The organism is Clostridium sp. NSJ-145, from assembly GCF_021044725.1.
Taxonomy (GTDB): domain Bacteria; phylum Bacillota; class Clostridia; order Clostridiales; family Clostridiaceae; genus Clostridium; species Clostridium disporicum_B.
This window is the reverse complement of sequence record NZ_JAJNOS010000009.1, coordinates 57,672-115,342: the sequence shown is the minus strand read 5'-3', so window position 1 is coordinate 115,342 and position 57,671 is coordinate 57,672. Positions and strand designations below refer to the sequence as shown.

At 29.7% G+C, this 57,671-nt stretch carries 50 protein-coding genes (1 of these 50 only partly in view); 8 read left to right on the top strand and 42 right to left on the bottom strand.

The annotated features are described in order from the left end of the window. Positions 1–167: 167 nt before the first annotated feature. The 3 genes from LQE93_RS09660 to LQE93_RS09650 all read right to left on the bottom strand — a co-directional run bounded on the left by LQE93_RS09660 (position 168) and on the right by LQE93_RS09650 (position 2,072). Entirely contained in the window at positions 168–308 is a 141-nt protein-coding gene (locus tag LQE93_RS09660) for a hypothetical protein (protein WP_156334254.1), read from the bottom strand. A gap of 151 nt (positions 309–459) precedes the next feature. Then, positions 460–1,191 (bottom strand): MBL fold metallo-hydrolase, encoded by a 732-nt coding sequence (locus tag LQE93_RS09655; RefSeq protein WP_231073297.1) that lies wholly within the window; start codon positions 1,189–1,191, stop codon positions 460–462. Positions 1,192–1,370: 179 nt separating this feature from the next. After that, positions 1,371–2,072 carry a DUF1287 domain-containing protein gene (locus LQE93_RS09650; protein WP_231073296.1) on the bottom strand — a complete coding sequence of 234 codons (702 nt, stop codon included), beginning with the start codon at positions 2,070–2,072 and terminating at the stop codon, positions 1,371–1,373. 272 nt (positions 2,073–2,344) lie between these two features. Here LQE93_RS09650 and LQE93_RS09645 point away from each other — a divergent pair, with 272 nt between their 5' ends. Further along, positions 2,345–3,640: a hemolysin family protein gene (locus tag LQE93_RS09645; protein ID WP_186839045.1), complete on the top strand. Its 1,296-nt coding sequence runs from the start codon at positions 2,345–2,347 to the stop codon at positions 3,638–3,640. 275 nt (positions 3,641–3,915) lie between these two features. Here the strand turns inward: LQE93_RS09645 and LQE93_RS09640 are convergent, their stop codons facing one another. The 15 genes from LQE93_RS09640 to LQE93_RS09570 all read right to left on the bottom strand — a co-directional run bounded on the left by LQE93_RS09640 (position 3,916) and on the right by LQE93_RS09570 (position 22,302). After that, positions 3,916–5,394, bottom strand: a complete 1,479-nt coding sequence (locus LQE93_RS09640) for a chromate transporter (RefSeq protein WP_231073294.1) — start codon at positions 5,392–5,394, stop codon at positions 3,916–3,918. Between the two features lie 340 nt (positions 5,395–5,734). Beyond that, positions 5,735–6,883: a class II fructose-bisphosphate aldolase gene (locus LQE93_RS09635; RefSeq protein ID WP_231073289.1), complete on the bottom strand. Its 1,149-nt coding sequence runs from the start codon at positions 6,881–6,883 to the stop codon at positions 5,735–5,737. Between the two features lie 3 nt (positions 6,884–6,886). Next, positions 6,887–8,323, bottom strand: a complete 1,437-nt coding sequence (locus tag LQE93_RS09630) for a lactate racemase domain-containing protein (protein WP_231073288.1) — start codon at positions 8,321–8,323, stop codon at positions 6,887–6,889. Between the two features lie 128 nt (positions 8,324–8,451). Beyond that, entirely contained in the window at positions 8,452–9,378 is a 927-nt protein-coding gene (locus LQE93_RS09625; protein WP_231073287.1) for a triose-phosphate isomerase, read from the bottom strand. Between the two features lie 15 nt (positions 9,379–9,393). Then, complete coding sequence (locus LQE93_RS09620) at positions 9,394–10,575, bottom strand: 6-phosphofructokinase (RefSeq protein ID WP_231073285.1); 1,182 nt, start codon at positions 10,573–10,575, stop codon at positions 9,394–9,396. A gap of 83 nt (positions 10,576–10,658) precedes the next feature. Further along, positions 10,659–11,342 carry a response regulator transcription factor gene (locus LQE93_RS09615; RefSeq protein WP_231073284.1) on the bottom strand — a complete coding sequence of 228 codons (684 nt, stop codon included), beginning with the start codon at positions 11,340–11,342 and terminating at the stop codon, positions 10,659–10,661. A gap of 26 nt (positions 11,343–11,368) precedes the next feature. Then, positions 11,369–12,868, bottom strand: a complete 1,500-nt coding sequence (locus LQE93_RS09610; protein WP_231073283.1) for a sensor histidine kinase — start codon at positions 12,866–12,868, stop codon at positions 11,369–11,371. Between the two features lie 138 nt (positions 12,869–13,006). Then, positions 13,007–14,086, bottom strand: a complete 1,080-nt coding sequence (locus LQE93_RS09605; RefSeq protein ID WP_231073281.1) for an aliphatic sulfonate ABC transporter substrate-binding protein — start codon at positions 14,084–14,086, stop codon at positions 13,007–13,009. Between the two features lie 30 nt (positions 14,087–14,116). Then, positions 14,117–14,908, bottom strand: coding sequence for an ABC transporter ATP-binding protein (locus tag LQE93_RS09600; protein ID WP_231073280.1), 792 nt, complete (start codon positions 14,906–14,908; stop codon positions 14,117–14,119). Next, positions 14,884–15,699: an ABC transporter permease gene (locus LQE93_RS09595; RefSeq protein ID WP_231073279.1), complete on the bottom strand. Its 816-nt coding sequence runs from the start codon at positions 15,697–15,699 to the stop codon at positions 14,884–14,886. The genes LQE93_RS09600 and LQE93_RS09595 overlap by 25 nt, the downstream gene beginning before the upstream one ends. Before the next feature lie 119 nt (positions 15,700–15,818). Continuing rightward, on the bottom strand, positions 15,819–15,977 hold the full coding sequence (locus LQE93_RS09590; protein ID WP_231073277.1) for a hypothetical protein: 159 nt from the start codon (positions 15,975–15,977) through the stop codon (positions 15,819–15,821). Then, positions 15,967–17,118 carry an N-acetylglucosamine-6-phosphate deacetylase gene (gene nagA / locus LQE93_RS09585; protein WP_231073275.1) on the bottom strand — a complete coding sequence of 384 codons (1,152 nt, stop codon included), beginning with the start codon at positions 17,116–17,118 and terminating at the stop codon, positions 15,967–15,969. The genes LQE93_RS09590 and nagA overlap by 11 nt, the downstream gene beginning before the upstream one ends. 17 nt (positions 17,119–17,135) lie before the next feature. Then, the gene (locus LQE93_RS09580) at positions 17,136–17,954 is read right to left on the bottom strand and encodes a 6-phosphogluconolactonase (RefSeq protein ID WP_231073273.1); all 819 of its coding nucleotides are present in this window, start codon (positions 17,952–17,954) and stop codon (positions 17,136–17,138) included. Positions 17,955–18,136: 182 nt separating this feature from the next. After that, entirely contained in the window at positions 18,137–19,471 is a 1,335-nt protein-coding gene (locus tag LQE93_RS09575; protein WP_231073272.1) for an LCP family protein, read from the bottom strand. Between the two features lie 239 nt (positions 19,472–19,710). Next, the gene (locus tag LQE93_RS09570; protein WP_055264567.1) at positions 19,711–22,302 is read right to left on the bottom strand and encodes an ABC transporter ATP-binding protein/permease; all 2,592 of its coding nucleotides are present in this window, start codon (positions 22,300–22,302) and stop codon (positions 19,711–19,713) included. A gap of 210 nt (positions 22,303–22,512) precedes the next feature. On the opposite strand from LQE93_RS09570, the gene LQE93_RS09565 reads away from it, so the two are divergent. Both LQE93_RS09565 and LQE93_RS09560 read left to right on the top strand, forming a co-directional pair. Then, positions 22,513–23,193, top strand: coding sequence for a response regulator transcription factor (locus LQE93_RS09565; protein ID WP_231073270.1), 681 nt, complete (start codon positions 22,513–22,515; stop codon positions 23,191–23,193). Next, positions 23,180–24,232: a sensor histidine kinase gene (locus LQE93_RS09560; RefSeq protein WP_055264565.1), complete on the top strand. Its 1,053-nt coding sequence runs from the start codon at positions 23,180–23,182 to the stop codon at positions 24,230–24,232. The genes LQE93_RS09565 and LQE93_RS09560 overlap by 14 nt, the downstream gene beginning before the upstream one ends. Positions 24,233–24,250: 18 nt before the next feature. Here LQE93_RS09560 and LQE93_RS09555 read toward each other — a convergent pair whose 3' ends face one another. Continuing rightward, a complete protein-coding gene (locus tag LQE93_RS09555) occupies positions 24,251–25,039 on the bottom strand; it encodes a potassium channel family protein (protein WP_231073268.1) in 789 nt (262 codons plus the stop codon). Positions 25,040–25,231: 192 nt separating this feature from the next. Between LQE93_RS09555 and LQE93_RS09550 the strand changes: the two genes are divergently transcribed. Beyond that, a complete protein-coding gene (locus LQE93_RS09550; protein ID WP_231073267.1) occupies positions 25,232–26,605 on the top strand; it encodes an MATE family efflux transporter in 1,374 nt (457 codons plus the stop codon). A gap of 18 nt (positions 26,606–26,623) precedes the next feature. Continuing rightward, positions 26,624–26,902, top strand: a complete 279-nt coding sequence (locus tag LQE93_RS09545) for a metal-sensing transcriptional repressor (RefSeq protein ID WP_055264563.1) — start codon at positions 26,624–26,626, stop codon at positions 26,900–26,902. Between the two features lie 56 nt (positions 26,903–26,958). Here LQE93_RS09545 and LQE93_RS09540 read toward each other — a convergent pair whose 3' ends face one another. The 8 genes from LQE93_RS09540 to LQE93_RS09505 all read right to left on the bottom strand — a co-directional run bounded on the left by LQE93_RS09540 (position 26,959) and on the right by LQE93_RS09505 (position 33,171). Then, the gene (locus tag LQE93_RS09540) at positions 26,959–27,201 is read right to left on the bottom strand and encodes a hypothetical protein (RefSeq protein ID WP_186839052.1); all 243 of its coding nucleotides are present in this window, start codon (positions 27,199–27,201) and stop codon (positions 26,959–26,961) included. 188 nt (positions 27,202–27,389) lie between these two features. Beyond that, positions 27,390–27,542 (bottom strand): zinc-ribbon domain-containing protein, encoded by a 153-nt coding sequence (locus LQE93_RS09535; RefSeq protein WP_055264561.1) that lies wholly within the window; start codon positions 27,540–27,542, stop codon positions 27,390–27,392. 701 nt (positions 27,543–28,243) lie between these two features. Further along, positions 28,244–28,981, bottom strand: coding sequence for an aminoglycoside 6-adenylyltransferase (locus tag LQE93_RS09530; RefSeq protein WP_331000418.1), 738 nt, complete (start codon positions 28,979–28,981; stop codon positions 28,244–28,246). A gap of 112 nt (positions 28,982–29,093) precedes the next feature. Continuing rightward, positions 29,094–29,672 carry a helix-turn-helix domain-containing protein gene (locus LQE93_RS09525; RefSeq protein WP_231073265.1) on the bottom strand — a complete coding sequence of 193 codons (579 nt, stop codon included), beginning with the start codon at positions 29,670–29,672 and terminating at the stop codon, positions 29,094–29,096. A 176-nt stretch (positions 29,673–29,848) separates the two neighbouring features. Then, positions 29,849–30,376 carry a putative immunity protein gene (locus tag LQE93_RS09520; protein ID WP_186839055.1) on the bottom strand — a complete coding sequence of 176 codons (528 nt, stop codon included), beginning with the start codon at positions 30,374–30,376 and terminating at the stop codon, positions 29,849–29,851. Between the two features lie 99 nt (positions 30,377–30,475). Further along, positions 30,476–30,841: a hypothetical protein gene (locus LQE93_RS09515; protein ID WP_231073263.1), complete on the bottom strand. Its 366-nt coding sequence runs from the start codon at positions 30,839–30,841 to the stop codon at positions 30,476–30,478. Between the two features lie 135 nt (positions 30,842–30,976). Further along, entirely contained in the window at positions 30,977–31,420 is a 444-nt protein-coding gene (locus LQE93_RS09510) for a MerR family transcriptional regulator (protein ID WP_231073261.1), read from the bottom strand. Between the two features lie 170 nt (positions 31,421–31,590). Then, a complete protein-coding gene (locus LQE93_RS09505; RefSeq protein ID WP_231073259.1) occupies positions 31,591–33,171 on the bottom strand; it encodes a hypothetical protein in 1,581 nt (526 codons plus the stop codon). A gap of 239 nt (positions 33,172–33,410) precedes the next feature. Between LQE93_RS09505 and LQE93_RS09500 the strand changes: the two genes are divergently transcribed. Next, on the top strand, positions 33,411–38,111 hold the full coding sequence (locus LQE93_RS09500) for a M60 family metallopeptidase (protein WP_231073257.1): 4,701 nt from the start codon (positions 33,411–33,413) through the stop codon (positions 38,109–38,111). A 186-nt stretch (positions 38,112–38,297) separates the two neighbouring features. Continuing rightward, positions 38,298–39,737, top strand: coding sequence for a cardiolipin synthase (cls, locus tag LQE93_RS09495; protein WP_231073255.1), 1,440 nt, complete (start codon positions 38,298–38,300; stop codon positions 39,735–39,737). Positions 39,738–39,865: 128 nt separating this feature from the next. On the opposite strand, the gene LQE93_RS09490 is transcribed toward cls, so the two are convergent. The 5 genes from LQE93_RS09490 to LQE93_RS09470 form a co-directional block, all read right to left on the bottom strand. After that, positions 39,866–41,308, bottom strand: coding sequence for a SulP family inorganic anion transporter (locus LQE93_RS09490; protein WP_231073239.1), 1,443 nt, complete (start codon positions 41,306–41,308; stop codon positions 39,866–39,868). Positions 41,309–41,441: 133 nt separating this feature from the next. After that, positions 41,442–41,837 carry a sensor histidine kinase gene (locus LQE93_RS09485; protein WP_186839062.1) on the bottom strand — a complete coding sequence of 132 codons (396 nt, stop codon included), beginning with the start codon at positions 41,835–41,837 and terminating at the stop codon, positions 41,442–41,444. A gap of 35 nt (positions 41,838–41,872) precedes the next feature. Further along, the gene (locus tag LQE93_RS09480) at positions 41,873–42,559 is read right to left on the bottom strand and encodes a hypothetical protein (protein ID WP_055267120.1); all 687 of its coding nucleotides are present in this window, start codon (positions 42,557–42,559) and stop codon (positions 41,873–41,875) included. Between the two features lie 293 nt (positions 42,560–42,852). Next, positions 42,853–43,476: a cyclase family protein gene (locus LQE93_RS09475; RefSeq protein WP_231073237.1), complete on the bottom strand. Its 624-nt coding sequence runs from the start codon at positions 43,474–43,476 to the stop codon at positions 42,853–42,855. Positions 43,477–43,874: 398 nt separating this feature from the next. Further along, positions 43,875–44,993, bottom strand: coding sequence for a hypothetical protein (locus LQE93_RS09470; RefSeq protein ID WP_231073231.1), 1,119 nt, complete (start codon positions 44,991–44,993; stop codon positions 43,875–43,877). A gap of 249 nt (positions 44,994–45,242) precedes the next feature. On the opposite strand from LQE93_RS09470, the gene LQE93_RS09465 reads away from it, so the two are divergent. Further along, positions 45,243–45,593: a DUF3221 domain-containing protein gene (locus LQE93_RS09465; RefSeq protein WP_055267127.1), complete on the top strand. Its 351-nt coding sequence runs from the start codon at positions 45,243–45,245 to the stop codon at positions 45,591–45,593. 54 nt (positions 45,594–45,647) lie between these two features. Here LQE93_RS09465 and LQE93_RS09460 read toward each other — a convergent pair whose 3' ends face one another. The 10 genes from LQE93_RS09460 to LQE93_RS09415 form a co-directional block, all read right to left on the bottom strand. Next, a complete protein-coding gene (locus tag LQE93_RS09460; RefSeq protein ID WP_055267129.1) occupies positions 45,648–46,148 on the bottom strand; it encodes an AAA family ATPase in 501 nt (166 codons plus the stop codon). A 45-nt stretch (positions 46,149–46,193) separates the two neighbouring features. Beyond that, complete coding sequence (locus tag LQE93_RS09455) at positions 46,194–46,835, bottom strand: hypothetical protein (RefSeq protein WP_186839065.1); 642 nt, start codon at positions 46,833–46,835, stop codon at positions 46,194–46,196. 203 nt (positions 46,836–47,038) lie between these two features. After that, complete coding sequence (locus LQE93_RS09450; RefSeq protein WP_186839066.1) at positions 47,039–47,560, bottom strand: hypothetical protein; 522 nt, start codon at positions 47,558–47,560, stop codon at positions 47,039–47,041. A gap of 13 nt (positions 47,561–47,573) precedes the next feature. Beyond that, the gene (locus tag LQE93_RS09445) at positions 47,574–48,986 is read right to left on the bottom strand and encodes a sensor histidine kinase (protein WP_186839067.1); all 1,413 of its coding nucleotides are present in this window, start codon (positions 48,984–48,986) and stop codon (positions 47,574–47,576) included. Further along, on the bottom strand, positions 48,964–50,064 hold the full coding sequence (locus LQE93_RS09440; RefSeq protein WP_055267137.1) for a sensor histidine kinase: 1,101 nt from the start codon (positions 50,062–50,064) through the stop codon (positions 48,964–48,966). The genes LQE93_RS09445 and LQE93_RS09440 overlap by 23 nt, the downstream gene beginning before the upstream one ends. Beyond that, positions 50,039–50,737 carry a response regulator transcription factor gene (locus LQE93_RS09435; RefSeq protein ID WP_055267139.1) on the bottom strand — a complete coding sequence of 233 codons (699 nt, stop codon included), beginning with the start codon at positions 50,735–50,737 and terminating at the stop codon, positions 50,039–50,041. Before LQE93_RS09435 ends, LQE93_RS09440 begins: the two co-directional genes overlap by 26 nt. Positions 50,738–50,899: 162 nt before the next feature. Beyond that, entirely contained in the window at positions 50,900–52,417 is a 1,518-nt protein-coding gene (locus tag LQE93_RS09430; RefSeq protein WP_186839068.1) for an oligosaccharide flippase family protein, read from the bottom strand. Between the two features lie 230 nt (positions 52,418–52,647). Beyond that, the gene (locus LQE93_RS09425) at positions 52,648–54,495 is read right to left on the bottom strand and encodes an immunoglobulin-like domain-containing protein (protein WP_231073229.1); all 1,848 of its coding nucleotides are present in this window, start codon (positions 54,493–54,495) and stop codon (positions 52,648–52,650) included. A 185-nt stretch (positions 54,496–54,680) separates the two neighbouring features. Further along, on the bottom strand, positions 54,681–55,022 hold the full coding sequence (locus tag LQE93_RS09420) for a hydrogenase maturation nickel metallochaperone HypA/HybF (RefSeq protein ID WP_231073222.1): 342 nt from the start codon (positions 55,020–55,022) through the stop codon (positions 54,681–54,683). A 47-nt stretch (positions 55,023–55,069) separates the two neighbouring features. Continuing rightward, positions 55,070–57,671, bottom strand: the 3' portion of a protein-coding gene (locus LQE93_RS09415) for an FAD-dependent oxidoreductase (RefSeq protein ID WP_231073220.1). It continues 77 nt past the right edge of the window; the window shows 2,602 of its 2,679 coding nt (coding positions 78–2,679); its start codon lies beyond the right edge, outside the window; its stop codon occupies positions 55,070–55,072.

Sequence of the window (57,671 nt, the reverse complement as noted above, 5' to 3'; positions counted from 1 at the left end):
AGTATTATTATTCAGTATAGTTCTAAATATTTCCTATTATTAAATTAAAAAACTTAATTTAATATATTAATTATCTCTTCACTACAAAGGTTTTTTATTAATAAAATAAATATGCCTTTAGCATAGATAATTTGCTCCATGCTAAAGGCATATTTTTATATAAAATATTATTTGCTAATAGTCTTTTCTCCATCACATTCCCAATGTAGTTGATATTTACACTTTTCACAAGTTATTATTCCTTCTGACTTAACTCCAGCTCCCTCAGTTACTATTTCATTACATTTTGGGCATATAACCTTATCCATAAATACTTCTCCTTATATATAACATTTTTTTCTTCAGTTTAATTATTGTCCACTTTTACTTAATTCTATACAAAGTATCTATAAATAATGCTTAAACTAAAAAAGTTAGAGCTTTTTTTATATAAATCTCTAACTCTTTTCTTTCCCTTAACTATATATTTATTATATCTTTAATAGCTTTATTTATATTTTTCTTGTATATTCCTCCATGATAACAGATAGCTTCCCTTATATCATAATTATGTAATTTCTTTAAAGAGCTATAATATTCTTTATCATTAAAGTTTAAATCACTATCCGTAGTTCTTATATTCCCATCCTTAATTATAAATGCATCTCCAGCAATTAATACTTTTTCCTCCTCTATATATAAGCTTAAATGACCTGGTGTATGGCCTGGTGTATAAATAACACTCACCTCATTAAATCCTGGAATCAAATCGCCATCATTTAAAATCTCATCTATCTCAACTTTATTACAAGAATAAAAATTTTTCATTTTTTCATATAAAACTTTAGCTTCATTGGGTAAATAGTTAAGATTTCTTTCTAAATTTGCTACTTTAGTAGGCATTTTAGTTCCATTTATATATCTAGCTTCATTTTCAGATGCAAATACCTTTACATTTGGTAACTCATTTAAAATATCCTTAACACATCCTACATGATCTATATCTTGATGAGTGATAACTATTGCTGATAAATCTTGAAAGCTAAGCCCTTCCTCTTCAATAGCTTTTTTTATATCATCAATCTGTCCTGGATTACCAGTATCTATTAAAAGTAATCTATTCTCCTTAGCTATTAATACAGGATATATATATTCATTAGGATTCATTGTAGCTTTTAATTTTAGTACATAAATATTATCATTTAATTTCATTTTTTCCTCCAAAACTCCTTTAAAATTAAATACTATAAAAGAAGTAAATAAAATTTATTTATACTAAATATTATTAGAATATTTTTTGACTTTAATACTAAAATAATGTACCTAATATTTTCACTCTATCCCTGATTTATTGTTTCATTAAATATTTAAGAATATTGTACTATTTGATTCTAATCAACTTTCCCTTTAAATCTATAATGTCCTGTTATTGGTTGCCAAATTGTGTATTTTACAAGCATATTTTCTTCTCTAACTGGTTGTCCTCCATTATGAATTATGTATGGTACCCCATCTTTGTTTCTCTTATCAGAAATTATAGCTATATGAACATATTGTTCTCCAAAAATAACTATATCTCCTGGTTGCCATTCCTCTATGTCATAAGGATCTAAAGTTAAAGCTTCTGCATACCTATCAAAAAACACCTTTAAGTTAGGTACTCTTCTAAAATCTATATTCTTGTCAGGTGTACCTTCAACTCTTGGATACAAGTCAACATTCTCTTCAATATCTTTATCTACCATATCTTTTAAAGAATAACCTGCATTTCTAAATGCTCTCCATATAACATCAGTACATACACCTTCTTCATTAGGTGGATATCCTCCATCATAATAAGCACTATGATATTTAGGCTTATTTTTAGCATCAATTCTAGCACCAATAACTATATCTGTATAATCATCTATTCCATTTCCGTTATAATCAGTATCACTTAATATAGTTTCTATATCAAAATCATCCGCTGTATAACTTTGTTGTGGTAATAAATTAAAAAAATCTAATGCAACTACTATCCCGACAAGTATGATAAATACAATTATAATTATAAAATATTTTATAATACTTTTTATCTTTAAATTAAATCCCATATTCTCCACCTCCATTTACTATAATTATCCTTATTTACTATTATATATTAAAATAACCGCTTTTAACGTTACAGAATTATTACAATTTATTTGTTAACAAATTTCTTTGTTTTTGAGTATATTTTATTAATAAAAAGTATTTTATTTAATTATGGATTTATAGTTTCATGTATCTCCATCTATTATGTTTTTAATGTTCCTTTTGCTGTTTGTAAGTGAAATTTTACTATGTTATAATAAGTTAATTTATTTTTGAGGGGGAATATTATTAAATGGACGGTAGCCCGAGTGGGAACTTTATTCTTATTTTTATCTTAGTTATGGTTAATGCATTTTTCGCATCTGCTGAAATGGCAATCGTATCTATCAACAAAACCAAAATAACTTTATTAGCTGAAGATGGCGATAAAAAAGCCAAGCTTTTATTGGGTTTATTAAAAGAACCTAGTAATTTTTTAGCTACAATTCAAGTTGGTATTACTTTTGCAGGTTTCTTCGCATCTGCATCTGCTGCAACTTCAATATCATCTGGACTTGCTTATTTTTTATCTAGTCTAGGTGTGCCTTATAGCTCAAATATATCAGTATTATTAATTACTCTATTGATTTCTTATATAACATTAGTTCTCGGTGAATTGTTACCTAAACGAATAGCTCTGCAAAATGCTGAAAAAGTTGCTATGTTTACGGTAAAACCTATTATCTTTATTTCAAAGCTTACGAAACCATTCGTATGGTTCTTATCTGCATCAACTAATTTACTTTTAAAAATTTTAGGTATTAAAACTGATGGCATTGAAGAAAATGTATCAAGAGAAGAAATCAAGAGTTTAATTGAGCTTGGCGAGGAGCAAGGGGCTTTAAATGAAACTGAAAGAAATATGATTGATGGAATAATTCAATTTGATGATATATTAGCAAAAGAAGTTATGACACCAAGAACAGAAACATTCTGTCTTGAAGTTAAGTCAAGTATTAAAGATAATATAAATACTATTTTAGAAGAAAGCTACTCTAGAATTCCTATATATGACGATGATATTGACAATATAGTTGGTATATTATATATGAAAGATATCTTTTCTAATGTAGTTAATAAGGGAATTGAAAATTTATCTATAGAATCTATAATGAGAAAACCTTATATGGTGCCTGAAACAAAAAATATAGATGATTTGCTTAAAGAATTAAAATCAACAAAAAATCATATGGCTATATTAATTGATGAATATGGTGGTTTTTCTGGAATTGTTACTTTAGAAGACTTAATAGAAGAAGTTATAGGTGAAATTTCAGACGAATATGATGATAACTCTTCAAAAATTAAGAAGCTTGATGATAAAAATTATATAGTTGACGGACTTGTTACCATATCTGATGTAAATAAATATTTATCTCTTAATTTAGAATCTGAAATTATAGACACAGTTGGTGGACTAGTTCTTGAGAATCTAGGTGTAATTCCTAATGGTTATATAAATAAAGAAATAACCATAAACTCTATAATATTTAAAATTTTATCCCTAGATAATAAGAGAATTGATAAAGTTCAAATTACAATTGCATAAAAAATTAGAAGTTGTCTTTTTCTGACAACTTCTTTTTAATATCTTTCTTATATAATACTATTCTTAAACATTTGCAGTAAAATTATTATTAATAATAAAAATTTAAAAACCACAAAGCTTTAAACGATTTATATCGCTAAACCTTCGTGGTTAAGACATTTACCTACTTCTATTAACTTTCTATCTTGCAAGCATTATGCTTACATATTAATTTTAAACCTGATATTACCATATGTCAATACTAATCTTCTTTAATTTTTAATCAATAAAGTTAACTAAATCATTTGTAGCATAGAAAGACTTATTACAGCACTTCCACAAAGTAATATAATATCACTTAAATGATATCTCTTATGAACAAAATAAAGCATTGCTATAGCTAAAATCATAAGAGGTAATGCTGTAAATCCTGCTATTCCTAATCCTGCAGTTACCTTCATACCTTCTATCATCATGCTTAACGATGTTGATATAAGCATTCCACATACTACAGGTAATATAAATTGTTTTACCATAATTAATGCCCTTGAATCTTTTAATGCATCATAACCAAGTAACACTACTATTGCTACTATGCAGCAAGCTCCTACAGCTACTGACATTGCAAATATTGCTAAAAGCCATCCATATAATACTCCACTTAAGCTTCCACCTAAAATAAAACCTACACCTGCTGCTATCTTAACTAATATTGGTCCTGGAAGTGCATTTGCTATGGCTACAATCTTATTATAAAAATCTCCTGCATTCACCATTCCACTTTGTACAAAGATTCCATCTGCTACTGAAACGTAAGCTTCACCACCACCAAAAGATGTAACTGTTGATATAGCAACATCTCCTGCAAAAGTTCCCATATTACCACCTTCTGGAGCTAAAATCATCAATAAAATAAATAATACAACTGGTATTGCTATAAATAACCCAATTGAAATATATGCTTGTTTGCTTATTTTAAACCTTGACTTTTCTTTTTTTAGTCTTTTCTTATTATCTCTTACTATGGCATAACAAGCTAAAATAGCCATGGCTACCATAAGTATATTCGATATTATTTCACCATTAATAACAAGTCCATTTTTCCCATTTATAAAGGCAAAAATCAAAGAAATGCTTGTTCCAATTATCATCGATTCTTTAGTTCTTATTAACCCTATAAAAAGTATCATAAAAAATGATATTATCATCAAATTTATAGTTGATATATCAAATACTATAAAACTTAATACACCTAAATCTCGTTCTAAAAATGATGAGATTAAATGTCTTATCTCTTTCCCACCAGTTAAAGCAAATGCTACTATGCAAATCATTATATAGTACTTCTTTATACCTTCTTTTTCACCTGATTCAATTACTTTTAATATGTAACTTAGAAGTAAGTTAATTATAAATACAGATATTCCAACTGATGCAAATTCTATATAATGAGCAATCTTTTCACCTGCAATTGAAAAAAGTGTTAGAAGTACTAAAGTTAATATTACTCCTGGAAGTGTAACTGCATATGCTCCTAATATACTTCCTAGTCCCCCACCTCTTTCATATCCAGCAACTGCACCAAGCTTTACTGGAAGTGCTCCTGGCGTGATATTAGCTATTACTGTATGTTTTAAATAATCATCTTCATTAAACCATTCCTTATCTTCAACTATCTCTTTTTCAACTATCGGTATTAAAGCACTTCCACCACCAAACCCAATTACACCAATCTTAAAAAAAGATGTAAAAATACTTATTAACCTCTTTAACATTTTATCCCTCCTCTCTTCTACTAATAAATTCTCAATTCAAACTCATCCAATTATATTTTAATATATTTACTATTTTTAAAATTGCATAATATTAGGTTTTATTGTTAATATATTAGGAAATTACAGAATAAAAGTGCGAAGCACCTTTATGAAAAGTTTGACTTCGTCAAAAGTGAAAAAGTAACTGATGTAACAGTGAAAATATTCCCTATGCAATAGTGAAAAGTATCCAAATTAATACTTTTCACTTTAACTTTAGTTAAATTTCCATCGCTATAATGGTAACATTTTCATATCGACATAGTCGACTTTTCATTGTAAATCTTGCTTCGCACTTTATTTATTTTAAATATCTAGCTTTCATGTCTCCTAAAGTAACTTTTTCTATTTTAGGAGCATATCCTACTGAACCAAAGTGTACAGTAAGGCTTCCTAAAATCTCTTTAACCCCTTTTTCCATAAGTTCAACTATTCTCTTCACTTCATCATTTGGAATTTCTCCACTTGTTATAGTTTTCATTATTGGAGTTAAATACCCTCTTGGATCAAATCCACCAGGTTTTTCAGTCAATATTTGATATATATCTTTTAAATATTCTACTTCCCTCTTTTCAGGATAATTGTAAAAATACTCCCTTATGTTTCTTGTTACTGCAAGTCTTATATCTGTATCAACATTAATCTTAGCTATTCCACAAGGTATAACCTTCTTTATTTCTTCTATAGAAATACCCCCAGCATTTTTAATATCTCCACCGTACTTATTAACTTCATCAACTATATATTCTGGAACTGTAGATGAACCATGTGAAACTAAAGCTCCAACTATTCCCTCATGTCTTAAATTTTCCATTGATGCTATAGCTATTTCTTTTCTCAGTTTTACATTCTTTCCTTTATTAGCTCCATGCATAGTTCCGTAAGATATTGCTAAAGAGTCTACTCCTGTTCTCCTGAAAAATTCAACAACCTTTATTGGGTTTGTATAAGTTGATTCATCTGAAAATACATTATCTTCAACTCCAGCTAGTACTCCTAGTTCACCTTCAACTGTTACACCTCTTTCATGGGCATAGTCAACTACTTCTTTAGTTAACCTAACATTTTCTTCAAAATCTAAGTTAGACCCATCTATCATTACAGACGTATATCCTGCATCTATAGCGACCTTTACAGAATCAAAATCCTTACCATGGTCTAAATGAATAACTATTGGAATTGGAGAATTTTCTCCATACTTTTTTACTGCATCAACTATTCTCTTTGCTCCTCTTGCTTTATCCTCTAAAGTAGAGTTAAGAAAGTCACATCTCCCCCCCATAAAGCCATTTGCAAAATCAGCTCCTTGAATTATAAGAGGTGATCTTAAAATTTCATGAATTTCTATAGCAGCTTTTATTTGGTGTACTGAGTTCATATTATATGCCCCTTGAGCATATCCGTTTTTAATACAGCTTTCTAAAACTGGTCTTAATGGCATTATTGGCATAACTTATATTTCCTCCTCTTTCATAGCAAGATGAACCGCCGCAGTTTTAAATGCTAATGGAAGTGCTAAGATATTTGGACTATCTCCAACATATTTTCTTGCATCTCTTAAAGCTTCTTCAAATGTGGCTCTAGTCTTCATTCCCATTCCTCTAGCATATCCCGGCTCTTGAGCACCTACTATATATATTGCTGAAGTATTCATTTCTGCAATATGTCCACAAGATATCATTGAGAAGGCATGGAAAGGATGATATGCATAAGCATATCTATATTTATCTATATATTCCTTCTTAGTTGCTAAATACTCGCCATATTGATTTAAATCTGGTAATGTATTTGCATAGTTCTTTTGGAACATTTCATATACTTCTCTGTATGCTGGAAATTCTTCATCATGGAAATATCCATTACAAGTTGAAGAACATATAACAACACAGTTATCACTAAGTATTCTCTTATGTCTTATAATTTGAGCGGAAATAGCTTGCATCATAAGAATTGGGTTAGTTCCCATACCATTACCATAGTGAAAAAATTGAGGCATACCAAATACTAGAACATCATATTTCTTTTCTGCCCAATGCACATAAGTACGTTTATTAGCAACTTCCCAAGATAACTTTTGAATTTCTTTAGCATATCCTGTAAATATATCTATTTGTCTTGAATTACTATCTAAAACAGCATCACAAGTAAAAAACTTTTTACCCATGCATTTTTCCATATGTTGACCAATTTCATCAAACTTAGTTCTCATTAAGCTCTTATTGCTAACTGGAGTAAAATCACTTCCATGCATTACATCTGGTACATGGTGAGATGCTATACTTCTCCAATGAGTTATACCTGTAGAACAATGCTTATATCCACCTGAATATCCTCCATATGGATTACCTTGAGCATGTCCAATTAAAACTGCAAGGTCTGCATCAAAAACTTCTTTATTCATTATTACCTTATCACCACGGTTTGTGCATCCAAGGTCAACTAAGTTATCCCAATTTTCACTATCGTGGTTAGTAATTTGTCCACTATACCAAAAAGCATTAAATATTTTATCTCCTAAAATTCCTCTTATTTCATCCTTAGTGTTTTTTCTATGAAGTCCATTACTACAAATAAGTTTTATATCTCTCTTTTCAACCCCTGCCTTTAGGCATTCATCTATAATTATTGGAATAGAAACCTTTCTATGAGCATCTTCTTGTGTTCCACCTTTAACTCTATCTGGGAAAACTATAACTACTTTTGATCCTTTTTTAACCTGCTCGCTTATTGACTTAACTCCAATTGGATTTAAAATTGACTCTCTAGTTCTTTCTTCTATATTATCCATCGGTTCAGGATCTTTGACTGTAACTCCTGGTATAAATACATCTGTATTATCTGGTAAATTAGCATCCATAACTCCATGACCATATTCAAATTGTAACTTCATAAATTCTCCTCCTAAACTCTATCCATAATTATATTTAAATTTATTTTTAACCCTTACTTAAATACTTCTCAATTGATAAATTCAATTTTATCACTTGCTAGAGGCACTTTCCCAATAAACTCTGCTGGCTAATTATATCTATCTATAATAACTCTTAAATCTTCAACACTAAATCCTATGTCTCCAGTAAACTTAGTAAGTGCCACAAGTCCACCATCTATAGTTTCTATCTCAGATATCATCTTTGTATTTTCTTCTTTTAATCCTCCACCATAAACTACAGCTAGCTCTTTTCCTAAAATCTCTCTTGTAACCTTTTTTATATATGATGAAACAAAAGCTATATAATCGCTATCTGGCGGAGTTTTTCCTGGTCCTATTGCCCATATAGGCTCATAAGCAATAACTATATTAGTACTATCTAAATAATCTTTAACTCCCACTAATCCTCTTTCAAGTTGACCTTTTAGTACTTTTTCAACATTAGGCTTAACTTCTTCTAAAGAACCTGTCCCTCTCTGCTGAGCAGTTTCACCTATACAAAGTAATACATGCATATTTCTCTTTAAAGCAGCTAGAACTTCTTTATTTATCAAACTATCTACTGCATTAGCTAACTTTTCCATTAAAACTTCATTTCTAGTTATATTAGATTCGAATGCTTCTATTATCTCTTGCTTATCTCTTCTTTCCTCACAATGCCCTATTATTACACTTTTACAACCTATATTAGCTGCTGATGCTGCTGGTAAGTGAGTTGTTAATGCTCCAAAATTACCACCTTTTTCTACATCAGTTCTATAAACACCTTGAACTCCTATAGCTAATGTTCTTGTTCTTTTAGCAGGGTATCTCTTTAATCTTTCAATTGCAGGTATTATATAGCTTTCTGGCAACATATAAACAACTATAATATCTTCCAAAGTACCTAATCCGAGTTCAACGCTTTTATCAACTATATTCTCAATCCAAGCCTTAGGATTATCAACCTTACATATACCACCTAATTCCTTAGGTACATCAAATCTTTTAAGATTTACGAATATTTCTCTCATATTTTCTCCTCCCATCTAAATTTGCTCTTTTCTTGCTCCTAAATTAAAATCTGTAAAGTCTTGTATTTCTCTACCTATAAGAGGTTTGCACCAATTTATAAATTCTTGTGTCACATAATTACCTCTTTCATTTATAAATTCTTTAGGTAGTTTTTTTTCATGCATCATAACTTTGCTTATAGGTATTAATGATGTTTCACACTTATATGGTTCTGTTGAAATTCTATTTAATCCCACCATATATCCTGTTTTCCCTTCTACAGCAGCTTTTACCGCTATTCTCCCAGCTTCTATTGCTTCATTAACATCAACTTCTGACTGCATAGTTATTGAGGCTCTACCTAATATTCCTGGCTTTTCACTTCTAGCTTTTATTCCTAATTCTTTTATAACCAAAGTAGCTAAATGTGTTCCTACATCTCCAAAGTAAGTTGCTCTTTCAGTTTTAAATATAGGCTCCACTATAGGCTGCCCATTTTCATTTTTTAACCCTTCACTAGCAACTACAACTACCCCACCATATTTTTCATGAAATCTCTTAACATCTTCTAAAAACTCTTCTTTTACGAAAGGTCTTTCTGGCAAATAAATAAGATGTGGTGCATCTCCTTCCTTCTTTCTAGCTAAAGCTGATGATGCTGTAATCCATCCTGCATTTCTTCCCATAGCTTCTATTATTGAAACGTGAATCGGCAAAGACTTAACATCTTCTCCTACTTCCTTCACTGAATTAGCCATATACCTTGCTGAGCTTCCAAAACCAGGAGAGTGGTCAGTAATTGATATATCATTATCTATTGTCTTAGGAATTCCAATGACATTAATCCCATCTTCCTTCGCCACTTCATATATCTTTCCGCATGTATCCATTGAACCATTTCCACCATTAAATAAAACATATTTAATGTTATATTTCTTGAATATCTCTAACATTCTTTCATACTCTTTTTCATATAATGGGAACCTTGAAGTTCCCAATGCTGATGCTGGTGTTTTAGGCAATAAATCTATCATTTCTTGTGATTGCTTTCTAAGATCTATAAAATTCTCTTCTAAAATCCCACTACTTCCACCAATAGCACCATAAATAGCACCTATCTCTTCATACTTCTTAGCTTCTTCTATAGCACCATAAAGTGATGCATTTATTACTGCTGTTGGTCCTCCTCCATGAGCTATAATCATATTTCCCTTCATATAAACTATCCCTTCTATAAATTTTATATCTAAAATGTTTAGCCTCCATTTATAGTGAATATGGATAAGAATTATCTTTACTTCTATGCATTCTCAAACAAATGCTCTATATTTAACTCTCTTATTTGCTTCACTATCTCCTTAGTTCTACTTAATCCAAACTTCTTTAAGAGTCCTTTTATTTGAGTTTTTACCGTTACCACTTCAACGCATCTAATTTTCGCTATCTCATCTATCTTTTTATTCTTTAAAAATAACTTTATCAACTCTCGTTCTGCTGGCGTAAGCTTTGATATATTATTTATAAAAAATAATAAGCTCTTTTCAGTTCTGCTTAGCCTAAATAGCTCATCCCTCATTTTTGTTTGTATTCTAGCTTCAAGTATAGGTTCTCCTTCATATGCCTTTCTTATATGGTTTAGTATTGTGTTATATTCAGCTGACTTAACTACATAATCAACAGCACCACTAGCCATAGCAGTTACTATCATATTATCTGAATCATGAGCAGTTAAAAATATTACTGGAATCTCTTGATTAAATTTATGTATTTCTTCTGTTGCTAAAATACCTGAATTCAAAGTATCCATTTCAATATCCATCAAAATAATATCGCAATGTACATTTTTAGCCAAATCAACTATTTCAGCCCTTGTACCTGCTATTCCTAGAATCTCCATATCGTCTTGACTTTCTATGAGTTCACAAAAATCATCTCGTATTATTTCAAAGTCTTCTGCAAGTAATATTTTAATTTTAGAATCCATACCTTTCCCCTACCAATCCACAATATTTATCTACCATACTTAGGAAGCATCACATAGAACGTAGTTCCTTCACCTACCTTACTCTCTACTCGAGTAAATCCAAAGTGATATTTAGCAATTTTTCTTACATAATAAAGACCCATTCCCCAATTTTGATTTGTATTTTTATCTGTATAAAATGGCTCAAATATCTTTCTTCTTTTTTTACTATCCATACCAATTCCATTATCTTTAATTACTATCACGTTATACAATCGTTCTGATTGAATATATACATTAAGTTTTTTATTTCTATCATCACTACATCTCAAAAGTGCTTCATATCCATTAACCATTAGGTTATATACAGCTTCACTTAAGTGATCAATATCCGCTAAAATAGTATTATTATTCTCATAAGTTATTTCTATATCATCTACTTGATACTTTTGTGAAAATTTACTATATGCTTTTTTTACAACCTCTTCAATCTCTATAGGTTGTAAAGTTATTGTCTTTGATTTAAAGCACTTATGAAGTTCTTCCATTCTCTCAGTCATCTGCTCTGTAAGAGTTCCTAATTTTCTCGCATTATCTTTAAGCTTGTCTAAATCGATATCATTAGCATCATCAACTTCTACTAGTTTCTTTATATTTCTACTTAAAAGCTTTAGTGCAATAAGCTGATTTTTTATTCCATGAATAAATATACTAACTACTTCTCCAGCTGTATTTACTCTTCTTTTCATTATTTTATCTTCATCTTTATCATCATAATTAATATGAGTATTAGCTAAATTTATAGCTCCAAATATAAGCAATAAAATAACTATTCCAGAAATCAAAAACCATTTATCTAAAGAAATGTTAGGATTTATGTAGCTATATTTTCCCCAGAGATATTCATAACCATGAGGTTGAAATATATATATTGGACTATCTATTGCAAATAATATATAAAATATAGTAATGCTTATTTGAGCAATGGCTATATATCCAAACTTCCTTTTTATAAAATTAATTGTTATTTTGCTATATTCGTGTACAAACAATATTATAGCCAAGGCTATATATAACAAAATCCACCATAATACTAACTTATTAAGTGATTTCTGAAGTATCAAATACCCTTTAAACCATACTCTATAATTTGCAGGATAAAAAATTATAAGGAAAATTATAGATGGTATTGTAGCTATTTTATATATAACTCTATTACTTCTAATCCAATCAATCATTGAATAATTCATAGCTATTAATAACAGAAATAATGGAAATAAACTTCTTCCAATAACAACGAGGTATCCTATAGTATCTAAAGATATAGCTGTATATTTAATACAATTTTGTATACCTTTAGTTATGAAAAGAAATAGCTGCTGACTATCTGAAAGTCCTCCTGATTTTGCAAAGAACAAAATAAGTCCCATAAACATTAATATACAGCTTATATATAAACCAGCTATTAAGAAATATAATTTATTTCTATCCAATATCAAAATTGCGACAGAAATAATAGCCAATAAAAACAAAATTACAATTAACATACTAATACTCCATATTTTTACAATTATTATTTTGATTGTATCACATTTTTCAGAATATTTCGTATACTTTTTGTTTATTTTAATAATTATATCAATATAGAGCATGATAACCATCACGCTCTATATTTAAAATTATACTTAATTTAATCCTTCATAAGCTTCTGTTAATATACTTGAATCAAAGTAATCAGTGACTGGTACTTCCTTATCAAGTTTTCCTTCTTTTATGAATAAATCTTGCTGAGCTTTATACCATTTTTCAACTTGACCATCTTTAATTGCATCGTATACTTCTTTAGAAGTTAACCATTTTCCTTCATTCTTAGTTGCAAGAATTGTTTCTTCATCAGCATCTATTTGCTTAGCAACCAATTTAGCTGATTCATCAATATTAGCATTTCTATAATCCATTGATTTTAACAATGCTTTTGTAAATCTTACAAGAACGTCTCTATTTTCACTTGCATACTTTTCAGTAACAACCCAGCTTGATGGGAATACGAAATTATCCGTGAAGTCTTCATTTGAAGCAAGCTTAACAACTTTATCCTCACCTAAGGCTTCTCTAACAGTATTAGTATTTGGTGACCATATTGAAACAGCATCAACTTGTCCAGATATAAATGCTGTTACAGCTCCTGCAACTTCCATATTTACAACTTCAACGTCCTCTCTAGTCAAACCTACTGATTCAAGAGCAAGGTTTAAGATAACTTCTCCTGATGTACCTAATTGAGTTGCTATAGTCTTTCCTTTTAAATCTTCTATTTTGGCTATTCCAGAATCTATATTTACTAATAATTCATCAGCTTGGCTTGTGCAATCTAGAGCAAATAACTTAACTTGACCTTGACAAGCTAAAAGGTGGGCACCATGTCCTATATATCCTACATCTATATCTCCAGAAACCATCGCTGCAACTTCTGGCGGCCCAGCTGTAAATTTAACTAATTCAATTTCTAGACCTTGTTCTTCAAAGTATCCTTTGTCGATACCAGTTACCATTGCAGAAGCACCTCCCATATTTGGATGGTAAGCTATCTTCATCTTAACTGTTTCTAATGGTTTTTCTTCTTCTACTGTAGGTTCTTCTTTCTCTTCAGTAGTTGTTGGTTGACTTGTTTCTCCACTTTCCTTGTTAGAGCTTGAGCATCCTGCAAAAAGTCCTGTAGCAATTATCCCTACAGCTAATAAACTTAATAGTTTTTTAATTTTCATTCTCTTTTCCCCCTTAATTTTAATTTGGATTTATTTTGCAACCTCAAGATATTCATGATATACTTGAGCCCAAATTTCATTTTTCAATTCAATAAACTCTCGTGTCATCTTTGTTTCTTGATTTCTTGGGTAAGGAATATTTACATCTATGATTGATTTTATGCGTCCTGGTCTAGCACTCATTATTATTACCTTAGTAGCCAATATTATAGCCTCTTCAACATCATGTGTAATAAAAAAACATGTCTTTTGTTCTTTCTCCCAAGTATCTAATAACTCTTGTTGAAGCTGAGTTCTTGTTTGAGCATCAAGAGCTCCGAATGGTTCATCCATAAGTAATACTTCTGGATTTACTGCATATGCTCTTGCTATAGCAACTCTTTGCTTCATCCCTCCTGATAACTCCTTAGGATAAGATTTAGCAAATTCATTAAGTCCTACTACTTCTAAGTATTTTTCTACTCTTTCTTTTATTTCACTTTGTGGAAGTCCTTTAAGCTTCAATCCAAATTCTATATTCTTTTCAACTGTTAGCCATGGAAATAATGCATATTGTTGAAATACTACTCCTCTTTCTGGACCTGGTCCTTCAACTAAATTTCCATCTACATAAACTTCTCCTGACGTTGGACTATCCAATCCTGCTAATATGTTTAAAAGAGTTGATTTCCCACATCCTGAAGGTCCAACAACACATATGAATTCGTTTTCTTTTATATCAAAGGAAACTCCATTAAGTGCAACCACTTCTCCTCTTCTTGTATCAAATACTTTTTTAACATTATCTATTCTAACCTTTACGCTTGATGTGTTTCCTGCCATCCTGTAAGTCTCCTCTCTAAAAATTTAACTAATTTTTCCAATGTAATGCCTATTACACCTATTATAACTATTCCAAGTAGAACTATATCCATTTGGAAATATAAACTTGCTTCTTGAATCATCGTTCCAAGCCCTGCTTGTGCTCCAGTAAGTTCTGATGCAACTAGAGTTGTTAACGCTGCTGCAAGACCTAACCTTATACCAACTAATATAAATGGTAACGATGCAGGGACAACAACCTTTAAAAATATAGTTCCATCTTTAGCTCCTAAGACTCTTGCTGCTTTAATTAATGTAGCATCAACATTTCTTACCCCCTGGTATATTGAAACAACCATCACTAAGAATGAAGCTATAAATATAACTATTATCTTTGATGGTTCTCCGATACCTGCTCCAACTATTACTAGTGGTATATATGCTATTGGAGGTATTGTTCTTATAAATTGTATCCATGGCTCTACTATATTCCTAAACACCTTATACCATCCCATTAAGAAAGCTACTGGAATTGCTGCTATAAGCCCAAATGTGAATCCACCTAAAACCCTAAATAAACTCTTTCTAATATGAATCCATATTTTCCCCTTTTGTACTTGATTAATTAAAGCCCCAATTACCTCTGCTGGTGATGCAAATATAACTCCTCCAGCATCAGTCATTGAGATAAGTTGCCAAACTAATATTGCTAATAAAAAAGATATAAATACCCAAACTCTATTATCAATTTTATTTATAATTGATGAAAATTTATTTTCTGAGCTTTTACTCTTTTTAACTGTCATATTCATAATTATCCTCCCTTTTATTTATATCAACTCTCCCTGTAAACATTTACTTTATGTTTTAATCTTACAATTGTATGTCGCATTGGACAAGTATGATATTTTATCATACTTTATTGTCAATGTTATTTTCCTAATCTTTCAAACACCCTCTTCTTATAATTCTCTACTCCAATTTGACTAAATTGATTAACCCCTAAAAGTTTACCTGATACATAACAATTTATTTCACACCAGTAAAATATACAGCTTGTATCTCCTGAAAATTTTATCTTATCTCTCATATACAACTTTTCCCTTAACTACTGTGTAAAGTGGAATTAATTTATCATCTAAAATAACAACATCACCATCTTTACCTAAAGCTATTTCCCCCTTATTATCTAAACCAAGTACATTAGCCTGATTTTTAGTTAAAAATCTAATTACATCCTCTAAGTCTTTACCTGTAAATTTAATTAAATTTCTTAAGGCTCTATCCATAGTTAATGTACTCCCTGCTCTTGTTCCATCAGAAGCTAATTGGGCATCTCCATCTTTAACAACTATATCATTTACTCCTAACTTATACTCTCCATCACTTAATCCTGCTGCCATAATTGAATCAGTTATAGCCAAAATCTTATCATCCCCTTTAACCTTAATAATAAGTCTAACTATTCCTGGATGAAGATGAAACCCATCACATATTATTTCTGAGTAAAGATCTGATTCTAAAGCTGCTCCTATAGCTGATGGTCTATGCTGATGAATAGTTCCCATAGCATTAAATACATGAGTTGAACTTGTAACTCCTTGATTAATGCAGCTTAAACACTTATCATAATCAGCTCCTGTATGTCCCATAGAAGCCACTATATTATTTTCCTTTAAATAAGCTACTAACTCCTCTATCCCATTATTTTCTGGAGATATAGTCATATATTTAATATTGTTTTTACTTGCCTTTATATAATCCTTCATATTTTCAATAGATGCATCCTGAATTAAATATTCTGGCATAGCACCTTTATACTGAACACATAAGAAAGGTCCTTCCATGTGGATTCCTAAAATTTCTGAACCCTCTGTCCCTCCTTCCTTTGCATTAGCAATTTCACTTAATAATTCACACATAGTTTCATGAGTATCTGTTAAAACTGCTGGCAAAAAGCTTGTAACACCACAACTTGCAAAAAACTTACTTAACTTATTTAAATCATCTTTTGAAGCATGATTTATATCAATCCCATTTCCTCCATGAGTATGAATATCTATAAATCCTGGAATTACAACTTGTCCACTAACATCTAACACCCTTAATTCATTATTATCAATTTTAAAATCACCAATTCTATTTATAATCCCATCTACTATTTCTAAGTTTCCATTAACGTACTCTTTCCCAACTAATATTTTCCCATTAGTAATAACTAAACTACTCATAAATTCACCTCATTAAATTAATATGGCATCTTTGCAGCATTTGAAGTTAAAGTTATCTCAACATCATTATGATCTCTTAATAAAGATAACGGGCATGCTACTGTTCTTTCTCCAAATATCCCTTCCCTAACTATCGCTCCATGCCAATCTCTAAAGCAATAAAGTTTAATCTTTCTTGCACTTAAAATTTCCTTCATCCCTATTGTAATACACATCTTAGGCATAGCTTTAATAGCACCTCCCAAAGAGCCAACTGCATTAATTGTTATAGTTTCTCTTGAAATATTCAATACTCTTGTAGTACGATTTTTAAAATCTTCAGCAGTACATACTTCATGTTGTTCTGGTGGCTCATTGAAAGCTATATGTCCATTTATTCCTATTCCACCAAAACATATATCTACTCCACCTAACTTTTCGATTGTTTCCATAACCTTTTGCTCATTACCTACTTCTGGGAAAATCCTTTGATTTTCTGACATTACTAAATCTAAATCTATCTTTGAGTAAACTGACTTTTCCATAAATCCTCTAAAGCTTAATTCATGCCCCTTTGAAATAGGAGTATTTTCATCTATCATATATTCGTCCATATTTATAAACCAAACATTTTTCAAGCTTATCTTATGCTTGTTTACTAGTCTAACAAAGATAGGATATTGACCTGTAGGCCCTACTGGGCATATAAATACAGTTCTTTTTCCTTCTTCATTATTTTTATTTATTTCTTCTATCATATCTAATGCCATCTCATAAAACACTTCTCCAGCATCACCCAAAACCTTTACATCGATAACGTCATTATTTACTAATTCTTCAATAGTTTTTTTATACATAAATCTATCCCCCATACAATGCTATATATTTTCTATAATAAAATTCTACTATAATATCCTTCCTAAGAAAGTATTAATTTTTTTCATACTTTTTATATAATCACAGATAATTACTAAAAAAAACAGATTAGCTTTTCTACATCAGCTAATCTGTCTCTATATTATCTATCATATTATTTTTCTTATGGAGCTTCCCCTTCAGGTGACATTTGATTATTATCAAAATTGTCACTATTGCCTAAATCTTCTCCTTGATTACTTCCATCATCAGTTATTGTTCCATCTCCGGTATTACTTTCATTAACTGGAGGTACAATATCTTCAGAAGGTTCTTCAGGATGTATTACCTCTTCTTCAATAGGTTCATATATCTCTGGTGTATAATAATCTTCCTCATAGTAATATTCTTCGTAATAATAACTTTCATCATAACTACTTCCAAATCCATCATATTCAAAATAAATACTTGGATCTTTTTCTGTAGATCTGTTAAGTATAAAATCTGGCAAATAATCATTAAATATAAAATCATTTAATATTTCTGCATTTTCATACCTATCCATACTTATAACCCAACCTATACCATCAATCTTAACATCTTCTGAGAGTTCAGGAACTGGTATACTTAACTGTTCTGTAACTAGACTAGGGAATTTAAATACAGTATATGCTAAGTCAAGACACTCATAAAGATCTATATTTGTTCTAAGATAATCTAGCATCTTAGTTGCTATACCAAGATACTTAATAGGCTTAGTCTTCTGTAATTTTTCAGCAACTTTAAAAAGGACTTCTCTTTGTCTTTCTGTTCTTTCGTAGTCATCTCCAACACCTTTTCTTATTCTTGCATAAGATAAAGCTTGTTTACCATTGAGCGTTTGAAGTCCAGGCTCTTCTACAGGACAATCATTTCCTCCTGTTGCTTCACCAATATACTTATTTAATTCATTCAATTGATATTCCTGAACATCAATTTCTATTCCACCTATTTGATCTATAATAGCCTCAAATCCTACAAAATTTATCATTACATATTTTTCTATATTAATATCATAATTATATTTTATAGTCTCCATTACTAATTCAGGTCCACCTAAAGAAAATGATGCATTCATCTTATTTTCTCCATAACCTGGTATATATACTAACGCATCTCTATACAGTGAGGTTAACTTAATCTTTTTATTATTACTATCCAATGTTGCTATTATCATTGAATCAGATCTTTGATCCGCTGCATCAAAATCTATTCCATCAACACCTAATAATAAAACATTGGTAATACCTTCAACTGTCCTATATTCAACTGTTTCCTCGCTTTCAGTATTTTGAGTAACAGTAGGTTTTTCAATCTGCTTAGTAGGCCTATATATCTTACTTCTCACGTAAAAATATCCCGAAGCTATAAATACTATTAATAATAATAGTACTGAAAAAGCGCTTATTATAATCTTCTTTTTCTTACTTAACTTTCTTTTCTTTCTTCTATTACTATCCTTTGTTTCTTGTGAATCCAACTTACCCCACACCTCCATACTTCATATACCTTCCATTTTATACTAACTTCATATAAATAAACAATAAGTTTTTTAAAATTTCAAAATTAATTTACATAAGGGAATAAGTTATTCTACCACCTCATAAAAAAAGAGCTTCTGTAGGCAAAATAAATTTTTAGTAAACCGAAAAAACATTTGCCTATACAAAATAAATAAAAGCCTACGACATGAATCTTATATCTGCCGTAGGCTTTCTTCTACTCTGTTCTTAAAGCTTCTACCGGATCTTTCTTAGATGCCACTTTTGCTGGTATTAATCCTGCTATAACAGTTAATAACATGCTTATAGCAATTAATATAATAGCGCCTGCTACTGGAAGTTTTGATACTCCTGAAATACCTGATACTGCCTTTATTATAGCATTTATAGGAATATTTAATAATATCGTTACTATTATTCCTATTGCACCTGCTCCAAATCCAACTATTACTGTTTCTGCATTAAATACTCTTGAAATATCCTTCTTAGATGCACCGATACTTCTAAGAATACCTATTTCTTTAGTTCTTTCAAGAACTGAGATATAAGTAATAATACCTATCATAATTGATGATACAACTAAAGATATTGCTACGAATGCAATAAGTACATAGCTTATTATATCTATTATTGAAGTTACTGAAGACATCATAAGTCCTACCATATCGTTATAAGTAACAACGTACTCTTCTTCACCTGCATCTGTTTTTTCATTATTATATGCTGTAATTATATCTTCAATAGATTCTTTTGCTTCAAAGTCTTTAGCATAAATATTTATAGTTGAAGGATTATCTAAATCAACACATCCTAATAAAGATAGGTTTCCTTCATATGTTGCATCAGTTGCTTCTGCTTGCTGTTTCATAAGAGCTTGTAGTTCTTCTTGTGAAAGTGATGCTAAATAAGCCTTCTCTTCATCAGTTAAGGTAGACATATCTATAGCTGTCATATCATTATCTTCGCCATCTTCTACTACAAAAGCTTTTCCTGTAAATACATCTGTATCTGGATTTTCTTTTTGCTCTTTTACTATCTCGCTGTCATTTATACTATTAATAACATATTCAGTTAAGTCACTTGTATAACCTACTGCTGAGCTTATAGAAGTTGCTACTGCCTCTTCTGATGGTCTTACTATACCAACAACCTTTAACTCAAGGGCATCTTCAACAAGCTTTTTCATATAAACTGCATTTTCACTTTTATCTACCCAAGTGTTACCCTCTTTTTCATAGTAATCTGTATTTAAAACAAGCTTATAAGTTAAATTTAATAACTCATCAAAAGTATAGCTTACTACTTCTTGATTTTCTTCAACCTCTTCACCAGCCTGTATCTTTTTCATCTTAGCTTCTAATTCAGAAGAATCTAATAAGCCTATAGAATAAAGATTTACGTCACTGATTTCATTATTTTTATCTACTACTAATATTATTTCATCATAATTTTCTGGCCATTTTCCTGCAACCACATCATATTGTGATTCTAAAAGAGTCTGATTTCCTAAAAGTTCTGTCCATACATTAAAGCTTGATGCCATAGGCATTTGAGATGCTCCACCACCAAATCCAAGCTTATCATAAACAGTTGTTGGACTAACCTCAACAATACCATTAGATGTATCAGATTTATAAATATGAAGGTCTAAATCATATCCATACTGAATGACATTAGCATACTCGTCTATATTAGAATTTCCATTCTCTAAATACTCTCTAAATGATTTTAAATCATTTTTAGTAACTTGAGCACTCATAGACTCCATCATTCCACTCATTATATTATTGGAATAAACCTTGCCTTCTTCACGCTCTTCATCAGCTTTATTCTTATTCATCATACTTTCCATCATGCTACTCATATCTACAGTCTGACTTTCTATAGATATTGGGTAAGATGAAAGTGTATCTTCCTGAACCTTATTTATATAGTCCTTAACTCCGCTTGATAGTGATAATATTAAAGCTATACCTATAATACCAATACTTCCTGCAAAAGCAGTTAAAATAGTTCTTCCTTTTTTAGTCTTCAAGTTATTTAAACTTAAAGATAATGCAGTTCCAAATGACATTGAAGTTTTCTTTGCTTCTCTTTCACTTTTTTCTGTAGAAATTTTAATTTCTTCATCACTGCATGGGTTTGTGTCATCAATTATATTACCATCTCTAACTCTTACTATTCTGTTTGCATATTCTTCAGCAAGCTCAGGGTTATGAGTAACCATTATTATAAGCCTGTCCTTAGATATCTCCTTTAACAGTTCCATAATTTGAACGCTTGTTTCAGAGTCTAATGCTCCTGTAGGCTCGTCTGCTAATAATATATCTGGGTCATTTATAAGTGCTCTTGCTATAGCAACTCTCTGCATCTGTCCACCAGACATTTGGCTTGGCTTCTTATGTAACTGCTTTCCAAGTCCTACTTTTTCAAGAGCTTCCTTTGCTCTCTGTCTTCTTTCTGTTTTAGAAACACCTGATAAAGTAAGTGCTAATTCAACATTAGATAATACAGTTTGGTGTGGAATTAAGTTATAGCTTTGAAATACAAAACCTATTGAGTGATTTCTATAAGTATCCCAATCCCTATCATTAAATTTCTTTGTAGACTTTCCATTAATTATTAAATCACCTTTATCATATTGATCAAGACCACCAATAATATTAAGCATAGTTGTTTTACCTGAACCACTTTGTCCTAAGATAGCAACAAATTCACTTTTTCTGAAATTTAAGCTTACACCATCTAAGGCGGTCTGCGTTAAATCTCCAGTTTTATAAACCTTATAAATGTTCTTTAACTGCAACATATATTACTACTCCTCCTGCTATTGTTCTTTCAATAAGCTTATATTAAGCCTCCAAAATAAACTGAAAATAAACTAATTTAACTTTTTTTGTTATTCTTAAGTATTATTTACCACTTTTTTATACTCTTATTCTGTTTATCCTCGATTTATTTTTTTATGGTATAATTTTATAGTTATTATAAAATTGAGAAATATTCTTAGGAGGATTTTATGTTTCATATATTAATTGTTGAAGATGATAAAAATACAAGAAAGCTTATGGATGCTATTATTTCCAATGATGGTTATAAAACTTATACTGCTGAAAATGGCAGAGAAGCTCTTGAGGTTTTTGATAAAGAACATATCGATTTAGTAGTTTTAGACATTATGATGCCAGAGATGGATGGATACGAACTTACTGATACATTGCGTTCATGTAACAATAATATTCCGATACTTATGGTATCAGCTAAACAGCTTCCTGAAGATAAAAAGAAAGGCTTCTTAGTTGGAACTGATGATTATATGACCAAGCCTATTGATGAAGAAGAAATGCTACTTAGAATTAAAGCTCTCTTAAGACGTTCAATGATAATAAATGAGAGAAAGCTTAGAGTTGGCAATGTAGTTTTAGATTATGATACCCTTACAGTAAGCCGTAATGATGATATTAAAATATTGCCTCAAAAGGAATTTCAATTATTATATAAGCTGCTTTCTTATCCAAATAAAATTTTCACTAGACTTCAGCTTATGGATGAAATATGGGGCTTAGAATCAGAAACCTGTGCAAATACATTAAATGTACATATAAATAGACTTCGTAAAAAATTTGAAGACTATCCTGAATTTGAGCTTGTTGCTGTAAGAGGATTAGGATATAAGGCGGTAAAGCATGAAGAGAAATAAAAAACACTGTAATAAGAGATTTAACGGGCTTACTATCCTGCTGACAGGCGTAGTTTTTATAATAATAGTAAGCACTATGTGTATAGTTGCGTTGATTGGAAGCTTTTTATATAATAATCAACTATTTAGAGAACCTCAACATCCACCATTTCTTCGTATTTTATTATTTATAGCGCTTTTAAGTACAATAATAGGGTGTACATTAACATTAATATTTGGAGAAATTCCATTAAAGCCAATAAATAAATTGATTGATGCCACTGAAGAATTATCTAATGGAAACTTTGATGTAAGAATTAACTTTGATTATCCTAAAGTTTTGAATAATCTCTCTATAAGCTTTAATAATATGGCCTCGGAGCTTGGAAGTGCTAAAATATTAAGAAATGACTTTGTAAATAATTTTTCTCATGAATTTAAAACACCAATAGTATCTCTTAGAGGCTTTGCAAAGCTTCTTAAAAACGATAATCTTCCAAAAGAAGTTCGTGATGAATATTTAGATATAATAATAAGTGAATCAGATAGGCTTGCAACTCTTGCTACTAATATATTAAACCTATCAAATATTGAAAATACAAATATAATATCTGATCAGCATGACTTTGACCTAGCTGAACAAATAAGACATTCAATACTTATGCTTGAATCAAAATGGTCAGATAAAAATATTAATATGAATATAGATTTAGATGAAACTAGTTACTATGGAAATGAAGAACTTCTAAAGCAGGTATGGGTTAACTTAATTGATAATGCTATAAAATTTACTCCAAACAATGGCGATGTAAAAATTGAATTAATGTCTTTTGAAGATAGTGTTATCTTTAAAGTTAAAGACACAGGTATAGGCATGACTCAAGATGTAAAAGCTCATATTTTCGATAAATTCTATCAAGGTGATACATCCCATACAACTGAAGGCAACGGCTTAGGTTTGACTATGGTAAAGAAAATAGTAGAGCTTCATAATGGTAATATAGATGTAAAAAGTCATCCAAACAAAGGTACAATAATAAAAGTCGTACTTCCAATTTAAATAAAGTGTGAGCATATCTCACACTTTATCACCATCATTCTCTTCCTTCAAGGACAATAATACCTTTGTAATAATTTCAAGCTCTCCCCTAGAAAGATTATCAAAATCATCTAATCTTTCTTTAATCTCTTCAATAGCTTCATATTTGTAATCACCTTTATTTCTCTCTCTATCTTTTCTTAAAAAATATGTAGATATAGTTCCTGTCAATACACCCATAAAAGTTACTCCTGTAATCATAAGAATAACTGCTACTATCCTTCCTAAATCTGAAGTAGGGGCAATATCCCCATATCCTACAGTAGTTGTAGTTACAAAGCTCCACCAAAGAGCATCCTTAAATCTTATATCTTCAAAGATAGATATAAATGCTGCACAAGAGAAAATCAAAGTAATAGTTATTAAAAGTACATAATTAAAATAATTAGTCCTAAGAACAACTCTTACTTTTTTGACAATATTATTTATAAAGACCGTTGCCTTTAAAGCCTTAAGCGCCTTTAAAAATTCAGTAACTCTTAAAAATCTAAATATTCTAAGAGCCATAAATAATGAATTAAAAGGTATTATGGTTATCAAATCTATCTTATTATTTTTAATAAAACTCCACTTATTTTCACTTTTTATTAATCTTGTAAAATAATCTAAAAGAAAAAAAATATATATTCCGTTGTCTATGATTGTTATAATCCTATCCATCTCACTAGATAGCGTCATAGTTAATTGTATTATAGTTATAGTTACAACTACTAAAGCTAAAATCATCATAAAGAGTTCATATAAAAACCTCTGTGATTTTGTCTCCATAATATCAGCTCCTCTACTGTAAGTATATCCAAATAAAAAAGTGTAAATCAAAAGTTATTCTCTTCTTCCAATTTGTATCATTTTCCTTGATATTCCATAAGTTGTATTATAAAATCAAATTATCCCCCCTAGGGGGTTATTTTTCAATTTCAATATCCCCCTATAAGGGATTTTAAAAAGAGAGGCTATACTATGATTGAATTAAATCCAAGGAAAATATTATATAAACCATCATATCTGAATGAAATAAAATCCATATTAATTCTAGCTATACCAGTTATAATAGAAAATATACTTCAGGTACTCCTTGGTACCACTGATACCTTGTTTGCCGGTAAGCTTCATCCTAATGCTATAGCTGGAATAGGAGCTACTAACCTGATAAATAATATTTATATTGCCTTCTTTACAGCTATAGGTGTTGGAACTACCGCAATAGTTTCAAGAAATATAGGATTAAAAAATAAAGAAAAAGCAATTGAAACTGTTAAACAAGCTATTATCCTTACTACAGGAATTAGTTTAATTATAGGGCTTATAAGCTTCTTATTTGCTAAACCTATTTTAATAACCTTAGGAGCAACTTCCGATATCCTTGAATATGCATTGCCATATTTTATAGTTGTGGCAGTTCCATGTATATTTTTAAGTCTATCATTAATATTATCAAGTTCACTAAGGGCAGCTGGTAATACTAAAACACCTATGATAGCATCAATAGTAGCCAATGTTATAAATATTATTTTGAATTATATTTTAATATTGGGGATATTTGATTTTAAAGGACTAGGAATAATTGGAGCTGGATTAGCAACAACTATATCTCGTGTGATAACAGTTAGTATACTTCTATTTAATCTTTGTAAAGGTAAAACGATTTTAAAATTAAAGCTGTTTGATAAATGGAATATTGATAAAGGTTTAATACTATCAATAAGTAAAATTGGTGTTCCTGCAGGAATTGAAAAACTAATAATGAGATTTGGACAACTTGCCTATGGTTCATTAATTATATCACTAGGGACTTCTTCATATGTAGCACATAATATAGCTGGAACTATTGAAAGTTATTCATACCTTCCAGCTATGGGGTTTGGAGTTGCTGCAACTACTTTAATAGGAAGTCAATTAGGTGCTGATAATCCTAAATTTGCTAAGAGATATGGTCTTTTATGTAACCTTCTTTCAACTATAGTAATGATCATAATAGGCAGTATATTTTTTATAGCAGCTCCTTCATTAGCAAAAATGTTTACTGACGATTTGGAAGTTCAAAACTTAGTTGTAACAGTATTAAGAATAATCGCCATATTTCAACCATTTTTATCTATTACATTAGTAATTAGCAGTGCACTTCAAGGAGCTGGTGACACTAAATTACCTATGTACTCAACATTAATAGGTATATGGGGAATAAGAGTATTATTTGGATATATATTTGCCGTTAAATTTAATTTAGGATTAGTTGGTATATGGTTAGCATATTCCCTTGATATAGTAGTTCGAAGTATAATACTATTAAGTAGATTTTTAAAAGGAAAGTGGGATGAAATTAAAATTTCCTAAAATGAAAGGAGTTGCAATATGAATACTCATGACCATAAGCATCCAAATCAAAAACAAATAATAAATAGAATGTCCAGAATAATAGGTCATACTGAAGCTATAAAAAGAATGTGTATTGAAGAAAAAGATTGCACTGAAATATTAATTCAAATAGCAGCAGTTAAATCCGCATTAAATAATGTAGGAAAGATATTATTACAAGACCATATAAATCATTGTATAATTGATGCTGCTAAAAATGATGATGAAGAAGCTATTGAAAAATTAAATACTGCAATAGATAGATTTCTTAAATAAAAAACAAATAATACCTCAGTGGTTTTAAAATATAATCCACTGAGGTATTTCATATCTTACTTTATTTTAAACTTTCCATCTACGTTTATTACTCTTACGCCTAAAGCACTCATTAACTTTTCCATGCTCTTTACTTGATTTACATATTTGATATTATTCTTAGCTACTAACTTCCCTACCATCTCTTTTATAGCTATTTTATCTTCTCCAGTTAAAAATAACTCTCTTTTTATATAAGCTTTATTAATATAAGTTATAGTAGTCCATATCTGTTCATCAGTTATATTGTTTATGTTCACAAAAACTCTTGTAAAGCTCTTCTGAACTTATTTCATTAATTTCATTTATGTTTAATTCCATTTATCAACCTGATTCTTAAAGGAATTATATAATAATTTCTAATTCATGTCATTTTTCTTATACTTTTAATCACTTTATATAAATAAAAAAGGTTGTAGTTTAAACTACAACCTATAATAATCTAAAATTATCTTCTATTTTGTTCTTTTTTAGCTCTTCTACAAGATATACATCTTGTTGGCTCATTTGTAAATCCTTTTTCTTTGTAGAATTCTTGTTCTCCTACTGAAAATACGAATTCACTTCCACAATCTCTACATTTTAATGTTTTATCTGTCATAAATATTCCTCCTAAAATTAAAGATTCTAAATTGATATAATAATCTCTAATCTCCGAGAAACTATTTACCTAAATGAAACTTTTTTTGTTAGCAACTTTGCTACTCATTTATAATAACATAGTACTCATTCAGTTGCAACCTTTTTTATTTATTTTTTATAAATATTTTAAATTCAAACAATATTTTCCATAAAATAGTGCATTTGCGTTTATTTTTCTATATTTATTTACTATCATTTCCTATATTGGCTTAATTTAACAAAATAATTAATCTACGTAATTTATCCTTCATACCCTCAACTTCATTTAACATTTTCTTTGAAGGTATAAGTTCAATAACTTATTTACTTTATTCTTATAGTTTCTTAAATAAACCTGCATTGTTTATGTTCAACATAACAAAAATACTCACATAAAAAATAGCCCCCAAGTAATACAACTTAAGATTTTCAAATTTATTTTATAAGTTTAATTGAACTTTCCTACGTATGATGTGCTTCATTCTAAAAAAGATGTAGAAATTATAAAGATTTAAAATTCACTATAAGTATTGATTAAAGTTAAAATAAGTTTATTTCAATAGCATCCTTTGGTAATTGTCGTACATGCTCTAAAAACGCTCTAGCATTTCTTCCTTCTAAAGAATTATATTCATATCCTAATTCCTTACCTACAAAAATTGCAGTCTCTTTAAATAAATCTCACATTCTCATTACACTGTCCCAAGCCTCTTCAATATTTCCGCCAAAATACGTTGCAAGATATGACTCCCAGTCGCTTTTATCCAACCACTTATACATATACTTTGCTGATTTCCCAACACTCACTGAAAAATCTGTAATAATACCAACCTTCCAAGAAAACATCTTCTCTAATTCTTTTCTTACAATAAGATTAGCCATGTCCTGTACATATGGAATCTCTTGCCTCCATAATCCTTTAGCAATATTATTTGAACACCACCAAAATTCATTACATGTGGCAATGTATTCTTCTTCAGTTGGCTTTTTTACATAATAGTCTTCATCAGTAGCTTCAGGAATTTGTGGCAAAATATTATCCTTATCCAACAATATCTTACATAGCTTATCACTTAAAATATTTTCTCTAGCACTTTCGATGGTTTCCACGTGTAAATCAATTCTATTTCCATCAGCAAACTGCATAAGCCAGCCATAGGATTTTTCCTTATCACTAGGATAATACGGAGATTCATCTGGGTATTGCATATACAGTATTTCCCCAAAATTTTTAATCCAATTTTTATCTTCAATAAAACTCCTAGTTTCATCTACTACATATACAATATCATAATCTTGAAAAATATCTCTTGGAACATTTTTATTAGTTCTAGAACCATTCATATATACAGCGTGTATTCTCTCATCTTTTTCAGCAACACTTAATAATAGCTCATACATCTCTTTTTCATTACGCATTTATAATCCCCCAATAAATTCTCATTTAATTGCTAGTATCATCACCGATTAAACTTTCATTTACCTAAACTAATTGGTAATTTATACATATAATTATATGTTTCTTTATTTATTATATAAATAATATATATCTCATGATAACTGCTACTAATATCGTCAATAAACCTGCACCTATTGCTAATAAAAATTTCTGATATGGTCTTTTCCCATACTCCTGATTCTTTTCAAGCTCATTCATATTCTTTCCTTCAAAAAAGGCAAGAATTTCTCGATATGTTTGGATATTAAAATTCTTTTTATACTTTTCAACTCGGATTGCATAATATATTGCACCTATTGCAATCAACCCCCAAATTCCAGCTCCAACATATCCCATGAATCGTAGAAGTGGAACAGGTAATAAAATAGTACTCAATAACAATATACTAAATATATTACTATCATGTTTAAATCCATCAATGTCTTCTGTTTTAATTTTTTCTTTCATTTCTTCAAGGTCTCCTTTAATTAATATGTCAAGAGAGACATTAAAAAGAGAGCTTAGTAATAATAAACTTTTCACATCAGGATAGCTCTTATTATTTTCCCAATTTGATATAGTTTGACGAGATACAAATATCTTTTCAGCTAACTCATCCTGTGAAAGCTTCATTTCTGATCTATATTTTTTTATTTGTTTTCCAATCTCCATACAATGTCCTCCTGCACTATTAATCTATAACCTTTAATGAATTTTCACCATCAAAAGTGTTTGATATTACCTATTTTTCGCATGTCAAAAGTATTTGACACCCTGTAAATGCCTAGTTTTCCTATATTTAAGATAATTATCATTATATTTATTGTATCATGTAATTCTTCTATAATTTAGCATTTCCAATTTATCTTAGCTGGATTAGGCTCATCCTTTATAGAAATTTTACGCAAATCCTCTTCCATCTTTTTGCACTCTCTTGCTGCAATTTCATCATAAACTTCTATATTCTCACTTGTTCCAATAGATGAATATGCTATGGCCGCAGAACCATAAAACGCAAGTCCTAATGAACTTGTTATAGTATTAATTGTTGTCGTTGTTGCTCCAATTGCTCTTGCCGCAGCCTGTGCAGCTGGATTCCCCTCTACCTCTCTAGCAGCTATTTGAACTTCTTTGATAATTTTCTTTGCTTCTGCTAATTTTATATTTCCTTCTAACCATTCATCAACTGCATTCAATGCATTTTTCAACCTATAATCTTCAGGATAATCCTTTTCATAAATAGGTAAAATATGCTCCCTTGCATATTTATTACACCATTTTACAATTGTATTTTTGCTTTGTGTTTCTATTAATCTCATAAGAGAAATAATATATGGTGAATCAGCTTTGCCTAACATTTTTCGTACTTTACTCATAATAACTCCTTTTTTTATATACTTTTGTATTTAACTCTGCTCTATAACTTATACTTTATTTAACTTAGTTAAACTCTTAATCTCATCTTTAAACTGAAATTACTCTCTTTTAATAATTTCATTTGTTATTAATGCTCTTGAAATATACATCGCTTCTATAAGTGGTGAAAATTTCTTAAACTGGGTACTTCCTTCATCATACTTACTTTGAGCCTTCTCTGTTTTATTAATAATTGAAATCACCGGTGGTAATGCTTTTTCTAAATCATCTACGATATATTCCTTTATGCTTCCGTCATTTTCTATTAAGCATTTAGAGATTTTCAATGCTTTAATTCTATTTCTCAAAAGGGAGAACTGCGACGTACCTTCTCTAAATTTTGGTTGTATCTTTTCACATGTACTGATTGTTGAAGATATAATTTTTAATGCATTCTCTAGCTCTTCTTGTGAATAACTTTTCATATAATACTCCTTTTTAGGCTTCTATTTATCAACCTTATTCTTAAAGAAATTATATAATAATTTCTAATTCATGTCATTTTTCTTATGCTTTAATAACTTTATATAATCAAAAAAGGTTGTAGTTTAAACTACAACCTATAACAATCTAAAATTATCTTCTAAAAACTCATTATAGCTATTTACTATCCTTCTCATAGATGCAACTTTAACTTTTGGTAATGATTTTATAATTATATTTTTCATACCTTTATCTCCTTTTAAATTAGAAATATAGCTTCTTAACCTTAAAAGTTTATATTCCTCTTCTTTTATAATATCCAATATTTCTTTTTCTTTAGATACTAGTATATTTTCAATTTCTTTAGGTTCATCTATTACTTTCTTTATTTCATTTATTGATAAACCCATTTGCTTCAATGTTATTATTTCATGCAATTTAGGCAATTGCTCTGTTGTATAATATCTATACTTTGTAACTTCATCTACATATCCTGGCTTTAATAAGCCTACATCTTCGTAATATCTTAATGTCTTTGTGGTTACCTTATTAATTTTTGAAAAAACTCCTATTGAAAACATCTTATCACCTGCGCATTTGATTTAATAACTTAAGTTTAATCCTTCCCCTTAGGTTAAAGTCAATATTTATTTTTTACTTTAGCTAACTCTTCAAGCTATAATCAAAAAGGAGCTGTACACTAATTATTTAGTGCACAACTCCATATATAGTCTTCTATATGACAAATGATTTATTCTTTATTTTTTCTATTTTTAACTAAAGCTAATAATGCCGTTAATCCTAATCCTAATGTGCCCATTATAGATGTATCACCTGTATTAGGATTTACAACAGTTCCACCTTGATTAGTTACATTTCCAATTGTGTTGCTTCCGCTTTCACTTGGATTAGTTTCATTTACACCTGTGTTGTTTTCACTTCCTCCTGGATTAGTTCCGTTTCCACCTGTGTTGTTTTCACTTCCTCCTGGATTAGTTCCGTTTCCACCTGTGTTGTTTTCACTCCCTCCTGGATTAGTTCCGTTTCCACCTGTGTTGTCTCCACTTCCTCCTGGATTATTTCCGTTTCCGCCTGTGTTGTCTCCACTTCCACCTGGATTATTTCCGTTTTCGCCTGTGTTGTCTCCACTTCCATCTGGATTATTTCCGTTTCCGCCTGTGTTGTCATCGCTTCCACCTGGATTATTTCCGTTTCCGCCTGTGTTGTCATCGCTTCCACCTGGATTATTTCCATTTCCGCCTGGATTTTCAATACTTCCATCTGGTCTTATAACACTTCCATCTAAGTTTTCAATACTTCCATCTGGTTTTACAACACCTCCATCTTCTGGTGTCATATCATCTCCATTTGGTAATACTACCATACTTCCATCTGGTACATTAACGCTTCCGTCTGCATTTACTGTTGGTGCTCCACCATTACCATTTGGTGTAACAACAGTTCCTCCTGGAACTATTATTGAATGATCAGCTCCTCTATCTGTAACTATAGTCCCATCTGGCAGTAATACATGTCCTCCAGTTGGTAATGTTACATTTCCAAATTCATCAACAGTTGGAATTTCGCCGTATATATCTGGATGTATAAGCGGCTTAACCATTACGTCGTCAGGTGTTCCTACTTGTCCATCTGGTCCTGGAACTACAACTGTTCCATTTGCTTTAATCTCTACTTCACTTGCTGTAGTAACATTTCCATTATTGCTTACTGAGCTTCCACTTGGTGGTGTTGTATCATATCCATTTGCTAAAACTACCATACTACCTTCTGGTACATTAACGCTTCCGTCTGCGTTTACTGTTGGTGCACCACCATTACCATTTGGTGTAATAACAGTCCCCCCTGGAACTATTATTGAATGATCATTCCCAATATCTTCAACTATAGTACCATTTTGCAGGTATACCTTTCCTCCAGTTGGTAATGTTACATTTCCAAACTGATCAATATCTGGAGCTTGTCCATATGTTCCTGGCACAATAAATACATCGTCAGGTGTTCCTAATTGGCCATCCTCTCCTGCAACTCTAACTATTCCACCTTGTTCAACAACTACTTTATTTTGTAAATTAGCGCTTACATTTTTAATTAATAAGCTTTCATCACTAACATCTTCAATTATTGATATTTGTTCGTCAACTTCTGGAACTATAAATGTTTCCTCATTATTTATAGATACCTCATTTTGTAAGTCAGCATTTATTTCTTGAGTTAATAGGCTTTCATCTTTAACATCTGCAAATGTTGTTAACCCCATATTACTCATTGTTACCGCACCTGTTAATACTAAAATACTTGCTTTCTTTTTCATAATTTACTCCTTTTCTCCAATTTTCGACATATTCATTTAGATTCTAGCAACTAAAAGCATTTTTTCAATAATAAATTGTTTTTTATTCATATTTTTATTAAAACTATGCATTAAATGAAAAAAAAATCTATAATATGAAAAATAGTTTTTTGTAAAATATTTAATTTAATTCAAACTTATATTATAATCATTTTTGGTGCAGTTATTACTATAATAAATTTAATAAAGAAAGGATACAAATGAAGAAAAAAGTATTAAAAACCATATGTAAATTATCTGTATTTGTATTTGCTGTTACATTAAATTTTAACACAGTTACTTTTGCAGATGAAAATTACGATTATAGCAATCCAATCTATTCAGAGGGAATCAATGATACCTTTGTATATGATACAACAGATAGCGTTATAACAACTAGGACAGACGTTCCACGTACTTTACCAAACGTAACTGGACTTTATGATATAACTTACTATCCAATTCCATTAATTAATCAAGTTCCAGATGAAGCTACCTTTGAGCTAATAAAAGCTGAAAATAAAGCAATTATGGACAAGGTAGAAGAAGATATTAAAAATGGAACATTAACAAAACATAAAGCAGCTGATGGACAATTTTATGGTACTGTTCCAGATGATGCTTTAGGTGTTGAAAAGAAAATATATATTAATACTAATGTTAAAGGAACACATTCATTAGCTTCATATGTTCCAGCTGGTGAAATAGCAACTGTAACATTAAATGATGAAGCTTTAAAATACGCTAAGCAAGGGAAAATTAAACTTAGCGTAGGTATGACTATGGTTGATGCAGAAGATTATCATTATAATCATAGCAACGAAAATCGTATGCCGTATTTAGGAAAAACTTTCTCTATTAGTGAAAGCGAAACTAAAGTAGGTACACCTTTTGGAGGAATGGTCTTTATAGAAATAGCTGAATCTGTTCCTTCAGGCACAAATATTGAGGTAGATATTAAAGGGGTAGTTGATACACCATATTATGATTTAGGTAAAACAACAGCTGAAGAATGGAAAGTTGCAAAAGATGCACCAGGTATATTTGCTGAAATAAGAACTCCTTATTTAAGATTTATACTTCCGGCTAAATTTATTCGTCATATTGAAGATCCTCAAAAAGCAGCAGAGTTTTGGACAAATGTAACTGCCTTAAGTGCCAATGCAATGGGCCTTGAAAACAGAACAACACCAATGACTCTTACTTTTGACCAATATATAACCGTTGGTATAGCATATGCAAATGTATGGAGCTGGTCATGTAATTTACCACCAGAATGGTCAAAAGATGCATTTGATTATGATGGTCTAGTGAAAAATGGAAGTTGGGGAATAATACATGAAATAAATCACCATTATCAAAGAAGATATAATTCATATTCTGATGAATGGGGCCTTGGAACTGATTTTACTGAAATAACTAATAATGCTTTAAGTGCTGCATCATATATTTTATATACTAATATAGCAGCTTCTAGAGGTGAAGATGGAACTTATGATTGGAATAAGGTTGCAGATCCATATAGTAGTTTAAAACAGCAAATATTTGAAGGTGTTAAGTACTATCCAGGTGTACCGAATATAGGTAACTTTATGTTTAGTACATTTGCTCATGAAATTGGACCAATAAACTATGTTAATGTTATTAAATCAACTTATGAGGGAGGAACCTTTAACGGAATATATATTCCACCATATGATTATAAGCTTGAAAGTCAAGGCGGACTGAAGAGAGATGATAGATATGATGATATGGCATATAGATTTTGTGTGGCTGGTGGACGTGATTATACATGGTATATACAAAATGAATTACGTTGGCCATTGAAACAACAAACGATTGATGCGATAAAAGCCCTTAAATATGAGGAATTTATTCCAGTGCAAAGTGTATATGCAATGGGGGAAGTAGGCAGAGAAACAGGTAGACCATTCTATATTCCATCTAGTGGTTATACATTTGACTTCCAAAAAAGTTTAGTTTCACCTGGTAATGTAACTGTGATAGATGTATCACAGCCAAAGTACGGAGCTTTAAACTTAAGACCTGATGGTAAATATGATTATTTAGCTAGTAAATCAATGCCTGAAAATGCATTAGATGAATTTGTATTAACAGTTAGAGTTGAAAAAGATGGAATATCTCATGATACTAAATTAAACTGTACTATAGCTCTAGATTATAATTCTAGTATTGTAGAGCATTTCGATATACTTAAATGGGATATTTACGAAGCCTTAGACGCTTTAAAGACAGGCACTCCATACGGAACTTCAACATCAACTGGAATGAGAATTGATGCAGCAGAAGGTGATAAATTATCTAGAAGCACCGGATATTTTATGGTAGATGAAGATGGAGAGTATGAATTCCAAGCTTTCGGGGATGATAGAGCTGCTTTTCAATTACATTCAAATAATAAAACAACATTACAATCTGTAGCTAACGCTTATGCAAAGACTGCTGAAGATGCATTTAATCTTTCTCAACAACTTGATGATCAAGGCAGACCTAAATCAACTAGCTTTACAGTAAAATTAGAAGCTAATAAAGCTTATCCATATACATTAGTAGCTAAAAATACTGGAGGTATAGGCTGGGCTGATGTAAATATTAGAAAAACTTCAGGAGATACTAGTTGGAAATCAATAACTAAGGTCTATTGCAACTTAGATGATGTAGGTAAAATTACAGATAAAAACTTCATAATGCCAGACCCTGAGTATATTAGACCATCAACATTAGCAACAGCAGATGAAACTTTATTAAAAGGATTAACAGTTATTAGTACTCCACAAGGAGTTGTTCCTAATAATGATCTAAACTCTCATAATGAAGGTATTAAAGAAAATATAGTTGACGGAGATATATCTACATATTTCCACTCATCTTATGATGATTCTAATAGAACACCTTTCCCACATGAGTATATAATTGATTTAGGTGAAGAAAAATCTTTTAATAATCTAGAAATATATACACGTCAATATGACCAAGTTGGTGTAATAGGAGATTATGAAATATTTATAGCAGATGAGTATAATGGAGATAAAACTGTTTGGACGCAGATACATGAAGATAAAACAAGAAAAGACAATTCAAGTGCCCCTGCAGACATAAAAATATCATTACCAGAAACAAAAGCTAAATATTTAAAAATTAGAGCTTTAAATAATAGAGATGGCCGTAATATAACAATAGTTTCAGAGGTAAAGTTATCAAATAAAACAAATGTAAAAAATGTAATAGCTCAGGACTCTAGCTTTATACAATATGAAGGAGATTGGAAGAAACATTCTAATGGAGCCTTTGTAAATGGTGCAACATACAACACAACTACTGGTTACTTTATGTATTGTTTTGAAGGAAATGAAAGTAATATATATGTAGTTAAAGATGTTGAAGTAGAAATTAGAGTCGATGGTGTTAAGTGGGAAAAGGTTAAATTAACAGGATCACTAAGAGAACCTTCAATTACATTAAATATGCCAAACAAAGGTAAGCATGTAATAGAAGTTCGTGCTATAAACGAAGAAATAGCTCTTAATATGATATCTACAGATGGTACTTTCTATAAAGGAAAAGCTCCTGCTAAATCAAATCCACCAGTTATACATGGTGCTAATAATATAACAATAGGAGTTGGACAAGTTGCTACCTTCGATAAGATGAAGGACGTTAGCTACACTGATGATATTGATACAACTGGATTACAGATAAATGTAACTGGAGAATTAGGTGAGCCTACTCCAGGAACAAATAAAGATTATACATTAACTTATACTGTAACAGATAGTGACAGAAACACTACAACTGTAGATAGAATAGTAACAGTAACAAATCAATTCCCAGTAATAACTGTATTAGATGACATAGTAATAAATGAAGGTGAAGGTACTGGATTTGATTTCTCTAATGGAATAACTGTAACTGATTTAGAAGATGGCGATTTAATGCATTTACTAAAATTACCTACAATGGACTTAAGTATCTTAACTGAAGGAAATTATTCAGTAAAATATGAAGTAACAGATAGTGATAATAATACTACTGTAGTCGAAAGAAACATAATAGTATTATCAAATAAAGTTAATGATGAAACAAAACCTGGAGGAACTCCTGATGTACCAAGCACTCCTGATGCTCCAGTAGAAAAACCTGATGGAACTCCTGATGTACCAAGTACTCCTGATGCTCCAGTAGAAAAACCTGATGGAAATCCTGATGTACCAAGTACTCCTGATGTTCCAGTAGAAAAACCTGATGGAAATCCTGATGTACCAAGTACTCCTGATGTTCCAGCGGAAAAACCTGATGGAACTCCTGATGTACCAAGCACTCCTGATTCTCCAGCAGAAAAACCTGATGGAACTCCTGATGTACCAAGTACTCCTGATGTTCCAGCGGAAAAACCTGATGGAACTCCTGATGTACCAAGCACTCCTGATTCTCCAGCAGAAAAACCTGATGGAACTCCTGATGTACCAAGTACTCCTGATGTTCCAGCGGAAAAACCTGATGGAACTCCTGATGTACCAAGCACTCCTGATTCTCCAGCAGAAAAACCTGATGGAACTCCTGATGTACCAAGTACTCCTGATGCTCCAGCAGAAAAACCTGAATTAACCACAGTAATATCTGAAGTGCCAGAAACTACTGTGAAAAATCCTGAAGAAATACTTGATGCTCTGGTATTAGTGGAATCTTCCGAAGAAATCTCTGAAGTTAATCCAGAAATTCTAGTAACTTCTGAAGATACAAATAGTAATAATGAATCATATAATGATGAGACTAATAAAACTCTAGGAAAGTCCTTTGCAATAAGAAATGTATCATCAAACTATATAGTTATTTTATGGTCATTACTATTAGTAGCATTAGTATTAATTTTTAAAAAAATAAAATTTAAAGGTTCTAAATAAAATATAAAAAGGAATTGGACACATAATCCAATTCCTTTTTCATACTTACGACAAACTACCATAAGTCTAAAGATTGTAGTTTAAACTCCAATAAAATTAGAATATAGGCTTGCTAGCTTTTTATATTTTTTATTTTAGCATATAATATAATAAATATGTTTTCATAACTTTTAAGGAGGAAAGTAAATGTTCAAATTTTTAACTATTTTAATTCACCTTATAAACTTTTTTACTATAGTTTATAAGGTATTTAAAGAAAAACGTCCTGCTAATAGTATTATTGCCTGGACTCTAATTTTATATTTAGCACCTTTTATTGGCTTTATTGCATTTTTACTAGTAGGTAGACGATTAAATAATGCTAATATGTTTGGAGTAAAAGATTCAGAACTTAAAATATTTAACATATATAATGACTATATTAAAGAAAGAGAGTTATTTAAAAGCACTAATAAAAACTTAAAAAATTTAGATATGATTATGTCTCTAGAAGCTATTGAATTTTCTCCTTATAGAGATGATAACAATATAGAACTATTCTCAGACGGAAAAATATTTTTTGAAGAATTATTAGAAAGTTTAAAAAAGGCAAAAAAAAGTATAAATATTGAATTTTACATATTTAAAAGTGATGATATAGGTTCTAAAATTTTAAATATTTTAGAAGAAAAAGCTCGTGCTGGTGTAGAAGTGAGATTTCTTTATGATTCTGTAGGAAGTAGGTCTCTTAATAAAACTCGACTTAAACCATTAATTGATGCCGGATGTAAAATTGGTGAATTTTTCCCTTCTTGGTTAAAAATCATTAATCTAAATATGAACTTTAGAAATCACAGAAAAATAGTAGTTATAGATAACACTATCGGCTTTGTTGGCGGATTTAATGTTGGTGATGAGTATTTAGGAAAAGATAAAAAGTTTGGCTACTGGAGAGATACTCATATAAAATTTGAAGGCTCTGCAGTAAAAGATTTAAATTTAAGATTTCTAGCAGACTGGAGATATGCAACTAAAGAAGTAGTTGATTTAGAAAAGATACTTATTTTTGATGAATCCAACTTAAAACCTGCTAATGATGGTATGCAAATACTATCAAGCGGACCTAACTTAAGTGATAATTATGAAATCAAATTAGGTTATTTAAAAATGATTCAAAAAGCAAAAGACTATATTTATATTCAATCTCCTTATTTAATCATAGATAAAAGTATTTCAGATAGTTTAAAACTTGCTGCTTTATCTGGTGTTGATGTAAGAATAATGATTCCTGGAAAAGGAGATCACCCTTTTGTTTACTGGGCAAATCTTTTTTATGCTGGTGAATTATTAGATTCTAATGTAAAAATATATCATTACGATAAAAATGCCTTTCTTCATGCAAAGACAGTGGTAATTGATGATGAGATATGCTCAGTTGGAACTGCTAACATGGATACAAGAAGTTTTGAATTAAACTTTGAAGTTAATGCATTTATTTACTCCGAAAAAATTGCTAAAGAGCAAAAACAAGAATTTAAAAAGGACATATTAAAATCAACTCAACTAACTTTAGAAGCTTATAATAATAGAGGTAGATCTGCAAAAATTAAAGAGTCTTTTTCAAAATTATTTTCATCTGTATTATAAATTTCTCTTAATATAAAAATGCACTTTATTCTCTAATTACTTTTATATAAAAAACTACAATTATTATATGGACTAATTATTAATATTTAATGATTAGTCCATATTCTTATAATCTATATTTATTTGAACTATACTATATTATTAAAATTAACAGAAATTTTCTCTACTATTTCTTTACTATTATCATTCATTCCTACTATATTAACTTTAATATCGTTCTTTGTAAATTTCATTATAACTTTATCTATTGCATCTACCGCTGATTCATCATAAATATTGGCATTAGAAAAATCTATATTTACTTCTTCTACTTTTTCATGATAATCAAATTTATCTATAAAATCTGTAGTTGCAGCAAAAAATAGCGGCCCTTTTACGCTATATTTAATCTTATTACATTCTACAACCTTCTCAACTTGAACGTTTGATGTTTTTGAAGTAAAAAATACAGAGCTTAATATTATTCCTACAATAACTCCATAAGCTAAATTATTTGTAAGCAAAACTATTATAACTGTAGTTATCATTACAATAGTGTCAGGTATTGGTACCTTTCCTAAGGTTCTTAATGAATTCCAATCAAACGTTGTTATAGCTACAACTACCATAACTGATGCTAATGCAACTACAGGCATTCTTATAAATAATTTATTAAACAAAATTACAAATATAAGCATAACTGTTCCGGGTGTTAAGGTAGATAGTCTTCCTCTCCCTCCATACTCTTGATTTATTATAGTTTGACCAATCATTCCACACCCTGCTATTCCGCCAAAAAATCCTGTAACTATATTGGCTACTCCTTGGCCAACACACTCCCTATTTTTATTACTTCTAGTATCAGTCATATCATCAACTAACTGAGCTGTTAATAATGATTCAACTAATCCAACTATTGATAGTGAAAATGAATATGGTAATATTATTCTTAATGTTTCTAAATTTAAAGGTACATTAGGTATAAAAAATCTAGGCAATTCTGTTGTTATCTTTCCCATATCTTCTAAAGTAGGTACATCAATTTTACTTATAAAAACGATAAGAGTTATAATGACTATTGATACTATTGGAGCTGGAATTATTTTAGTTATCCTAGGTAATAAATATATTATAGCTACCCCTATTACACCCAGTAAAACTAAAATATATGACCCTTTAAAATGTGGTAACTGAGCTTTAAGCATCATTATTCCTAAAGCATTTACAAATCCTATCATAACAGGTTTTGGAATAAATTTAAGAAGTTTTCCTATCTTTAAAAATCCAAAAACTACTTGAAATATACCTGCCAATATAGTTGCTAATAACATATATTCTACCCCATGCTCTCTAACTAAACTTGCAAGCACAAAAGCCATAGAGCCTGCCGCAGCAGATATCATTCCAGGCCTGCCTCCAAATATAGCAGTAACAATAGACATAGTAAAACATGAATATACTCCAACCATAGGATCAACCCCTGCTACAATTGTAAACCCTATTGCTTCTGGTATAAGTGCCATACAAGTTACAATCCCTGCAACTAAATCAGTCCTCAAATTACCAATCCACTCTCTCTTGTACTCCTCCATAAAAATCATCCTTTAATAATTATTTATTTGCTAATATTAGCTTTCCATCGTTACCTTAAGATATTCAAAGAATTTATTAACAAACAAAAAAAGTATAGTAATGACTTTATCACTACCATACCTTAATCAGATTCTATGCTTCTCTTGGAATTTCTATATTAAATTCAATATAGTCATCTTCTACATTTAAATATAGTTTTCCTTTATGTTTATCTAATATATTCTTAATATTTAATAATCCATATCCTCTATTGCTTCCTTTAGTTGAATATCTTTCTTTAAACATTTTTTCTACTAACTTTTTATCTATAGATTCTATTGAATTTTTCACATATATTATGTATTCTTTATCTTCTTCATATATATCAAGTTCTACATACTTTTCTTTGCATACTACACTACTCTCAATTGCATTATTTAACAAATTTGATAATAACACTGTTAACTCTGAATTATCTAGTGATATATTTTCTAAACTGCTTTCAATATTATAATCAAATTCTACCTCATAGTTTTCTGCTAATTGCACCTTACTAAAAATAATAGCCTTTATAATAGTATTTTCTATTTTTTAAATATTTTTTCAATACCAATAGTTGCATCTATATTTAATCCATTTTCCTCTATAGAAAGTTGATTTAAGTTTACTCCATTAAAATTTTCTTTATATACAACTACATTACCATTATTGAACTCTAGACTTAATCCACTATCACTTGGAAACCAGTCCTTAACAAAACTATTTAATGCCAAATTAACTATCCAATCAGCAACCTTTATATCTAGAAACTTTACTTCATCAATATTAATTACAAGATCTTTATTTTCATTTAATACTGGATTAATTCTCACCTCTATCGGTGTCTTAATTACTTTATTTACTTTGTAATTAACATATACACTTATAAAATTTTCCCCTATATCTACTTTTAAATCTTCCATTTTTTCGTTATTTGTATGTTGTAGATAATAGTCTACTCCATTTGCTATAGACTCTTTTGGTACAAATAACTTTCCTTTAAATCCTACAGGATTATTTATTATTTCAATATCTATTGCTTTAACTCCTGAAATAGCACTTAAAAATTCTATAACTCCTTCTATATCATCAGTATTTGAATTATCTACTTCTTCATTTTTAATATTCTCATTTTTACTTTCTACAGACTTATTAAAATATGAACATCCAAATATACTTATAATAATTATTACTAAAATTACTATAATAATTGATACTCTTGTATTTTTCATATAACTCCTACCTTTCTAATCTATTTTATAATTAATGTTTATTTTATTAGTTACTCATAGTATCACACATAATAATAAATAATACTATTAATATATAAAAATAAAGGTATTAGAATCATCTACATACTGACTCTAATACCTTTGCTTTATCTTTTTGCCATGAAATGCAATCCTTCCGCCTTGACTCTTATCAATCTTTCATCATTGCCCCAAATTTAACTAAACTCATCTTTAAGTAAGTTATCTTTCAAATTTGGCATAGCTAAAATTTTTAAATTTACAATAGTTAAATTCTAATATCCTTGAAATACAGCTATCGCTCTGACTAAACTTCCTTCAGCCTTTATTTTTAATGGTTGCGCAAAAACCGAAAAATTCTCTTCGTATATTAACTTTTCTAAGTTTGTTAAATTTTCTAATATAAAAATATTATTGTTTAAAAATATGCTATGAACTTCATATGGACTTCTATCAGGTGAAGGCATATCAACTCCTACCATTTTCACTTTCTTTCTAACTAAAAATTCTGCCATCTCTTTAGTTATTATAGGATGATTTTCATAATATTCTTTTTGTCCATACTTTTTATCAAATCCAGTATAGAATAATACTATATGATTTTCTTTTATTAACTTAAAATATTCATCTTTTAAATTAATTTCTTGTTGCCCTCTAACATCCAGTAATACACCCTTACCAATAAAATTATCTAGTGGATAATCACAAATATACTTATCACTCTCTATCATATGCATCGGTGCGTCTATATGAGTTCCAGCATGCATAGTACCTGAATAAGTAATAGATTCATATTCATCCTTATTTAAATCTGATATTTTCTCTAAGTTTACCTCTTCGTCACCTGGATAAACTGGCATACCATTGTCAATTTCATAAGATAAATCTAAAAACTTCATATACCCTTTCCTCTCCTTTGATTTTAAACCCCACATAGTTTTTAGGACTATTTCTCTAAGTTATTATTGTTTCATTAATTTTAAATTTATAAACATACATACTATTTTAATTTCCATAATCTTTTTAAGTTACTGCTCCATAAACTATTATTAAACTACACTTTATAGGTAGTCCTATAATTACTTTATGATAAGTCCTTAAACCATATATATGTTCCTATATTCATTATTATGTCTTCATCCTATATCCCACTTAACTACTTATATTTAATATATGAAGTTATCCTTCGTGCCGCATACTCATTATATCCTATTTTTTTCTATTTTGTAATATAATTTTATATTCAAATTAATACATAAAATAACATTCATTTGTTGAATTTTGTCTTAATTTTTACTTATTTTTTTATTATTTCTGTAGCTATAGAATACTCAACAACAGTTTCACCTTCTAAAACTCTATGTTGAACACAACCTAATCCTTCTGAGTAATAATATACCTTCACATATTCAATATCGTTAATAGTCTCCTTCTCCCAAGTTTTCACATAAGCTCCTTCTAAGCTTAATTCTCCTAATTTCAAATTTTCACCAACTTCAACAATTTCTTTATCTTCCCATCTAGTTCCTACAGCTATAGGTTCATTTAATAAAAGTATCTCTTCAGTATTATCTCTCTTATCAAGATAATTTATAGTTTCTATATTAGCCATCTCATCTTCTGTTAAATCTCCAGTAAATACTCTATAAAGACCATTTTCTTTAACTTCATATACATTTACATAAGGTCCCTTTCCATTAGTTCCTACAACTTGATATGCCGAACCATTTCCTATTATATAATCATTATTTGAAACTAAATCACTAGCTTCATATTTAATCTCATATTTTCCATTTGGGATAAACATTCCTATAGTTAATTTATTACTAGCTTCATTATTTTCAAGTTCTGTTTTATTTTCACCATTAGAATCACTTTGAATATCTATTGTTAAATATTCAATATTAGGATTTCCATCTTTTAAATTTTCAGTTAAGTAATATTCTAATTCTCCTTTACTATTACTAAACTTAATTTTATAGGTAGGAGTACCTTCTGAACGACTTGCTTGTACTTCTACAACTGTATTTTTCTTAATAGCCGTCATCTCACACTCTAGCTCTTTTTCTACAAACTTATCATTTTCATAGTCTACAGACCATATTTCAACATTAGTATTATCTTCAGCTGATACTATTAAAAACTTTTCATTACTTTCATCTTGAAGTACTACCTTAGTAGTTTCCCCTAATGATTTATATTGCTCTTCTGTATACCTATTTACAATAATAGCAATAGTATCATCTGTCATACCATTTTCCCAAAAGAAATTAGAACTTGTCCCATTTTGCTGATTTAATGCATCAGCTATACTAGATGATAGATCTTTATCATCATTATCTCTACTTGAACATCCAACAGATAAAACAGCTATTGCTGCTATAATAAAACATAATATACTTCTTTTAATCTTCATAAAAACACTTCCCTCTTAACTTATAATTTAATTATGTCTATCAAATATTTTACCATATTTTGTAATTATTTTCTCATTTATTGTTCTAATTTTTTCACTCTTATCATATACTATTCGATATATTTTTCATTATTACAACATTCTTACAATAGTAGTAATTAAAATACTTATTTTACAATCTACTTAGGAACATTTACCACATATTTTTAGTCTTAATATATAAATGGATAAAATATCAAAATTAATGAGGTGATTATTATAAAAAAATGTTTCTTATTTTTTGCATATATAATATCTTTTCTTCTCATAACAGGTTGTTTCTCTTCAGAAAGCTCAACTATAACTGGCAGATATTTAAAAGTTAAAAATAATTCTATGATAATAGATGAGTATGGGTGTCCTATAGTAATGAGTAATGATTCTAAAAAAGAAGATTTATTTAAAGATTTAGAAAACGGTGATAGAATCAATATAAATTGTATTGCAGTTCTAGAAAGCTATCCTGGTCAATGTTCTGTTTATAAAATTAAATTTATTGAAAAAGGTACTATTGATGATATTCCTAAAGAAACCCTAGATACGTTAAAAGAAATGGGCTAGATTGATGATTATTAATAAAAAAAAAAGGTTGACACAATGCCAACCTTTTCATCACTACTCCAGTAGCTCAACTATTTCTTTTATTATTTCGTCTATACTTTTTCCAGTAGTATCAAGCTTAATTGTATCCATAGCTTTATACATATCGTATCTTTCTAGGCTTCTCTCTATATTTTTACTATCTCTTAAGCCTAACTTTACATCATTTTCAATTCTTTTAATAAGCTCTTCTTTAGTACACATTAAAGTTATTTTATAGATTTCTATATTTTCAGTATTAATTCTTTTTAATACCTCATTCATAATGTCATCACTTTGAATAACCCAATTAAATACTACATACTTAGAAGTTGAATTTGATAAATAGCTATTTAATATAAAGCCTATGTTATTTAAAACCATCTCTTTATTTTCATCATTAACTATGAATGGATTCATAGCCCAACAATTATCTCCATCAAGCCAAAAAGAATTCTCAAGTTCCTTATATAATTTTTTACTGACAGTAGTTTTACCTACTCCCATAACTCCATTAATAATAATCAATTTCTTCATATGTTCTAATCCCCTCTAAATGTCTATCTTGCAAAGTATCAATTCTTAAACTTTTTTTGCAAATATTCCTGTAACCCTTGTAATTAAAACAACAACTTTCTCAAATTCTTCTTCATCTTTGCATTTAATTCTTATAGTATTTGTATAACTAAGGATATCATCCTTTATAGTTATTTCTATTAATTTTTTCTTTCTTATTAGAGTCTCTCTAAAAGCAATATCTACAAAGTCACTTGCGCTTATAAACTTATTATTAGCAAGCACTATACCTTCAGCATATATAACTTGTTTTGATGTAAAATAAAAATATCCATATGCAATTAATAGTATTACTAATCCAATTATAATTATTGGATTATCACTTAAATTAATACTTACAAACATACCTGAACTGCTTTTTATAAACGCACATATAACAATATATACAGTTACAATCGCTAAGCATACAAATATCCCCAAATAATAATCGCCATTTCTACTTTCAGCAATAATATTCTTATTTCTAATTTCTACACCTTTTTTATTTCTCTGTTTTTCTAATATCTCTCCACCAATAAAAGAAACTATCATAGCACAATAAATAACTATACCTATAATAGAATTTACACCATTTGCAAAAACCTCCATTAAGAATAAAGCAAGTAATACAGTTGGTAGCAAACTTTTTTTGCCTTTCATATTAAACATTTGTTTTTCACTCCTATTTATCTCGTTATATTTTTTCCTTATAGCTATACGATTTTCCACAGCTAATCTTTTTCAGTTCTCACCTAAACCTACTTTTACATTATTTACTATTATTTTACACAATTCATCTATTCAATTCCATAAAAACTTATAAAAAAAGTACATCACTCCATTAAATAGCAAATGATGTACTTTAAAATTTTTTAAAATCCTTTATATAGCCATTGGGTTGGAATTAAATATGTCCACGGCATTGTAACAATAGCTATTGTTATCGCTACCATCATTCTTATCTTAGAATCATCTATTAATCTGTTAAATACAATATAATAATTAAATGTCCAAATTAATAATACTGCTAATACTACTGCGGCTACTACTATTATAAGTCCTATAATATTACTAAATGGGTTATAGCATATAGCTGAAATTATGTCATTTGCTCCTTCGCCTGTTTCTAAAATCAGCATTGTTACAAACAACATTATCGCTCCTACTATATCACCTAAAAATCCAAATATCCAAACCTTCAATATGCTCTTTTTATATAACTGTCCCATAGAAAGCCCTGTACTCTTAACCACCTTAAATATTGCAAAAGCTACTAAAATCACTAAGCTATCTATAACAAAATTACCTATAAGAGCAAGCAGTGCTAATGGTGGAAATATCCACATCATCCATATAGGAAATATTACATTATTTAACTTAACCCCTTTTTTCATTCTCAAATCCCCCCTATATTATTACATCAACAATAAAATTATTTTTATCTACATTTATCTTAAGCTCACCATTCTGAAGTTTCATCAAACTATTTGCTATATCTAAGCCCAATCCTGAACCTTCTGTATTTATTGAAGATTCACCCCTTCTAAATCTTTCCAATAGTTCTTCTCCATTCATTTTTATTTCATCTTCAGTAGTATTTTTAAATATTATTCTTGTGTAATAACCTCTGCTAAAATCTACTGATTCTTCTTGTTCAAGCTTTATATATACATCGGAATCCTTTGCAGAGTATTTTAGTATATTGGAAATTAAATTATGAACTACTCTTGTCATCTTCTTATAATCTGCATAACTTCTCTTAATTTCTTTATCTTCTATAGATATATTAAATCTCAAGGAAGAGTCTTCTATTCTCTCTTTAAATTCAAAAAGGGCCTTTTCTAATAACTTATCTACTCTCATTTCAATAAATTCTAGCTTCACTTCACCTGTATTTGTTCCTAAAGAATCCTTTAAATCATCCACCAAATTTTTCAAACTCAATGCCTTCCTCTCTAATATATCTATATATTCATCCCTTTTAACCTCAGTTAAATCTTCATTATTTAAGAAATTAACATAATTAATTACTGATGTTAATGGAGTTTTTAAATCATGAGATACATTAGTTATAAGCTCAGTCTTACTTATAAAAGAGCTTTTTTCTATAATTCCTGTATTTTCTGCAATATTCATTAAATCCTCTATGGCATTAAATGTTATACTTAAATCACTAGAGTTAATTTCATTTATTTTACTTCTTTTTTCTTCAATCTTTTTCTTTAATGAGGACAAATCATAATTTTCATCTCCCACTATCTCTTCTAAAGTAGATGAAAGTACAACTCCTTTAAAATAGTTTTTTGCTACTATAAAGCCCAAATAAATAAGTATTACTATATTAACTACAATAATCCACCAAAGTATTGTTCTCTTTATGTCAATTTCCTCCATAGTAACCTGAAATAATATCTGATATAAAGTCATATAAAATAAAACCAATATAAATACTCTGATTAACCTATTAATAATTCTATATTTATAGTAGGTTATCTTTTCATAACTAATCTTTGAATCAGTTGTATATACCTTATTTTTTATTACAAGCTGAACTATTGATATAAAAGTTATTATTGCAAATACTACCCATGTTAAAAGAACTATATACTTGCTAGCTTCTGTATCATATCTTGGAAAAAATCTATCTCCAGTAGTATGTACAAGTTTTCTTACCACAAAGTAATTTATTATTAACAGAACTCTTCCAAGCCAAGTTTCTATAAGTACTCTTTCATTTATAATCTTAAATTTATTAGCCTCCTCATTACTTACCCATCTTCTACAGAACTTCTTTGCTTCAATATACTTGCTTATCATCATTTTCACTCTCCTCTTTATAGATTTCGAATGATATTATGACGCTGAATAAATCTGCTTTAATATCTAAGTCAAAGTCTCCACTTTGAAGAAGAACTAAATTTTTAGCAATCTCAAGAGCAAGTCCTGATCTATCCTCTTCATTATTTTTATTAATAATGTTAACTAAGTCGTCCGGTTCAATATTTAATTCTTCCTTAGATACATTTCTAATCGTTATATAAGCCCTATTATCCTTAGTAAATAAATCAACATATACCCTGCTTCCATCTAAAGAATGCTTTAAAGTATTCTGAATCAAAATATCAAATACCCTCCACATTTTTTCTCCATTACACTTAATATATATTTTCTCCTTTGGAATACTAATTTTATAAACAAGCCTTGAACTATCTATTTTATCTTTGTATTCAATTAAAGCCTGCTTAAGTAATGAAGATATTTCAATTTTTTCAGTATATATATTTATATCACCACTTGATACTTTTGCAGCCTCAAATAATTCATCAATTAATAACTTTATATTATTAGACCTATATTTGAGATTATAGATTGCCTCTTCGTCATTCTTATCTTCTTTCAGCTTTTCTATATTTTCTAAAATGCTTTCTAGTGGCTTGTCCAATTTATTTGTAACATTATTAACTAACTCTATATTCATCTTTTCATTTCTATTTATATTATCTATAGATTTCACTACCCTATCTAATATGTTTTTAATTTCTTCAGCTACCTTCCCATACTGTTTACCAAGAAAATATCTATAATCCTCATCTCCTATAAGCTTGCTTTGGATATTCTCTATACTTACTTTACCTAATTCTATTCCTTCAATAAACTCTTCAATATTTCTCCAGGTTAATCCTACTCTTAAAGTATTAAATAAAATTCTTATAAACAAATTTATATTAACATGAACTAGTAGTATAATTGATAAAACTAACAGTCTATTATCTTTTATATAACTAAGTATAAATATAGAGATTAAAATGAATATAATATTGAATATAAATTTTGATATCTTTAAACTTCTTCTTATAAGAATTTTATCCTTTTTAATTTGTGTCAATCTTATATCCAATACCCCATACCACCTTTAAATACCTTGGATTCTTAGAATCTATCTCGATTTTTTCTCTTATTCTTCTAATATGAACCATAACAGTATCTGTTGAGAAGCAAGGTTCACCCCATGCACTTTCATATATAGCCTCTGCTGAATAAACTCTTCCAGCATTACTCATAAGAAGCTCTAATATCTTATATTCTATAGGAGTAATCTTTACATTTTCCCCATTAACCTGAAATGATTTACTTCTTTTATCAAGTTCTAAATCACCAACCTTAATCTTTTCTAAGTCTTCCTCTTCTTTATAATGACCAAAAGCCATATATCTTCTTAATTGAGATTTTACTCTTGCTATAAGCTCTAAAGGGTTAAAAGGCTTAGTTATATAATCATCTGCCCCTACGTTTAATCCTAAAATCTTATCTGTATCCTGTGATTTTGCAGAAAGGATTATTATAGGTATATTTCTATCCTCTCTTATTTTCATAGTTGCTCTCATTCCATCCATTTTAGGCATCATTACATCAATTATTACTAAATGAACTTCTTCTTTTTCTAAAATCTCTAAAGCTTCTAGTCCATCATAAGCCTTTAAAATCCTTATATCTTCATTCTGTAAATATATCTCTATTGCATCTATTATTTCTTTTTCATCATCTACTACCAAAACAGTATACTTACACATATCTTCTACCACCTTAAATTTCATCACATCAATTATAGCATTATTTCCTTTAACTTAATATTACAGTATAAATCTTACAACCTAATATCGTATTTCTAAAATTTTTCTAACAAAAAAATTCTGAACCCAACATTTTAACTATGTTGACTTCAGAATCATCCATTAATCTCTAAACTTTATACAATTAAACAACTTTAACAAAAATAAATATATCATCAATACAACAAATAAAACCATAGCTGTAACAACGCCAATAGCTAGATTATATTCACTTAATACACCGTTTATAACTCTTCCAATAATTATTGATACAAAAGAAAAAATCAAAGGCTTAATAATCCAGTTATTAAAATTAATTTTTAAATTTGTTACCTTAATTACTCGTAAAAAACTCAATATAAAGCTAAAAACTGTAGTAATTAACATTGTAATAATTAATCCACTTACTCCTTTTAAAGGTACTATAGTATATATAAGAACAATCTTTAGAACTGACTCCAATATCTGATATTCTAAAGATTTTACCTGTTGATTTAATCCATTTAATATTCCGCCTACAATCATATCTATATACATAAAAGGAATAGCTATAGAAATCATTTTAAAGAATATTCCTAAATCATCTCTATTATATATAGAAATTGATAGTTCATTATAAAAATTAGAGAATATAAAAAAAGACATAATACCTATAATACACGTAAATCCTATACTTCTACTAATTAAACTATTTACTCTTTCATTGTTATTTATGGCTTTTGCTCTTGAAATCTCTGGTATTAAGACTCTTCCTAATGACATTAATAATACTGCTGGAAATGATATTATAGGAAAAACCATTCCCATTACGCCTCCTAAAACACTGACTGCTTCTTTTGTAGACATACCAAACTTTACAAGGCTTGCAGGTATTAATATCATCTCTACTGATCTAAAGGCTGACATAATATAAGAACTTCCTGCTACAGGTAATGCTATATTAAATAATCTTTTTAATAAATCTCCGCTTTTCTCTTTTATAACATTAAAGTTTTTATTTTCTTTCTTTTCTAATTTATACGATATAAAAACGTAAATACAAGAAAAAATATCACTAATAGCTGTTCCTAGTACAAGTACTGCACATCCATACTCTAACCCACGTGGCATAACTAAACTTAATAATCCAACAACTACAGTTATTTTTATAAACTGTTCTGCAAATTGTGAAGTAATAGGTATAAAAATATCTCTTACCGCGAAGAAATATCCTTTTATACATGATGATATTGAAATAAAGGGAATACTTATAGCTACTATCTTAAGGGATATCACAACTCTCTCGTCTTTTAAAAATAATAAAGCTATATTTTCAGAAAATAAAAATAATACTACAGAGGCAACTATACTTAACCCTCCACATATAGCACACGCTTTAAATACTATTGCTTTAATATTACTGTAATTTTTTCTAGAAACTTCTTCTGAAACTATTCTAGTAACACCTGTACTTATTCCTGAAACCGCAATTGTTATAGCCACAGAACTAACAGTTCCTATAAGTTTATATAATCCCATTCCTTCTGTTCCAACTTCATTAGATATGTATACCTTATATATAATTCCTATTACTCGCATTATAAGAGCTGTAATTGTTAAAATAATTGTATTTACAAAAAGATTCTCTGCTTTTTTATTCATATAGTACCTCTCATTTATTTATATAGCTACTATATGTTAAGCAATTATGATTAATTACTCTAAGTAATAACTTAATAATTACATATAAAATACGTTAAAAATATAAAATGACAAGTTAGTAAATATAATCTGTACTGTAGGGTTTAAGCAAAATTTTAAGTAACCTCTTGAAAATATTATTACTAACTTATCATTTCTTATATCATTTAATAAATATCTTTATATTTTATTTATTTTCTTTTTCTATAGTAATACATTACTCCTGCAAGTACTCCACCAAGAATAATAATTCCACCAGCAATTACTATAAAAATTATTTTATTATTAAAGTTGTTCTCTTTAACTGTTTCTTCATTTTCAACTTCTACTATCTTTTCAGTAACCTTTACTTTCCTAGTTGTAGTAGATTCATTTTTTGAACTATCCACAGCCTTATAGGTTATTATATACTCTCCAGCCTTGTTTACATCTAAATCTCCAGTAATTGTTACAGGTAAAATTCCATCTACCTTATCTTTTGCTACTGCTCCAAGCTCTTCATATTTATTTCCTACTTCTAAGCTTAGTATACTATCACCATTTAACGTTATAATTGGAGCTACTGTATCTACAACTTTTATTTTCCTTACTGCACTAGCTTTATTCCCTGCTTTATCACTTGTTGTATAATTAATTTTATATTCACCTACTTTACCACTATCTATAACTCCACTTATCTTTACTTCAACTGTACCGTCTACTCCATCTTTTCCTATAGCCCCTGGTTCTACATATTGTGTACCAGCTTCTATAGTTATTTCATTTTTCCCATTTAATATTATTTCAGGTGCTGTTGTATCTTTTACATTTACTTTTCTCATTGTAGTTGCTGAATTACCAGAACTATCAGTAACAATGTAAGTTAATTTATATTCTCCTACCTTACTTGTGTTTACTTCACCTGATATAGTCGCTTTAAGTTCTCCATCAACTATATCTTTTCCTATAGCTCCTAATTCTTCATATTTTGTTCCTGCTTCTATTGTTATTTCACTTTTCCCATTTAATATTATTTCAGGTGCTGTTGTATCTATTACCTTCACTTTTCTTGTAAGAGTTGATGAATTTTCTGAATTATCAGTAGCTGTATAAGTTAAAATATATTCTCCTGGAACATTTGTATTAACGTCTCCAGATACAGTTGCTTTAAAATTTCCATCAACCTTATCTATTCCTATAGCTCCTAGCTCTTCATACTTTTGACCTGCATCAATTACTACTTCTGTATCTCCATTAAGAATAATTTCTGGTGGTACTGTATCCACTACATTTACCTTTCTTATAGCAGTTGTAATATTTCTTGAACTATCTATAGCTTTATAAGTTATTATATATTGTCCTAATTTAGATGTATCTACTGCGCTATCTGATGTTACTATAGTATCTACTTTTTCAAATTCATCATAAGCAGTAGCACCTAAGTCTACAAACTGTGATCCTATCTCTATATTTATTTCAGCTTCACCATTTAAAGTTATAACTGGTCCCACAGTATCATCTAAGTTTTTAGTATAATCCTTATTCTTTATAAATTTTCCAGTTACATTTTCTAAATTAATTCCGTCTATCTTCTTAACAAAATCTTTCCAATCAACTATAGTTTTATCAGCTATATCTTCTTCTCCATAATCAATCGTAATTGTATTAATATTTGTTCCTTTAAAAGCATATAAATTTATTTTCACTTTATTTGATACTTCTATTTTTTCTAAAGTACTTGCATCTAAAAACGCTCCTTCTCCAATATCTTTTATGAATGGCATTTTTATTTCTTTTATCTTACTGCCCTTAAATGCATTAACATCAATACTAGTTACTTCAGTATCTTCTATTTTCTCTGGTAAACTTAACTTTTCTTCATTTCCACTATATCCTGTTATCCATATATTATTTTCTTTTTTTTCATACTGTAACTCTGAAACATTAGTAAACTCTTGTTTTGTTATTTCATCTGAAGAATATACCGTAATTCCAGTAAAATATGAATATACTAAAGTTGCAATAATGGATAGTGCTATTATTTTTTTGTAGCCTTTCATCACCTAACCACCTTTAGATTATTATAAAATTACTTTTACTACAGTATATGAATGTGGTTTTTTTAGTTCCTTATTGTAATCTATTTGTAAACATTGAATTACAGTATAAATAAAAGGTATAGCAAATTAATTACTATACCTAAAAAACTATTTATAAACTTATTTTTAATCCCTTATATTCCTTTTTAGCAAGCGACAATTTCCTTAATCATAAATTCCTTACCTGATAACATATCTAATTTTATTCCTTCACACTTAGGGCATACCCCTTTATTTTCTCTAAAATTAAATACCTTATTACACTCTTTACATATAGCATTTGCAGGTAAAACTTCTATCTCTAATTTTGTTTGCTCTAAAAAAGTTCCGTCTACAGCTGCCGGATAACAAGAATATATATATTTAGGAATCATAGAAGATACCTCCCCAATTTGTAAAACTATCTTTTCTACATCTGTAAGATTCTGCTCTAAGACAATTCTCTCTACAGTTTTAACTACTTCAATTACTACTCCTAGTTCATGCAAATTAATCACCTTCCTTTATGGTTATTTGCTTTATTTATACTAAGATATTATTTTGCAAATAGCTTTTTTACCTTTTTAATAGCAATTTTTCCTTTACGCTTAATCATCGTTTTAGCTACTATAGGTTTAGCATGTTCATACGCAACACCTTCACCATCATACTCTCTAATAAGTGATATTGCATCAAACTTACATTTCGTTGTACATTGTCCACATCCTACACACATATATTGATCTACTACTGTAGCACCACACCCTAGGCAACGTTCTGTTTCTTTCTTCATTTGCTCCTCTGTAAATGTGCCACGTACATCCTTAAATAGGTTCTTCTCCTTTTTACTAATATTATGTCCTACTCTTTGTCTTGGAACACTATCATATCCTCCAAGTACAATATTATTTTTATCAAACTCATGATATTTTCTTCTATCACGACCAAGCACCAAACTTTGGCCTGGATGAACATACCTATGAATAGAAATTGCACCTTGCTTACCAGCAGCTATTGCATCTATCGCAAACTTAGGTCCTGTAAATGCATCTCCTCCTACAAATATGTCTTGTTCCTCTGTTTGATAAGTAAACGAATTCGCCTTTATAGTATTATTTGGATTTAATTCAACCTTAGTACCTTCTAATAAATTACTCCAATCTATAGCTTGACCTACAGATATTAATACATAGTTTGCTTTAACTATTTTTGTATCATTTTCATCATACTTAGGACTGAATCTACCATTTCCATCAAATACCGATATACATCGCTTAAATTCCACTCCAGTTACTTTACTGTTTTCTGTGACTATTCTCTTAGGCCCCCAAGAATTATTTATAACTATATTTTCTTCTATGGCTTCTTCAATTTCTTCTTCAAGAGCTGGCATTTGCTCTCTACTCTCTAAGCAATACATATTAACAGTTGTAGCTCCTACTCTAGTAGCATTTCTAGCAACATCTATAGCAACATTACCTCCACCTATAACTACTATCTCTCCCTCAAGCTTTATATCTTCACCTAAATTTACATTACGAACAAAATCAACTCCAGGTATAACACCATCAGAATCTTCACCTTCTATACCAAGTCTTCTACCAGCTTGAGCACCTATGGCTAAGTAAAATGCTTCATAACCTTCCCCTCTCAAAGAATTAATAGTTACATCTTTACCTACTTCAACTTCTGTTTTAAACTCAACTCCTAATTCCCTCAACACCTCAATTTCTGCATTAACTACTTCTTTTTCAAGTCTAAATGATGGAATACCTAAAGTTAACATTCCTCCAAGAGCCTTTTGCTTTTCAAAAACTGTTACCTTATATCCATCTATAGCCAAGAAGAATGCACAAGAAAGTCCTGCTGGACCTGACCCTACTACTGCTATCTTCTTCCCATAATCATGTTTCTTTTTAGGTATATAACGATGTTTTACATTTAAATCTTGTTCTGCGATAAACTTCTTTATATCATCTATAGCTATTGCCTCATCTATCTCTCCTCTAGTACATGCTGATTCACAACCTCTCGGACATATACGTCCACATATTGCCGGAAATGGATTTTCATGTTTTATAAGCTCAAGTGCCTCCTTGTATCGCCCTTGAGAAGCTAACTTTATATATCCTTGAATTGATATGTGCGCAGGGCATGCTGTCTTACATGGGCTTGTTCCTGTATCAATAACATTCTCTCTATTTATACGATAATCTGGATTCCACTTGTCCGATCCCCACTCTGTATCCCTAGGAGTTTCTATTTCCTTAGGTACTATAGGTGTCTTAGCACATAGTTTTTGACCTAACTTTAATGCATTAACTGGACAATTTTCAACACACTCACCACATGCAACACATTTATCTGTATCAACTTTAGCAACATAATTTGAGCGTACCATATCATTATTTATAAACATTTCAGCCGTTCTTAAAGCAAGACATGAGCACCCGCAGCAATTACAAATAGCATGAGTTTTTCCTGAGCCATCAAGATTTGGAATTTGATGCATTAAACCATTTTCTTCTGCTCTCTTAATTATCTCAAATGCTTCTTCACGAGTAATTTTCCTACCTCTTCCTGTTCTAATATAATATTCGGCAGCATGTCCCATTTGTATACACATATCTTCTTTTAAATGTCCACATCCTTCTCCCATTGCCTCTCTTGAAGTACGACATGAACAATCAGAAACTGTGAATATATCATTATCATTAAGATATTTTGATATTTCTTCATAAGAAGCTCTTCTAGTTTCACCAGAAATAGCTGTTTCTATAGGTATAACACGCATTAGTCCTACACCTACCGGAAAATTTCCTGCTGTTTTTGCTCCTCTTACTCTTCCATAAGCCTCAAAAGCTTCTGCTATTTGTGGATACTTCTTAACATTTTCCTTATTATTAACCATCATCTCCATAATACCCGGAACCCATGTATCATACCAATACTTATCTACTCCATCTTTCTCATTAACAAAACATACACCTGCCATTGCTAATTCCCACAAAAGCTCTGATGTCTTCTCTACAGTTTTCCCACATAAAGGAGCTATTTCATCTGCGCTCATCGGTTTACGGAACTCCATACATAAAGCAACCTCAGCCATTTCCTCTGTAACAACAGGCTCTAAAATCATATATTCTGGATCTTCAGGC

Coding starts and splice junctions, on each gene's coding strand:
- LQE93_RS09555 (WP_231073268.1), bottom strand. CDS start 25,039: ATGGAGACAAAATCACAGAGGTTTTTATATGAACTCTTTATGATGATT.
- LQE93_RS09500 (WP_231073257.1), top strand. CDS start 33,411: ATGAAGAAAAAAGTATTAAAAACCATATGTAAATTATCTGTATTTGTA.
- LQE93_RS09640 (WP_231073294.1), bottom strand. CDS start 5,394: ATGTTAAAGAGGTTAATAAGTATTTTTACATCTTTTTTTAAGATTGGT.
- LQE93_RS09635 (WP_231073289.1), bottom strand. CDS start 6,883: ATGCCAATAATGCCATTAAGACCAGTTTTAGAAAGCTGTATTAAAAAC.
- LQE93_RS09545 (WP_055264563.1), top strand. CDS start 26,624: ATGAATACTCATGACCATAAGCATCCAAATCAAAAACAAATAATAAAT.
- LQE93_RS09505 (WP_231073259.1), bottom strand. CDS start 33,171: ATGAAAAAGAAAGCAAGTATTTTAGTATTAACAGGTGCGGTAACAATG.
- LQE93_RS09610 (WP_231073283.1), bottom strand. CDS start 12,868: ATGTTAATTGTAATTTTGTTTTTATTGGCTATTATTTCTGTCGCAATT.
- LQE93_RS09615 (WP_231073284.1), bottom strand. CDS start 11,342: ATGGATTCTAAAATTAAAATATTACTTGCAGAAGACTTTGAAATAATA.
- LQE93_RS09630 (WP_231073288.1), bottom strand. CDS start 8,323: ATGAAGTTACAATTTGAATATGGTCATGGAGTTATGGATGCTAATTTA.
- LQE93_RS09455 (WP_186839065.1), bottom strand. CDS start 46,835: ATGTTTAATATGAAAGGCAAAAAAAGTTTGCTACCAACTGTATTACTT.
- LQE93_RS09530 (WP_331000418.1), bottom strand. CDS start 28,981: ATGCGTAATGAAAAAGAGATGTATGAGCTATTATTAAGTGTTGCTGAA.
- LQE93_RS09590 (WP_231073277.1), bottom strand. CDS start 15,977: ATGAGAGATAAGATAAAATTTTCAGGAGATACAAGCTGTATATTTTAC.
- LQE93_RS09510 (WP_231073261.1), bottom strand. CDS start 31,420: ATGTTTTCAATAGGAGTTTTTTCAAAAATTAATAAGGTAACCACAAAG.
- LQE93_RS09460 (WP_055267129.1), bottom strand. CDS start 46,148: ATGAAGAAATTGATTATTATTAATGGAGTTATGGGAGTAGGTAAAACT.
- LQE93_RS09595 (WP_231073279.1), bottom strand. CDS start 15,699: ATGAATATGACAGTTAAAAAGAGTAAAAGCTCAGAAAATAAATTTTCA.
- LQE93_RS09520 (WP_186839055.1), bottom strand. CDS start 30,376: ATGAGTAAAGTACGAAAAATGTTAGGCAAAGCTGATTCACCATATATT.
- LQE93_RS09490 (WP_231073239.1), bottom strand. CDS start 41,308: ATGGAGGAGTACAAGAGAGAGTGGATTGGTAATTTGAGGACTGATTTA.
- LQE93_RS09430 (WP_186839068.1), bottom strand. CDS start 52,417: ATGAATAAAAAAGCAGAGAATCTTTTTGTAAATACAATTATTTTAACA.
- LQE93_RS09565 (WP_231073270.1), top strand. CDS start 22,513: ATGTTTCATATATTAATTGTTGAAGATGATAAAAATACAAGAAAGCTT.
- LQE93_RS09560 (WP_055264565.1), top strand. CDS start 23,180: ATGAAGAGAAATAAAAAACACTGTAATAAGAGATTTAACGGGCTTACT.
- LQE93_RS09435 (WP_055267139.1), bottom strand. CDS start 50,737: ATGTGTAAGTATACTGTTTTGGTAGTAGATGATGAAAAAGAAATAATA.
- LQE93_RS09475 (WP_231073237.1), bottom strand. CDS start 43,476: ATGAAGTTTTTAGATTTATCTTATGAAATTGACAATGGTATGCCAGTT.
- LQE93_RS09445 (WP_186839067.1), bottom strand. CDS start 48,986: ATGATGATAAGCAAGTATATTGAAGCAAAGAAGTTCTGTAGAAGATGG.
- LQE93_RS09570 (WP_055264567.1), bottom strand. CDS start 22,302: ATGTTGCAGTTAAAGAACATTTATAAGGTTTATAAAACTGGAGATTTA.
- LQE93_RS09525 (WP_231073265.1), bottom strand. CDS start 29,672: ATGGAGATTGGAAAACAAATAAAAAAATATAGATCAGAAATGAAGCTT.
- nagA (WP_231073275.1), bottom strand. CDS start 17,118: ATGAGTAGTTTAGTTATTACTAATGGGAAAATATTAGTTGGGAAAGAG.
- cls (WP_231073255.1), top strand. CDS start 38,298: ATGTTCAAATTTTTAACTATTTTAATTCACCTTATAAACTTTTTTACT.
- LQE93_RS09625 (WP_231073287.1), bottom strand. CDS start 9,378: ATGAGAGAAATATTCGTAAATCTTAAAAGATTTGATGTACCTAAGGAA.
- LQE93_RS09425 (WP_231073229.1), bottom strand. CDS start 54,495: ATGAAAGGCTACAAAAAAATAATAGCACTATCCATTATTGCAACTTTA.
- LQE93_RS09605 (WP_231073281.1), bottom strand. CDS start 14,086: ATGAAAATTAAAAAACTATTAAGTTTATTAGCTGTAGGGATAATTGCT.
- LQE93_RS09450 (WP_186839066.1), bottom strand. CDS start 47,560: ATGAAAAAAGGGGTTAAGTTAAATAATGTAATATTTCCTATATGGATG.
- LQE93_RS09550 (WP_231073267.1), top strand. CDS start 25,232: ATGATTGAATTAAATCCAAGGAAAATATTATATAAACCATCATATCTG.
- LQE93_RS09660 (WP_156334254.1), bottom strand. CDS start 308: ATGGATAAGGTTATATGCCCAAAATGTAATGAAATAGTAACTGAGGGA.
- LQE93_RS09645 (WP_186839045.1), top strand. CDS start 2,345: ATGGACGGTAGCCCGAGTGGGAACTTTATTCTTATTTTTATCTTAGTT.
- LQE93_RS09515 (WP_231073263.1), bottom strand. CDS start 30,841: ATGAAAAGTTATTCACAAGAAGAGCTAGAGAATGCATTAAAAATTATA.
- LQE93_RS09470 (WP_231073231.1), bottom strand. CDS start 44,993: ATGAAGATTAAAAGAAGTATATTATGTTTTATTATAGCAGCAATAGCT.
- LQE93_RS09620 (WP_231073285.1), bottom strand. CDS start 10,575: ATGAAGGGAAATATGATTATAGCTCATGGAGGAGGACCAACAGCAGTA.
- LQE93_RS09650 (WP_231073296.1), bottom strand. CDS start 2,072: ATGGGATTTAATTTAAAGATAAAAAGTATTATAAAATATTTTATAATT.
- LQE93_RS09655 (WP_231073297.1), bottom strand. CDS start 1,191: ATGAAATTAAATGATAATATTTATGTACTAAAATTAAAAGCTACAATG.
- LQE93_RS09580 (WP_231073273.1), bottom strand. CDS start 17,954: ATGTATAAAAAAACTATTGAAGAATTAGTAAATAATGACGTTATCGAT.
- LQE93_RS09535 (WP_055264561.1), bottom strand. CDS start 27,542: ATGACAGATAAAACATTAAAATGTAGAGATTGTGGAAGTGAATTCGTA.
- LQE93_RS09480 (WP_055267120.1), bottom strand. CDS start 42,559: ATGAAAAATACAAGAGTATCAATTATTATAGTAATTTTAGTAATAATT.
- LQE93_RS09600 (WP_231073280.1), bottom strand. CDS start 14,908: ATGGCAGGAAACACATCAAGCGTAAAGGTTAGAATAGATAATGTTAAA.